The 42,829-nt window shown below is 33.5% G+C and carries 37 protein-coding genes, 2 tRNA genes and 1 pseudogene; 22 read left to right on the top strand and 18 right to left on the bottom strand.

What is annotated here, in order from left to right:
* Positions 1 to 207: 207 nt before the first annotated feature.
* The 4 genes from ABDW27_RS00260 (at position 208) to pdeM (ending at position 6,066) form a co-directional block, all read left to right on the top strand.
* The gene (locus ABDW27_RS00260) at positions 208 to 1,263 is read left to right on the top strand and encodes a ligase-associated DNA damage response exonuclease (RefSeq protein ID WP_343694066.1); all 1,056 of its coding nucleotides are present in this window, start codon (positions 208 to 210) and stop codon (positions 1,261 to 1,263) included.
* Positions 1,264 to 1,269: 6 nt separating this feature from the next.
* Positions 1,270 to 2,871, top strand: coding sequence for an ATP-dependent DNA ligase (locus ABDW27_RS00255; RefSeq protein WP_343694065.1), 1,602 nt, complete (start codon positions 1,270 to 1,272; stop codon positions 2,869 to 2,871).
* Positions 2,872 to 2,968: 97 nt separating this feature from the next.
* Complete coding sequence (locus tag ABDW27_RS00250; protein WP_343694064.1) at positions 2,969 to 5,428, top strand: ligase-associated DNA damage response DEXH box helicase; 2,460 nt, start codon at positions 2,969 to 2,971, stop codon at positions 5,426 to 5,428.
* A 5-nt stretch (positions 5,429 to 5,433) separates the two neighbouring features.
* The gene (gene pdeM / locus ABDW27_RS00245) at positions 5,434 to 6,066 is read left to right on the top strand and encodes a ligase-associated DNA damage response endonuclease PdeM (protein WP_343694063.1); all 633 of its coding nucleotides are present in this window, start codon (positions 5,434 to 5,436) and stop codon (positions 6,064 to 6,066) included.
* Here pdeM and apaG read toward each other — a convergent pair whose 3' ends face one another.
* The 6 genes from apaG to map all read right to left on the bottom strand — a co-directional run bounded on the left by apaG (position 6,067) and on the right by map (position 13,003).
* Positions 6,067 to 6,453, bottom strand: coding sequence for a Co2+/Mg2+ efflux protein ApaG (gene apaG / locus ABDW27_RS00240; RefSeq protein WP_012023834.1), 387 nt, complete (start codon positions 6,451 to 6,453; stop codon positions 6,067 to 6,069).
* 77 nt (positions 6,454 to 6,530) lie between these two features.
* Positions 6,531 to 7,790 carry a DUF5103 domain-containing protein gene (locus ABDW27_RS00235; RefSeq protein ID WP_343694062.1) on the bottom strand — a complete coding sequence of 420 codons (1,260 nt, stop codon included), beginning with the start codon at positions 7,788 to 7,790 and terminating at the stop codon, positions 6,531 to 6,533.
* 77 nt (positions 7,791 to 7,867) lie between these two features.
* Positions 7,868 to 10,768, bottom strand: coding sequence for a DEAD/DEAH box helicase (locus tag ABDW27_RS00230; RefSeq protein WP_343694061.1), 2,901 nt, complete (start codon positions 10,766 to 10,768; stop codon positions 7,868 to 7,870).
* 120 nt (positions 10,769 to 10,888) lie between these two features.
* Complete coding sequence (locus ABDW27_RS00225) at positions 10,889 to 11,662, bottom strand: methyltransferase domain-containing protein (protein ID WP_343694060.1); 774 nt, start codon at positions 11,660 to 11,662, stop codon at positions 10,889 to 10,891.
* Between the two features lie 81 nt (positions 11,663 to 11,743).
* Positions 11,744 to 12,118 carry a GxxExxY protein gene (locus ABDW27_RS00220; RefSeq protein WP_343694067.1) on the bottom strand — a complete coding sequence of 125 codons (375 nt, stop codon included), beginning with the start codon at positions 12,116 to 12,118 and terminating at the stop codon, positions 11,744 to 11,746.
* 66 nt (positions 12,119 to 12,184) lie between these two features.
* Positions 12,185 to 13,003 (bottom strand): type I methionyl aminopeptidase, encoded by an 819-nt coding sequence (gene map / locus ABDW27_RS00215; protein WP_073412458.1) that lies wholly within the window; start codon positions 13,001 to 13,003, stop codon positions 12,185 to 12,187.
* Between the two features lie 218 nt (positions 13,004 to 13,221).
* Between map and ABDW27_RS00210 the strand changes: the two genes are divergently transcribed.
* Entirely contained in the window at positions 13,222 to 14,475 is a 1,254-nt protein-coding gene (locus tag ABDW27_RS00210; RefSeq protein WP_343694059.1) for a DUF445 domain-containing protein, read from the top strand.
* A 182-nt stretch (positions 14,476 to 14,657) separates the two neighbouring features.
* On the opposite strand, the gene gpmI is transcribed toward ABDW27_RS00210, so the two are convergent.
* Both gpmI and ABDW27_RS00200 read right to left on the bottom strand, forming a co-directional pair.
* Positions 14,658 to 16,175 (bottom strand): 2,3-bisphosphoglycerate-independent phosphoglycerate mutase, encoded by a 1,518-nt coding sequence (gpmI, locus tag ABDW27_RS00205; RefSeq protein ID WP_073412455.1) that lies wholly within the window; start codon positions 16,173 to 16,175, stop codon positions 14,658 to 14,660.
* A gap of 141 nt (positions 16,176 to 16,316) precedes the next feature.
* A pseudogene (locus ABDW27_RS00200) lies at positions 16,317 to 18,746 on the bottom strand (DUF5916 domain-containing protein).
* 300 nt (positions 18,747 to 19,046) lie between these two features.
* On the opposite strand from ABDW27_RS00200, the gene ABDW27_RS00195 reads away from it, so the two are divergent.
* Positions 19,047 to 19,772 carry a murein L,D-transpeptidase catalytic domain family protein gene (locus tag ABDW27_RS00195; protein ID WP_343694058.1) on the top strand — a complete coding sequence of 242 codons (726 nt, stop codon included), beginning with the start codon at positions 19,047 to 19,049 and terminating at the stop codon, positions 19,770 to 19,772.
* Here ABDW27_RS00195 and ABDW27_RS00190 read toward each other — a convergent pair.
* Positions 19,761 to 21,347: a L,D-transpeptidase family protein gene (locus tag ABDW27_RS00190; RefSeq protein ID WP_343694057.1), complete on the bottom strand. Its 1,587-nt coding sequence runs from the start codon at positions 21,345 to 21,347 to the stop codon at positions 19,761 to 19,763. The two genes, ABDW27_RS00195 and ABDW27_RS00190, sit on opposite strands and share 12 nt — an antisense overlap.
* Positions 21,348 to 21,875: 528 nt before the next feature.
* Here ABDW27_RS00190 and ABDW27_RS00185 point away from each other — a divergent pair.
* Together ABDW27_RS00185 and ABDW27_RS00180 are read left to right on the top strand one after the other, a co-directional pair.
* Positions 21,876 to 21,948: transfer RNA gene (locus ABDW27_RS00185), tRNA-Gly, on the top strand.
* Positions 21,949 to 22,042: 94 nt separating this feature from the next.
* Positions 22,043 to 22,115: transfer RNA gene (locus ABDW27_RS00180), tRNA-Gly, on the top strand.
* Between the two features lie 142 nt (positions 22,116 to 22,257).
* Here the strand turns inward: ABDW27_RS00180 and pepE are convergent.
* Positions 22,258 to 22,965, bottom strand: a complete 708-nt coding sequence (pepE, locus tag ABDW27_RS00175) for a dipeptidase PepE (protein WP_343694056.1) — start codon at positions 22,963 to 22,965, stop codon at positions 22,258 to 22,260.
* A 163-nt stretch (positions 22,966 to 23,128) separates the two neighbouring features.
* On the opposite strand from pepE, the gene ABDW27_RS00170 reads away from it, so the two are divergent.
* The 7 genes from ABDW27_RS00170 (at position 23,129) to ABDW27_RS00140 (ending at position 29,181) form a co-directional block, all read left to right on the top strand.
* A complete protein-coding gene (locus tag ABDW27_RS00170; RefSeq protein WP_343694055.1) occupies positions 23,129 to 23,896 on the top strand; it encodes a carboxypeptidase-like regulatory domain-containing protein in 768 nt (255 codons plus the stop codon).
* The gene (locus ABDW27_RS00165; RefSeq protein ID WP_343694054.1) at positions 23,883 to 24,611 is read left to right on the top strand and encodes a carboxypeptidase-like regulatory domain-containing protein; all 729 of its coding nucleotides are present in this window, start codon (positions 23,883 to 23,885) and stop codon (positions 24,609 to 24,611) included. Before ABDW27_RS00170 ends, ABDW27_RS00165 begins: the two co-directional genes overlap by 14 nt.
* Positions 24,601 to 25,353 carry a hypothetical protein gene (locus ABDW27_RS00160; RefSeq protein ID WP_343694053.1) on the top strand — a complete coding sequence of 251 codons (753 nt, stop codon included), beginning with the start codon at positions 24,601 to 24,603 and terminating at the stop codon, positions 25,351 to 25,353. The genes ABDW27_RS00165 and ABDW27_RS00160 overlap by 11 nt, the downstream gene beginning before the upstream one ends.
* A complete protein-coding gene (locus ABDW27_RS00155) occupies positions 25,353 to 25,859 on the top strand; it encodes a DUF6702 family protein (protein WP_343694052.1) in 507 nt (168 codons plus the stop codon). Before ABDW27_RS00160 ends, ABDW27_RS00155 begins: the two co-directional genes overlap by 1 nt.
* A 67-nt stretch (positions 25,860 to 25,926) precedes the next feature.
* Positions 25,927 to 28,164, top strand: coding sequence for a M1 family metallopeptidase (locus ABDW27_RS00150; protein WP_343694051.1), 2,238 nt, complete (start codon positions 25,927 to 25,929; stop codon positions 28,162 to 28,164).
* A gap of 104 nt (positions 28,165 to 28,268) precedes the next feature.
* Positions 28,269 to 28,616 carry a twin-arginine translocase TatA/TatE family subunit gene (locus ABDW27_RS00145; protein ID WP_343694050.1) on the top strand — a complete coding sequence of 116 codons (348 nt, stop codon included), beginning with the start codon at positions 28,269 to 28,271 and terminating at the stop codon, positions 28,614 to 28,616.
* 1 nt (position 28,617) lies between these two features.
* Positions 28,618 to 29,181 carry a phosphatase PAP2 family protein gene (locus tag ABDW27_RS00140; protein ID WP_343694049.1) on the top strand — a complete coding sequence of 188 codons (564 nt, stop codon included), beginning with the start codon at positions 28,618 to 28,620 and terminating at the stop codon, positions 29,179 to 29,181.
* Between the two features lie 84 nt (positions 29,182 to 29,265).
* On the opposite strand, the gene ABDW27_RS00135 is transcribed toward ABDW27_RS00140, so the two are convergent.
* The 7 genes from ABDW27_RS00135 to ABDW27_RS00105 all read right to left on the bottom strand — a co-directional run bounded on the left by ABDW27_RS00135 (position 29,266) and on the right by ABDW27_RS00105 (position 34,833).
* On the bottom strand, positions 29,266 to 29,991 hold the full coding sequence (locus ABDW27_RS00135; RefSeq protein ID WP_343694048.1) for a phytanoyl-CoA dioxygenase family protein: 726 nt from the start codon (positions 29,989 to 29,991) through the stop codon (positions 29,266 to 29,268).
* A gap of 160 nt (positions 29,992 to 30,151) precedes the next feature.
* Positions 30,152 to 30,793 (bottom strand): O-methyltransferase, encoded by a 642-nt coding sequence (locus ABDW27_RS00130; RefSeq protein WP_343694047.1) that lies wholly within the window; start codon positions 30,791 to 30,793, stop codon positions 30,152 to 30,154.
* A gap of 112 nt (positions 30,794 to 30,905) precedes the next feature.
* Complete coding sequence (locus ABDW27_RS00125) at positions 30,906 to 31,271, bottom strand: hypothetical protein (RefSeq protein ID WP_343694046.1); 366 nt, start codon at positions 31,269 to 31,271, stop codon at positions 30,906 to 30,908.
* Positions 31,272 to 31,474: 203 nt separating this feature from the next.
* A complete protein-coding gene (locus ABDW27_RS00120; protein ID WP_343694045.1) occupies positions 31,475 to 31,999 on the bottom strand; it encodes a hypothetical protein in 525 nt (174 codons plus the stop codon).
* A gap of 29 nt (positions 32,000 to 32,028) precedes the next feature.
* Positions 32,029 to 33,420 carry a hypothetical protein gene (locus tag ABDW27_RS00115; protein ID WP_343694044.1) on the bottom strand — a complete coding sequence of 464 codons (1,392 nt, stop codon included), beginning with the start codon at positions 33,418 to 33,420 and terminating at the stop codon, positions 32,029 to 32,031.
* Between the two features lie 5 nt (positions 33,421 to 33,425).
* Positions 33,426 to 33,995 (bottom strand): YceI family protein, encoded by a 570-nt coding sequence (locus tag ABDW27_RS00110; RefSeq protein WP_343694043.1) that lies wholly within the window; start codon positions 33,993 to 33,995, stop codon positions 33,426 to 33,428.
* Between the two features lie 250 nt (positions 33,996 to 34,245).
* On the bottom strand, positions 34,246 to 34,833 hold the full coding sequence (locus tag ABDW27_RS00105; protein WP_343694042.1) for a YceI family protein: 588 nt from the start codon (positions 34,831 to 34,833) through the stop codon (positions 34,246 to 34,248).
* A 202-nt stretch (positions 34,834 to 35,035) separates the two neighbouring features.
* Here ABDW27_RS00105 and rlmN point away from each other — a divergent pair, with 202 nt between their 5' ends.
* Positions 35,036 to 36,085 (top strand): 23S rRNA (adenine(2503)-C(2))-methyltransferase RlmN, encoded by a 1,050-nt coding sequence (gene rlmN / locus ABDW27_RS00100; RefSeq protein ID WP_343694041.1) that lies wholly within the window; start codon positions 35,036 to 35,038, stop codon positions 36,083 to 36,085.
* A 213-nt stretch (positions 36,086 to 36,298) separates the two neighbouring features.
* Here rlmN and ABDW27_RS00095 read toward each other — a convergent pair whose 3' ends face one another.
* On the bottom strand, positions 36,299 to 37,159 hold the full coding sequence (locus ABDW27_RS00095) for a hypothetical protein (RefSeq protein WP_343694040.1): 861 nt from the start codon (positions 37,157 to 37,159) through the stop codon (positions 36,299 to 36,301).
* A 161-nt stretch (positions 37,160 to 37,320) separates the two neighbouring features.
* Here ABDW27_RS00095 and ABDW27_RS00090 point away from each other — a divergent pair, with 161 nt between their 5' ends.
* The 6 genes from ABDW27_RS00090 to dnaG form a co-directional block, all read left to right on the top strand.
* Positions 37,321 to 38,298 carry a polyprenyl synthetase family protein gene (locus tag ABDW27_RS00090; protein ID WP_073412429.1) on the top strand — a complete coding sequence of 326 codons (978 nt, stop codon included), beginning with the start codon at positions 37,321 to 37,323 and terminating at the stop codon, positions 38,296 to 38,298.
* A 202-nt stretch (positions 38,299 to 38,500) separates the two neighbouring features.
* On the top strand, positions 38,501 to 39,061 hold the full coding sequence (locus ABDW27_RS00085) for an RNA polymerase sigma factor (RefSeq protein WP_343694039.1): 561 nt from the start codon (positions 38,501 to 38,503) through the stop codon (positions 39,059 to 39,061).
* Positions 39,048 to 39,761: a hypothetical protein gene (locus ABDW27_RS00080; RefSeq protein ID WP_343694038.1), complete on the top strand. Its 714-nt coding sequence runs from the start codon at positions 39,048 to 39,050 to the stop codon at positions 39,759 to 39,761. The genes ABDW27_RS00085 and ABDW27_RS00080 overlap by 14 nt, the downstream gene beginning before the upstream one ends.
* Positions 39,762 to 40,007: 246 nt before the next feature.
* Positions 40,008 to 40,352 (top strand): hypothetical protein, encoded by a 345-nt coding sequence (locus ABDW27_RS00075; RefSeq protein WP_343694037.1) that lies wholly within the window; start codon positions 40,008 to 40,010, stop codon positions 40,350 to 40,352.
* Positions 40,349 to 41,035, top strand: coding sequence for a hypothetical protein (locus ABDW27_RS00070; protein ID WP_343694036.1), 687 nt, complete (start codon positions 40,349 to 40,351; stop codon positions 41,033 to 41,035). The genes ABDW27_RS00075 and ABDW27_RS00070 overlap by 4 nt, the downstream gene beginning before the upstream one ends.
* 119 nt (positions 41,036 to 41,154) lie before the next feature.
* Positions 41,155 to 42,829 (top strand): DNA primase (dnaG, locus tag ABDW27_RS00065; protein ID WP_343694035.1); only part of this gene is annotated, 1,675 nt, incomplete at its 3' end.

Genomic DNA, 42,829 nt, shown 5'->3' with positions numbered 1-42,829 from the left:
GAATCCTTTTAACATGGGATAAATTATTTTAAAATTTACGAATTGTTTAATTTTTTACAAAAGTACAAATGATAATTTGATTATATCACAATACAATATTAAAAAGTTGTAATTTAATAAACTAATTGCATGAAGTTGTAAAACGGGTCTTTGTATAAAGGTTTAAATTTGAGCTACTTCTGAAAAGAATGCTTTAACTGTACTACTATGAAAATACCACTTTTAGCTTTTAACGACAAAGGTATTTACTGCCAGCAGGCCGACGTGTATCTTGATCCTTGGCGTCCTGTAAAGAACGCAATCATAACGCACGGACATTCGGATCACGCTCGGTGGGGACATCAAAATTACATTACACACCATACCAATATTCCGATAATTCGTCATCGCTTGGGTGAAATAAATGTAACCGGGAAAGAATGGGGAGAAACCTTTGTAATCAATAATGTAAAATTTTCCCTTCATCCTGCCGGACATATTATAGGAAGTTCACAAATTCGGGTAGAACATAAAGGTGAAGTATGGGTTTTTACAGGAGATTATAAAACGGAAGATGACGGAATTTCAATACCGTATGAAGTCGTAAAATGCGACACTTTTATAACTGAATGCACTTTCGGATTACCGGCTTTTAACTGGACACCACAAACCGAAGTAATTTCTGAAATCAACAATTGGTGGGCAGAGAATAAAGCTGAAGGAAGAACTTCCATTCTCTTTGGATATTCTTTAGGAAAAGCGCAAAGACTTTTAAAATACTTAGATACCGATATCGGAAAAATATATACACACGGCGCCATTGAAAATATGACGAATGTTTTGCGCCCGATGGTTGATTTTCCACCAACTGAATTAATTACCAAAGAAACCAAAAGAGAGGCACTTTTAGGAAATATAGTTCTCGCGCCGCCAAGCGCACACGGTAGTATCTGGATAAGAAAAATGACGCCTTTTGTAACCGGAGCAGCAAGCGGATGGATGGCTTTTAGAGGCGCAAGACGCAGACGTGCCATCGACAAAGGTTTTGTATTAAGCGATCACTGCGATTGGCATTCTTTATTAGAAAGTATTAAAGTAACTGGTGCAGAACGAGTAATTTGCACACATGGTTATACCGATATTTTCGCCAAATATCTAAGAGAATTAGGTTACGATGCCAGAACCGAAAAAACACAATATGAAGGCGAAACTGCAGAAATGGAAAAAGAAGATAAAGAAGCAGAAATCGATCAAAATGAAACTTCGATTATTTCTGAAAATTAAATGTAAATGAAAAATTTCGCCCAACTCATAAAAACACTGGACAGTTCAAATAAAACGAATGTAAAAGTCGATGCGCTGACGACGTATTTTAAAAATGCCTCGCCAGAAGATAAAGTATGGACAATTGCCATTCTATCGCACCGTCGTCCGCCGAGACCTGTAAATACGACTTTATTAAGACTTTGGGCAAACGAATTGGCGAATATTCCGTTGTGGCTTTTTGAAGAAAGTTATCATATTGTGGGAGATTTGGCTGAAACTATTGCACTGATAATTCCAACAACTAATGAACATTCCGATAAAAGTCTAACTGAATTTCTTCAGGAAATCATTGCTTTAAAGAGAAAAACCGATTCGGAGAAAAAAGAATATTTACAGCAAAACTGGATGGCGCTTAATTATTATGAGCGTTTTGTTTTTACCAAATTAATCACAGGAAGTTTCAGAATCGGCGTAAGCCAAAAACTTATGACAAGGGCTTTATCAAAAGCAGAAAATGTAGATGAAGATGCGCTGGCTTATAAATTAATGGGAAATTGGAATCCAAATACGATCACATTTCAGGAATTGATTCTGGATGAAAAAAGTTCAGATTATTTATCAAAACCATATCCGTTTTATTTGGCGTATCCAATTGAAGGCGAAATCGAAGACTTAGGAAATCCCGAAGATTGGTCAATCGAACATAAATGGGATGGAATTCGTTCGCAAACCATTATTCGTGACGATGAAATTTACGTTTGGTCAAGAGGCGAGGAGCTGGTTACCGATAAATATCCGGAGTTTCAGTCTTTCGCAGGAATTATTCCAAACGGAACTGTGATCGATGCCGAAATTTTGGCTTTTCCCGATAATCAAATTGGAACTTTTAATGATTTACAGGCCAGAATTGGGAGAAAAACTATATCGACAAATCTGCTGGAAAAAGTTCCGGTTATTCTAAAAGCTTACGATATTTTAGAATGGGAAGGAAAAGATATTAGAAATCTTCCGTATATAGAAAGAAGAAAATTACTGGAAGATTTGTACAATGAAATCAAAGACTTAACAACCTCATTCCGACTTTCAGAAAGAGTTTCTCTAACTTCATGGGAAGATGTTGCAAAAGAAAGGGAACGCGCCCGCGAAATGAAAAGTGAAGGTTTGATGTTGAAAAGAAATACTTCGCCCTATCAGATTGGAAGAAAAAAAGGCGATTGGTGGAAATGGAAAATCGAACCGTTGGTAATTGATGCCGTTCTTACTTACGCCATGCGCGGACACGGTCGACGCTCGAATTTGTTTACCGATTATACTTTTGCGCTTTGGCAAAACAATGAAAACGGCGAAAAAGAACTCGTAACTTTCGCAAAAGCCTATTCCGGTTTAACCGATGCTGAATTCAGAAAAGTAGATGATTTTATAAAGAAGAATACTTTAGAACGCTTTGGCCCCGTTCGAAGTGTCACACCAAAATTAGTTTTTGAAATTGGTTTCGAAGGAATTTCACTTTCGAAAAGACATAAAAGCGGAATCGCAACAAGATTTCCAAGAATTTTGAGATGGCGACAAGACAAAAAAATAGAAGAAGCTAATTCTATTGAAGATTTAAAAAATATGATTTCGTAATAGGTTCAAAGGGACAAAGTAACAGAGTTTCAAAGAAAAAAATACGAAACAATTAAACTTTGTCCCTCTGAGCCTTTGCAACTCTGAACCTAAAAAAATGAACAGAGAAGAACTATATACAATTGCCGAAAACTGGTTTAAAAGTCAGGGGTGGAAATCTTTTCCATTCCAGACGCAAACCTGGACGGCTTTTCTGCAAGGAAAAAACGGTTTATTAAACGCGCCAACCGGAAGCGGAAAAACCTATGCTTTGTGGTTTCCTGTAGTTCTCGATTACATCAAAAAAAATCCCGATTATAAAACCAAACACAAACCCGGATTAAAAGCCATCTGGATTACGCCATTACGAGCGCTTTCTGTAGAAATAAAACAAGCTGCGGAACGAATTATTACCGATTTAGGTTTGCCTTTAACTGTCGGAATTCGGTCTGGAGATACTTCGCAAAGCGAAAGAACGAAGCAGAAAAACAAAATGCCCGATCTATTAATTACAACGCCTGAAAGTTTACAGCTTTTGTTAGCATCAAAACAATACGGAAAAACATTTGCCAATTGCGGTGCAATTGTAGTTGACGAATGGCACGAATTAATGGGAACCAAACGTGGCGTGCAAATGGAATTGGCACTTTCGAGATTAAAAACAATCGCGCCAAAAATGAAAATCTGGGGAATTTCTGCAACAATTGGCAATCTCGAATTGGCGCAGGAAGTTTTATTGGGACACGATACGGAAGCTTATAAAAACTCGGTTTTAATAAAAGCCCACATCAATAAAAAAATAAAAATAGAATCGATTCTACCTGAAAAAATGGAAACCTATCCGTGGCGCGGACACATGGGTTTGCATTTGATTGATGAGGTTGCAAAAATTATCCGAAGAAGTAAAACAACTTTGATTTTTACGAATGTACGTTCAGCTTGCGAAATTTGGTTTCAGGCGATTTTAGAAAGATATCCTGAATTTGCCGGAGAAATCGCAATGCACCACGGAAGCATCAGCAGAGAAACCCGTTTATGGGTCGAAGATGCCATTAGAAACGAAGAATTAAAAGTAGTCATTTGTACTTCGAGTTTAGATCTTGGTGTTGATTTTGCTCCTGTTGAAACGATTATCCAAGTTGGCGGACCGAAGGGCGTTGCGAGATTTCTGCAAAGAGCAGGAAGAAGCGGACACCAGCCAGGAAAAGAAAGTATGATTTATTTTCTCGCCACACACGCAATGGAATTAATAGAAGCTTCGGCATTAAAAAAAGCGGTTGCCAAAACCGTTGTCGAAGACCGAATGCCGTATTTAAACAGTTGGGATGTTTTGGTTCAATATTTAAATACGCTAGCCGTTTCTGATGGATTTTTTCCAGATGAAATTTACGAAGAAGTAAAAACAACTTTCTGTTATCAAAATATAACCAAAGAAAACTGGAACTGGATTTTGAATTTCATTACAAACGGAAGCCAGAGTTTACAAGCTTACGACGAATTTAAAAAAGTAGAAATTGAAGAAGACGGACGTTATAAAATCAACAGTCGTTTTATTGCCATGCATCACAGAATGCAAATGGGAACTATTGTAGGCGATGCTGTTTTAAACGTAAAATTTCTTGGCGGAGGATTTATAGGAACTGTCGAAGAATGGTTTGCTTCAAAATTACAAAGAGGAGACGTTTTTACTTTTGCCGGAAGACGACTTGAATTGTTTCAGATAAAAAACATGCAGGTTTTGGTTCGAAAAGCTGATCCAAAGAAAACAGCGAGAGTTGTGAGCTGGATGGGAGGAAGAATGACTTTATCGGCACAAATGAGTGAATTGCTTCGGGAAGAATTGTATACTGCAAACACAGACAATTTGACTCCCGAACTAAAAGCTTTAAAACCTATTTTTGACAGACAACGAAAAGAAAGTATTGTACCCAATAACAATGAATTTTTAATTGAAACGTTTAAAACAAGAGAAGGTTATCACGCGATTTTTTATCCGTTTGAAGGTCGTTATGTTCATGAAGCAATGGCAAGTTTAATTTCGTATCGAATTAGTTTGCTGTCGCCAATCACATTTTCACTTGCTTACAACGATTACGGATTTGAACTGCTTTCTGATCAGGAAATTGATATGGAATCGGTTTTTGATAATAATTTATTCACGACAGAATATGTGCATCATGATTTGCAGAAAAGTTTAAATTCAACCGAAATGGCGCGCCGAAAATTCAGGGATATTGCCGTAATCGCCGGTTTGGTTTTTACCGGAATGCCAGGAAAACCAGTTAAAACAAAACATTTACAAAGCGGTTCGCAATTGCTTTTTGAAGTTTTTAGAGATTATGAACCCGATAATTTACTTTTGCAGCAGGCTTTTATCGAAACCTTTGAACATCAGTTAGAAGAAGGACGTTTGATTCAGGCAATGGAAAGAATTAACAGTCAAAATATTGTCTGGAAACAATGTAAAAAGCCAACGCCGTTTAGTTTTCCGATAATTACAGATCGTTTGCGAGAGAAAATATCAAGCGAAACTTTGCAGGAAAGAATTAAAAAAATGACGGCGAGTTATATGAAATAAAGAATATGAATATCAACATCAACAATCAAAATTTCGTTTTACATCAATCTGGTGCTGCTTTTTGGGAAGAAAAGAAAATTCTCTTTATTTCTGATTTGCACTTAGGAAAAATTGCGCATTTCAGAAAACACGGAATGGCGATTCCTGAAAAAGCAGTTTTAGAAAATTTTACCCGATTAAATGAAGTTTTACATTTATTTGATGCTGAAACTATTATTTTCCTCGGAGATTTGTTTCACAGTAAAATTAATAACGAATGGAATTTTTTCTCTGATTGGACTAAAACCGTTTCGCAGCAGATTATTTTAATTGAAGGCAATCACGACATCATCTCAAAGAAAAACTATGCCGATTTAAATATCGAAATCTACGAAGAATTAATTATTGATGATTTTCTTTTAACGCATCACCCAACAACAAGAGAAAACTTTTTTAATTTATGCGGACACATTCATCCGGGAATCAAACTAAAAGGATTGGGAAAACAATTCTTGAGTTTATCCTGTTTTTTTAGAAAACCGCATCAAATGATTTTTCCTTCTTTTGGAGAATTTACAGGCAATTTTTATTTATTTCCAGAAGAAAACGACAAAGTTTACGCTATTACTAACGATGAGGTAATCGAAATAAAACGTTGATTAGTTCAATGCAAAAGGAGCGCACATTCTAAAAGTAGGCACAATTACTTTGAATGTTTTAGTTGTCGTGAAATTGATCATATTAAAATGACCTTTCATGGCACCATAAGGAGATGATAATAAACAGCCAGAGCTGTAAGTATGGTTTTCGCCTGGTTTTAAAACAGGTTTTTTACCAATAACACCTTCACCGTCAACAATATCTAAATCATTTAGAGAATCGAAAATTTCCCAGTGGCGAGAAGTTAATTGTACAGAATCTTTACTATGATTTTCGATTGTAACTACATAACTAAAAGCAAAATGGATCTTGTAGTTTTTGAAGTAAGTGCCTTCAAAACTAGTTAAAACTGATATTTTTATGCCTCGAGTAATTTGAGAAACCATACTAACCTAGTAAATCTGTGTGTTATAGGTACAAAGCTACGAAAAAAAACTAGGAAACCTAAAACCTTAACAATGTTTTAATTAACTATATTTATGGAGTTTGCGTTGCCTTTTCCAATCACTCTTTGATAACGATCTACACTTTCTTTGTAATAAACTAAAATCGTATACTCATTTTCTGTCTGATAAAAATTACCGTCAATCGCATTTTCATAATCAATATTTCCCTTTTTATCAGCAACTGTATATTGAAAATTAGTAAAACCTTGTTTGATCATAACAGCCTTTTCAAAAACAGCTTTATCCGTATTGTAATCCATTTTATATTCTGGCGAAAGGCTGTAATTGTTGAACATTCCGGTAATATAAATGTCCTTGTTAAGCCTGAAAGCCGGTGCCGAAAGAGTAAAATAAACCCAGGCATAATCAGCTTCAATGCTGTTGTCTGAACCATTTATGTTTTTCACAACAAAATTTCCGTTTACATCATCATAGTTGGTATAAATCTGGTTTCCCCTTGCAGCATTGGTATACAAATACGCATTGTAAATATCACTATTGGTACCAACGCGGCCTACATTATTATTGGCAGCACGAATGTCTTTATTTTCAAAATATAAAAATTCATTTCCGCCCCAAAACTGAGTCTCTCCGTCATACTTATAAACCAGTTGATTTCCAATTGTATATTGTGGCGGAACATTTTTAATCGCAGTATTAAAATTTCCGTTTTGCAATAAAAGCACTTTTACATTTTGTGTTGGCGTCTGAAACGTAATATCGTTTGAAGCAATTGTAAAATCCAGATTTTGTTTATAATCAATATTGCTGAGGTTTCGGGTTCTTCTTACCTGTGCGGCAACCGTACAATGTTCTTCATAAACAATAAACTTTCTCGAGAAAACTACTTCTTTATCTTCATTTAAAATTTTCAGAATATAATTTCCTGATAATCTAATTTGGGTAACAAATTGATTTGGGAAAGAAAGACGGTAATGCGAATAAATCTGCAGTGTATTAAAAGAATTAGAATAATCCATAATTCGCTGTCCGTCAAAGCCTCTCAGATAATCCGTTTTAGGAATATCTGTAGGTTTCCAGTTATAATCGCAATGTGTGATTTCAAAATAATAGTTGGCCTCATTGCCAAATAAATCATCAAATTGGAATTCAAATGAATCGCCTAATGGAAATATAGGAACGACATTATTGCCATTCTGAACAAAAGTTACGGTTTTGATATTATATGGAGGAACTACTTCAGTTTGTATTTCCTGGGCTTTCGCCGAAGTAAAAATAAAAAGCGCAATTAAGCTTTGATATAAAAATTTTGGCATCTTATTACGTTGTAAGATTGTAAATATAAGAATTTTATTAAACGTAATAAGATGCTATTTTATTGGATCGGGCAATTTTAAGAATTCAGAATGTATTCTAAATTGGCTTCAATTTCATCATTGATATAACTTTCTTCAAGAAGCGAATCTGATAAAAGCTTTTTGTTTTCCTGCAGTTTGATGATTTTTTCTTCCACCGTATTTTTAGAAATAAAACGAATTACGTTTACTTTATTTAACTGTCCAATTCGGTGCGCTCGTCCAACTCCCTGTTTTTCAGCAAAAGGATTCCACCACGGATCTAAAAATAAAACATAAGACGCTTTTGTAATATTCAAACCAACACCACCGGCTTTTAGCGAAATAAAAAATAATAAAGGTTCTTCTTTTTCCTGAAATAATTTTACTTCTTGTTCTCTTTTACTTGCAGGAGTTTCGCCAGTAATTTCACAATACGTTATTTTGTTTTCTTTGCACCAATCTGTATAAAAATTCAGGTTGGTAACAAACGAACTGAAAATGATTACTTTCTGTTTTGCTTTTACCAAATTTTCAAGATAATTAGTAACCGCAATATATTTTCCCGAATCAATTTCAGATTCCTGATCGACCATTTTTGGGTGATTACTCAATTGTCTTAACTTCATCAACGTATTAATAATGCTGATTTTATCCGGACCTGAGCCATCAGTTTTTAAAAGGAAATTACGAGCTTTTGATTTTTCCTGTTCGTATAATTTTTCCTGTTCAGGATCCATATCGCAATAGTAAATCTGCTCTGATAATTCTGGTAAATCTTTTAAAACCTGTTCTTTAGTTCGTCTTAAAATATAAGGCTGAACGAGATTTTTCAATTCAGATAAAACATCTTCGTTCTGCTTTTTCTCAATTGGATTTTTAAAATTGTCAACAAAAAAATTATAACTGCCCAGAATATCCGGATTTATAAACTGCATCTGCGACCATAAATCGTCAAGCGAATTTTCGATTGGCGTACCGCTCAAAGCAATTTTATGACCCGTACTTATTTTGTTTATAGCTTTAAAAATCTTAGAATTCTTGTTTTTAATGTATTGACTTTCGTCCAAAATTAAATAACGGAAATCGTATTTTTCTAAAACTGAAATATCACGATGAATGATGCTGTAACTCGTAAAAATCAAATCTGTTGTGGCTAATCTTGCAGCTAATTGTTTTCTGTCATTGCCCACATATTGCATTCTCGAAAAATGCGGCGTGAATTTCCCAGCTTCATTAAACCAGTTAAAAACCAATGAAGAAGGTAAAACAATCAAAGCTTTTAGCGGTTCTCTTTCAATCGTGGTTTCGTTGGCAAATAAATCAAAATTGGTAGTTTTAGTCGTAAATTCCAATTGTTCCTGAACGGCAACCAAAACTGCCAGAGTCTGTAATGTCTTTCCAAGTCCCATATCATCGGCCAGACAAGCACCATGATTGGAATTAAAATGACCTAAAAGCCATTTCACGCCATCAATCTGATAAGGTCTTAAAGTTGCTTTTAATAAATCAGAAGCTGCGTATTCAACTTGAGCTGTTACTTCGTCTTTGATTTCCGGAATGGCATCCAGAGCCGTAAAATTGCTTTTGCGTAAAAGCAAAGTTTCTCCTTCTGTTTTTGCCAGTTTTGCCAGAGAACCATATTTGCTGAACCATTCCAGCGGAATTAAAAAATAGTTTCCATCAGGCAATGCAAAAAGCCTTTCCTTACTTTTTATATTTGGAATAATTTCGCTGAAATTAATTTTATAATTGCCAACAGTAATGATGATTTTAATATCAAACCAATCTCCATTTGTGTCTTTTGAAGCCGAAATAGTGTGATTTGAAGTAATGATTTCTTTGCTTTCGAGTTTTAAATTCTGAATATCAAAACCTAAACTTTTCAGTTTTTCTTTATTATCGATTATTAACTGAATATTGATATAAGGATCTGAAATTTCAGCTTCAGAATTCAGTCCAAATAACTCATTCTTGATTTTTATTAAACCAATTTCTTCTAATTTTTCTGTATATAAATTTTCATCTGTATTACGTTTGAATTGAATTATTTTCGGTTCATTGGCAATACTGAAATCTACAAAAGAATGTGTTTTCTTCGTTTTACTCGCATCAAATGAATAACCGTTGTAATCAAAATAAAGGTTGAGATAATAACAGTTTTTGAAGAAATCGTAAACTGGCTGAATCGAGCAGGAAACTAATGTGTCCCGAAGTTCAATTTCGAAACCAGTAGCTTCAATATCAATTTTTTTAGCAATCTCCGGAATAAAACTTTTGAAATAATCATCGACTAATTTTGATGGAATTTCGATGGATTTTTTCTTCAAAAAAGGCATTAGTTTTTTAGCATTCAGCTCTTTTAACTGACCTAATTTTTTATTGATAATTAACCAGCCCGGTTCATCTAAAAGAATATCCACATTACTTTCCATTGGCAGAAAAGCTTTTTCGTTTTCTTTTAGCGAAAGGGTATAAGTAATTCCTTCAGCGTGTTTGTCAAACTGAATCTGCGGCTCAAAATAAAGAGGTTCTATATTTACTTTTGAACGATAAAAATCTTTTTCTGGTCCGAGATTTAAAGACAAAGGAAATTGTTCTTTTACAATCAAATCGTAAAAAGAACTTAAATGAAATTTTAAATGCTGACGAATGGCAAACTCAATTTTTGAATCTTTTTGTAAATCAGCAATAGTTTTAGCCGATTTGATTTTGGTGCTGAATTTCTTGAAAATAAATTCAGGTTTTAAAGATTCGCAAGCTGTTAGAATTTTTTTGGTGTTAGAATCTAAATCATCAAAAACAATTCCGAAACTCTGCATTACGCCGGGACTTGCTTTTTTATCTAAATATTTAATTTCATCAGTATTCTCAACGATATAAGATGTTGGAATATGGGCATTAAGATTTTTGTCAAAACTAATGTCAAAACAAAATTGAAATGATTTTGTAGGTTCCAAGGTTTAGGGATTTGGTTGGCTTATAATTTAGGATTGGGCAAAAAAATAAAAAGAGTTTTCAAAATATCAATAATTTGAAAACTCTTTTTAAATGAACTTATATCATTGTATGGAGAAAAATTAGTTTTCCTGTTTAAAACAAAGCGGAATAATTTCTCCTTTTGCTAAACAGTATTTTTCTACCAATTCTGGTGCAATTTTATTCGTATAATCTTCTTCAATAACAATAAAACCAATGCTTCGTAATTTGTTGAAATAATCGCGTCCGTAAATGCGAACGTGATCGTATTGTCCGAAGATTTTAGCACGTTCTTTTTGATCTGTAATAGAATCGTCTGCAAACGTAACTTCGCGGTTTAAATCTTGTGGAATTTGTAAAATCGCCATTCCGCCCGGTTTTAAAACACGGTGTAATTCCTGCATTGCTTTTGTATCATCCGGAATATGTTCTAAAACGTGATTACATAAAATAACATCATATTCGTTGTCTTTAAAAGGCAAATTACAAATATCTGCTTTTACATCGGCCAAAGGCGAAAACAAATCGGTTGTCGTGTAATCCAAGTTTTTCTGGTTGCGGAATCTTTTGTAAAAAGCCTGCTCCGGAGCAAAGTGCAAAACTTTTTTTGGTGCGGTAAAAAAATCAGTCTGATCGTTTAAATACAGCCAAAGCAAGCGGTGTCTTTCTAACGAAAGTGTACTTGGCGAAAGCACATTATTACGCTGCTTTCCGTATCCGTACGGAAGAAAAGATTTAAAACCTCTGCCATCAATTGGATCAGTAAATTTATCTCCTTTTAATGAGAATGCTAAAATTGGTCGCGCCACATAACTCAAACGAATTAATAAAGGGCGGGGAATAGTATTTAAAACTAATTTAAAAAGTTTTTTCACAGTTAAATAAATTTGAACACGAATTTCACAAATTGACACTAATTATCGTTGCGGTGAAATTTCACGAACTTTTGATTTGGGTTATAATATTATTCTTTTGTATTTGAGGCTGTCTTCTCCAAAATTGACTAATAAACCAAGTTTGTTTTTTGATGCAGCCAAATAATTTAATGTTTGTTTTATCTCGCTTGTTGTTAATGATGTAATTGCTTTAAGTTCTAAAATAATTTCATCGAAAATAACAAAATCTGCAAAATAGTAACTTGGTAATATGATATCTTTATAAGTAATATTATATCTTAATTCTCTATTGTACGGAATCTCATTTCGTTGAAATTCATATTCTAAAGCATCTCCATAAACCTTTTCACTATGTCCTTTTCCTAAAATTTTATGGACTTCCATACAAATCCCAATAATTTTATAGGATTCGTCTCTTAAATATAATTCACTCATCATTCAAACATTCATTCAGTGTAATTTTACGGTAACACTAATCCGTGCAAATTCGTGAAATCTGTGTTATAACACCAACGGTACTTTTCTGAATTCGTCTTCTTCATTGCTTTCGATTCCTAAAGCTTTGTAGATGTATTGGAAAGTCGATAATAATTCCGGTTTTCCATCAACTAAAGCTACGTCATGTTCGAAATGTGCGCTAGGTTTTCCGTCTGCGGTTGTAATTGTCCAGCCGTCTTTGTGTTGTTTGATATTACGTGTTCCCATGTTGATCATAGGTTCAATTGCCACAACCATTCCTTCAACAAAAAGTTTCCCGCGTCCGCGTTTTCCGTAGTTTGGCATTTCTGGTTCTTCGTGCATTTTTTGTCCAACACCGTGTCCAACTAATTCACGAACAACACCGTAACCGTGAGCTTCAGTATATTTTTGAATCGCATTTCCAACATCTTCTACACGATTTCCAGCTTTAAATTCTCTAATTCCAACGTAAAGAGATTCTTTAGTTACCTGCAAAAGTTTTTTAACTTCAGGAGCAACTTCTCCAATTTCGAAACTGTAAGCATGATCTCCATGATATCCATTTTTAAAAGCACCGCAGTCTACAGAAATTACATCACCGCTTTGTAAAGGAATATTATTCGGAATTCCGTGTACAACCTGAGAATTCGGACTCATACAAAGTGAATTCGGGAAACCGTATAATCCTAAGAAACTAGGAACTGCACCGTGATCACGTATGAATTCTTCGGCTAATTTATCTAGATATAATGTAGTAACTCCTTCTTTAATTTCAGAAGCAATCATTCCTAATGTTTTTGAAACGATCAAAGCACTTTCGCGCATTAATTCGATTTCTTCTCTGGTTTTTTGGATGATCATATTTTTCAGATTTTCAGTTGGCAAAAGTACAATTTTTAATTAAAATTTTTCGCCACGAATTCACGAATTATCTCAAAACAAAATTTTTAAAAAACATATTACCAAATGAATTAATTAATTTTTAAATGAAATTCGTGAATTAGTGGCTATTTAAAGATTAAGATTGAAGAACGATCTCAGAAAAAAGCCTTAAATTAGTAGTAAAAATATGTAAAATCATGAAAACTATTATAGATCAGGATATATCTAAAGTAAAAGCTTTGCGACGAATGCAGCGAACCGCTTTGGGACTTTTAGGATTTGCGGTATTACTTTTTATAATTGCTATTTATTTTAAAATTCCCATTTTACAGGCGTTTAGCGAAGCGGCAATGGTTGGCGGAATTGCCGATTGGTTTGCCGTTGTGGCTCTGTTTTGTCATCCGCTGGGAATCCCGATTTGGCACACAGCTATTATTCCGACTAAGAAAAATGAAATTGGAGAAAACCTTGGAAATTTTGTTTCAGAAGAATTCCTCAATAGGGAAAAACTGGAAATTAAACTTGACGAATTTAATTTTGCCACAAAAGCTTCAGATTGGCTTTCTCAGGAAGAAAATGCAGATAAGATTGCCAGCGTTGTTGCGGTAAATATTATTCCTGGAATTTTAAAAGCGATTAAAGATGAAGATATCAAAAGATTTATTCAGGTTCAGTTTAAAGAAAAACTCGAAGGAATAAATTTTGGAAATTGGGTTGCAGTGGCTTTAGAACCTTTACAGAAAGGGGATTTAAAAAATCAAATGCTGACGAATCTTCTGGAAGTGATGAGCAGCGAGTTAACTAATAATAAAGATTTAATCAGGCAGAAAGTAAAAGCGTCGACTCCGTTTTTAAGTTTCGGACTGGCGGATAAAAGTATTACAGAAGGTGTTTTTAACGGTTTGCAGGATTTTTTAAATGAAGCTAAAAAACCGGAAAGTGCTGTACGTTTAAAAATCGATGAATACATTTTCAATTTTTTAGAAAAAGTAAAAAATTCGGAAGAAATGAGAGTTAAAATCAACGATATGATTTTAGGTTTTGTTGGGAAAAAAGAAGTTCAGGATTACATTAATGGAATTTGGGATGAAATAAAACTTTCGATAACCAATGATTTAGACAAAGGTGATAATTCTTCGATTAAAAATAGTATTTCAAGCCTTATCCAGACTTTTGGAAACGGAATTAAAGAAGATTCAATTATGATTGACAAAATCAATAATTTCATTAAAAATGATTTGCTGTCGGTTCTTCTAAATAATAAAAAAGTAATTGGAGATTTAATATCATCAACCGTAAAAAGCTGGGACGGAAAAGAGGTTTCTGAAAAACTGGAATTAGAAATAGGAAAAGATCTTCAATACATCAGAATCAACGGAACTTTAGTTGGCGGTGTTATTGGGCTTATAATTTATGGTGTTGAGCAATTGTATCATTATTTTATAATGTAAAATACACAATCTTGTCATTTCGACGAAGGAGAAATCTGCGCAAGAAGCTCTACAAAGATTGGAGATTTTTAGGGATGGAGTTACTTGCGCAGATTTCTCCTTCGTCGAAATGACACAAAAGATGTAAAAAAAAAGAGGCTGATTTTTTAAAATCAGCCTCTTTTTATATAAGAAATAGTTTTCTATAATAATGAATGACAAGTCATAGCGTTTGGCTGCTGCACTCCCATTAATTCTAAAATAGTAGGAGCGATGTCGCCTAGAACACCATCCTGAATATTTTTCAATTGTTTGTCAACCAAAATAATCGGCACTGGATTTGTTGTGTGCGCTGTATTTGGGCTTCCATCAGGATTAATCATTGTTTCGCAGTTTCCGTGGTCAGCAATAACGATTGTAGTGTAATCATTTGCAAGAGCGGCTTCGATTACTTTTTTCGCGCAGGCGTCAACAGCTTCACAAGCTTTAATTGCCGCTTCCATGATTCCGGTGTGACCCACCATGTCTCCGTTTGCGAAATTTAAACAAACGAAATCTACTTCACCTTTATTTAATTCAGGAACAAGAGCATCTGCTAATTCATAAGCACTCATTTCCGGCTGTAAATCGTAAGTGGCTACTTTTGGAGAATTTCTCAAGATTCTTGATTCGCCTTCAAAAGGAGTTTCTCTTCCGCCTGAGAAGAAGAAAGTTACGTGTGGATATTTTTCAGTTTCAGCAATACGGATTTGTTTTTTTCCTGCTTTTTCTAAAACTTCACCAAGAGTTTCTGTGATATTATCTTTGTTGTAAACTACTTTTACATTTTGATACGTTTCGTCGTAGTTTGTAAGCGTTACATAATATAAGTTTAACTTATGCATGTTTTGCTCGTGGAAATCCTGCTGAGAAAGCGCTTCAGTAAGTTCACGTCCTCTGTCTGTTCTAAAGTTGAAGAAAATAACAACATCACCTTCTACAATAGTTGCAAGAGGTTTTGCATTTTCATCTACTATAACAACTGGTTCGATAAACTCATCAGTAACATCTTTTTCATAGCTTTCTAAAACACTTGAAACTGGGTTTGTTGATGGAGTTCCAACACCGTTTACAACAAGATCGTAAGCTAATTTTACACGTTCCCAACGTTTATCACGATCCATTGCGTAGTAACGACCTACAATAGAAGCAATTTTTACAGGAGTATCTTTAATGTAATCTTGTAAATCATGAATGTATTTTGCTCCCGATTTTGGATCAACGTCACGTCCGTCTGTAAAAGCGTGAACATACACCTGATCTAAACCATATTCCTGCGAAGCATCAATTAATCCGCGAAGGTGTGAAGTATGAGAGTGAACACCTCCATCAGAAACTAATCCTAAAAAGTGTACTTTTTTATTGTTGTCTTTTGCATAAGTAAAAGCGTCAATAAGAACTTGTTCTTTTGCAAGAGTTTTATGGGCTACAGCTAAATTAATTTTTGCTAAATCCTGATAAACAATTCTTCCGGCACCAAGATTCATGTGTCCAACCTCACTATTTCCCATTTGGCCTTCTGGTAAACCAACGTTTAATCCGTCGGTACGCAGCTGTGCGCTTGGGTAATTTTTGTAAAGACTATTTATAAATGGAACATTTGCATTGTCTATTGCAGATACTTTAGGGTCAGGAGATTTTCCCCAACCATCTAAAATCATAAGGATAACTTTTTTGTTCATTACATTTTTGTTTTCTACAAAGATAAGGCATTTCTAAAATTTGAAGAGAAAGCTTTATGACATTTATGTTTAATAAAACGAAGTGTAACAAAAAATATTAATTTAATTATATTACTCTTTATTTTTTAAAATTTATTCACGCTAAGCTCTTTTTCGAATCTTATTTTTGACAGCATTGTAGTCGATAAAATATTTTACACTTACAGAAAAAATGTGTTTTAAGGCATCATTGTTTAATAGCCCCGTTACGTTGTGTTTGAAATCTTTATCAATGATGCGTTCAAAATTGGAAGCATTGTTTCTGTACAAAGCAGAAAGCTGGCTTCCCGGAGCAAACCACCATGAATAAGATAAATCAGCATTCCAGGAATAGAAACTTGAATTTTTATTCTCAGTATACTGCGGGTACGGAGTTAAAGATCCGTCTTGTTCAAGTTTTAAAATGTCTTTGTTTTCTGCCGAAGACCAATATTGACGAACAGCCAGATTAAGCGTCATAGTGCTGTTAATAGCATATTTCCCTGTAATCGTATTGGCGTAAGTAATAACATCACGATTAGCAAAAACAATAGTTTTAGGAGTATTGTCATTGTCGTCATCATCGTAGCTGTCGATGTATCCTTTGTTGTTATTTCGTTTAAGAAAACTGAAACTATATACTAAAAGAAGTTTATCGCTAAAACGGTATCTCGGACTAATATCTGTACCGTAAGCCGCTCTTCCGGGTTCATCAGCAACTGATAATGACGGATTTATATCTATAGCAAACTTATGATTGTAGTTTGTTGAAATGCTTCACCAAAAATCAAATTTTCTTGGAATTATAACGTATCTGTTTTCAGCTCTTGGCTCATAATAATCATGAGATTCAAGAGGCGAAACAGTAATACCCATTCCGTAATAATTGTTTTTTACAGTACTTAAATTTACTTCTGCTCCAATTTTATTGTCCTGAACTTTTCCTGAATCTTTATTGAATTCGGTATAGGTGTCAAAATCAATTTTAAAACTATTAAAAAGTTTGGTCGGATTTAGAATTCGGTAATTGGCATTTCCGTAAAAATTATAATAATTAGTATAGAAATTAATTCCTAAATCATTCGGGTCGAAATCTTTTGAAACAAAATCAGTACCTACACTATAACGGTATTTACCACTGGTTTCGGCAAAACTAACCGTTGAGTAAAACCCATGTGTGTTTTTGGTATCATTAATGGTACTGTATTTTACATTTCCAAACAAGCTGTAAGTATTGGCTTTAGTATTTAAATCCCAGGCTAAACCCGTTACATTGGCATCTTTATAATGACCGTTTCGGGTAACATTTGTATTGATAAGCGTAACAGATGAATTTTTGCGAAAACGCTGATCCAGAACCAAAACATTATAATTGGTAAGCGGTTCAACAACTACACGTCTGGTTTCGCCGGTTATGGTATCTTTTATAGTAGCAAAAGTTTTTTCGGTAACGGCATTTAAAACTCCAACTCCTAAACCGTTTTTAGTTCTTCCGGAAAGTTTTAAGGCATTTATCAAATTGACATTTTGTACTGTTTCGATAACTTCTTCATTATCTTTTAAATCAGGCTCAACAGAAGGTTTTCCGCCAATTCTTCTCGAATAAAACATATTTCCTTTATTAAATAAGTCGGTTCCTTCGGTAAAAAAAGCTCTGTTCTCGTTAAACTGCTGTTCAAACGGACCTAAATTCAAAATCTGGTCGTCGTATTTTGTCTGTCCAAAATCAGGAATTAAAATCGCATCAAGAGTAAACGCATCTGTAATTCCGTATTTAATATCCATTCCGCCTTTTACAGTTCCGTAAGTTTTTTGCCCGTCGGCAGCATTCAAATAATAAGAAGCATAAGGCATAAAAAACAATCGGGTAGGAGGTTTGATATTTTCAATTCCTTCTAAAGCACCGGTTTGCTGAGTAAAAGTCCCAATTTTTTTGTCAACAAAATTCCAGGTATATTTATAACGAGTACGTTTTATTTCTCTAAAAAAATTAATTCCCCAGGTTTGTTTGTTTTCCTGAGAAAAACGCAATGCCGAATATGGAATTTTTATTTCTGCAACCCATCCGTTTTCTGTAATGGCAGCTTTGCTTATCCAAACGGCATCCCACGAATAATCTTCACCATTAGCATCTGTCATAATACAATCTCCCTGAACATCAGCTGCCGAAACATAAAACATAAAATCCTGCTGGCCGTCATTAAAACCATTAATAAAAACGCCAAAAAGATCAGCTGTTCCAAAATTATCGCGCTGAGAAATTTCTTTTAAAATTTTATTAGGCTCATTATCATACATCATGGCACCTATATATATGGCATCATTATCATACAAAACCCTGACGCTGGTTTTTTTGTCGCCTGGTTCAGCCTTTCCATTGTCTGGTTCAAGAGTAATAAAATCTGAAGCCATTTGAGCATTTTCCCAAGCACTTTCATCTAGTTTTCCGTCAATAGAAATATTTTGCGAAATAGATTTCGCCTGCAGTGTTTTTTTCTGACCAAAACAGCATAGAGTAGATAAAAGAAGAATAAGAAAAGCTAGTTTTTTCATGAAAAGTTAAAAGAAAATGAGTGTAAAAGTACTTTAATATAGAAATAATAGACTACTTTTTTTTCTACTTGTTACAGTTTAAGTTTCAAAATTTCCATCTTTTTCTACTTTTTTTAAGAAAAACGGCTGAAATATTATGATTTTTTGCGTGAGAAAAAATCTTACAGAAACATTAGAATTATGTTAATAATGTTAAATTTTAAACAAAAAAAGCCTGATTTACAGTGTTTTATTTTGAGGCCTTTCAAAAATTTATACTTTTGCTCTACCCAAATCTTATTATTAACCTAAAGAAATTCAATGATTTACAAAATTTATCCGCTATTGGTGTTTTTTCTATTGTCTTTTGGTAAAGATTCAAAAAACACTGCCGAATTGAAATCTGCAAAAAGCAGAAACATTGCAAAAGTTGAGACAAACCTTTCTGTTGATGCTAAAATTGCAAATGTGTATAGCACATTAGACGCGAACAATTGTAAACTTCCTGAGCTTAAAACTTTTACAGAAGCTTTAAAAGGATTTTATCTTTTAAAAGAAAAAGGAGTTATCCAAAAAAACATTCTTACGTTAATTGATTTCAGTCTTTCATCAAATACAAAACGTCTTTGGGTGATTGATTTGACAAGCAACAAAATTTTGTTTAATTCTTTAGTGGCTCATGGTAGAAATACCGGAGAAGAATTTGCTACGGCATTCTCAAATTTAAACTCTTCATTTAAAAGTAGTTTAGGTTTTTATGCAACTGGAGAAATCTACCAAGGTAAACACGGTGCATCGTTACGTTTAGACGGTTTAGAAAGAGGTCTTAACGATAACGCCCGCGATAGAGGTGTGGTAATGCACGGAGCAGACTATGTTTCTGAATCTTTTATCAGAGATCATAAAAGATTAGGCAGAAGCCAAGGCTGTCCAGCAGTTCCTGTTGAATTAACAGATGAAATCATCCAGGTCATAAAAGACAAATCATGTTTGTATATCTATCATCCGTCAAGAAATTTTATTATGGATGAGAAGCTAATCTCTTAATTTAGCATACAAATCCGAATCAAGATTATAAATATCAGCTCTGAAAATGAGCTGATTTTTTTTGCTCCAGGCTGTCCAGTACCATTGATACAAAGCGTATTTTTTGGTGATTTTAAAGCTCATTGTTTTTTTAGAAGCAATTATAGTATCGATTTTTTCTTTAGAAAACCTTTCAGGGTCATCCAAAATGTGCTGTGCTAATTCAAGAGGATTTTCTACACGAACACAGCCTGAACTTAGCGAACGGTTGCTGCGTTCAAAATAGTTTCTGTGGTTCGTATCGTGCAGGTAGACACTATGATGATTTGGAAATAAAATCTTCATTAATCCTAATGAATTGTTATAACCCGGACTTTGTACGTATCTGTAATTGTTAGGTTTATTTTCGTTCCAGGCATGCGGTTCTACAACATTTCCGGAAGTGTCATAAATTGTTATGTTTTTCTTAGCTAAATAATTTCGGTTACGTTTCATAGCCGGAACCACATCTTCCTTTAAAATTGTTGGCGGAACAGTCCATGTAGGATTAAAAACCACCGTTTTTAAAACCGACGTAATGATAGGCGTTTTTCTTTTACTCGTTCCTACAACGATGTTTCGAACTAATGTTGTGTCTTGATTTTCAACTACATTCAGGCTGTAGTCAGGAATATTTATAATAAAATAGTTTTCGGCAAATTCAGCTGGGTACCATCTCCAGCGTTCTAAATTTGCAATGATTTGCTGTTTTCTTTTTTCTTTAGAATAATTTAAAGCACTGATTGTTCCTGCACCAATAACACCATCATTAGCCAAGCCATGTCTTTCCTGAAATGCTTTAACGGCTTCAAATGTTTTTTGATCGTATTTATTGGTAAGACTGTCTTTTCCAGACATGTCTTTCCAGAATAAAAGCCTTTTTTTAATATTGATTACAGCATTATTTGTGTCATTTAAAGTTATTTTCTTTGCAGAAGTTTCAATAGTTGGAATATCTTCATCAGGAAAAGTATTAATAACTTCAAGTGATTTTAATAACTCTTTATAAATTATTGATTTTGGCTGAATGTTCTCGACAATGCTGTCTAATTTATTGTTGTTAAAGGCTTTGATTAATACATTGTTTACATCAAAGGTTTTTTCATCTAAATCCCAGTCTGTATATAATTTCTTCGGATCAAGTTTGCCTTTATATAAGTGACTTAAATATAATTCGAAATTATAAGTTAGTAAAATATCATAAGTGGCTAAATCAGAATCGTTTAAACTACTAATTTTGCTTTCCAGTTTTTTAAGCTGCTCTATTTTGTAATCTTCCGGATTTAAACCTAATTCTTCCGATTTTTCTAATTGAGTAATAACATATTGTCTCTTTTTTAGATTTCCCCAAACGGTTTTATTTTCAGATGAACTATAAAATTGTTTAAGAGTTTCACTTTTAAAAGTGCCTAAAAGTGCAGTGTCAACATCTACTTTTCTTTCATCAGTAAGTATAATTGCCGGAGCTTTTTTTGTGATTACGGGTGTTGGTTTTGGATCGTTTTTTTTGCATCCAATTAAACAGCAAACCAATAAAAAAAAGTAAAGTTTCTTCATTCTATAAAATTTTAAACATTAAATAATGCTTTAATATCAAATGGTTCACCTTGGGGCTGGTATCTCATTTTTATGTAAAGCCAATGACAACTGTTATGGCTAAACCAAATTAACTTGACTTTGGTTACATTGCTGTGTAGGTTTACAATGTCTGGCAAAGCTTTTTCAAATCCTCTAATTTGAGTTTAATTTCGCTCGGCAAATATAGGATTGATTTTGTCTAATAACGAAATAATTCCTGTTAATTCTTTATTGTTATAAAAATTCAAAAAATATACTATTTTTAAAGATCATTTTCCCAATAGATTCGGGGCTTTCGATTGATTTGTCTTTTCAAAGACGAAACGAACGAGTGATAAAATTACTTTTCATGCATTTTCTAAATAATGCTCATGATTTTTTAAAAATAATTGATTTTATAACTTTTTAATTTTAAATGCGTTATAAATAAATGTTGTTTTTATTTAATTTTTTTTGCCAAAAAGCTTGTTTTGCACTTAACTTTCTTTTTATATTTGCACCAGCAATGCGAAAGTAGCTCAGTTGGTAGAGCTCCAGCCTTCCAAGCTGGTTGTCGCGAGTTCGAGCCTCGTCTTTCGCTCTAAAACAAGCCTTATAGTTTGTTTCGCAAAAATAAATTTTTTGATTTTTATTTTTTTTAAAGATTAAATTTTTTAAATTTGCACCCTGTTAATGCGAAAGTAGCTCAGTTGGTAGAGCTCCAGCCTTCCAAGCTGGTTGTCGCGAGTTCGAGCCTCGTCTTTCGCTCTTTAAAAGCCTCAAACATTGTTTGAGGCTTTTTTGTTTTTATTATTTTTTGAACCATATAAGTAATATAAGTAAAGTAAGTTTTTAAGGTGTTTATAAACTCTAAATTAAATGAACTTAAATTACTTATATGGTTCAAAAATTATTTTAAATCGCTCAAATCGCTTTCTGTTTCTAATTCTTCAGGAATTTGATTTTGTTTAAAAAGTCTGGCTTTCAAAGAACCTTTTAAAACTATCATATTTCCTTTTACTTCAAGCCAGCTTCCTTCTCTTAAGCCTAAAACCGGAATTGAATTAAAAGCATGAAATTCTTTTATTCTTGTTTCGCGTGTTTCGCCCATATGCTGTGAATTTGTATCCGGATCTAAATAATGTGGATTTAAATTAAACGGAATTAATCCTAAAGTTTGAAAACTTGGCGGATAAATAATAGGCATGTCGTTGGTTGTCTGCATAGATAAACCGCAAATATTACTTCCTGCGCTTGTGCCTAAATATGGAGTTCCGCTTTTTACTTTTTCAGCCAGAAGCTGCATGACGTTGTTTTTGTATAGCTGAGTTACAAGCAAAAACGTATTTCCGCCGCCGGTAAATATTCCTTCTGCATTTTCGATTGCTATTTCCGGGCTTTCAAATTCATGAATGCCTTTTACATTGATATTTATAACTGTAAATGCTTCAGAGACTTTTTTTGTGTATTCGTCGTGTGAAATTCCGCCCGGTCTAGCATACGGAATAAATAAAATAGTTTTACAGTCTTTAAAATGATTTTGTAATGTAGGTAATAAATACTCTAAATAACTGCCGCCGTGCAAAGTAGATGTGCTGGCGATGATAATACTTTTCATAATTCTAAACTCAAATTCTTTTGGTTAAAGATATGAAATAAAGTGTCTCTCCAGAATTGTAAAATAAGAGTTTAATTAACATATTTTTACCAACTTCTTAATATTAAATTTGGACGACATTAGGATATTTTTACCTTTTTAATAATTTCCTAAATTTTCTATTTTGACAAAGGGTATTGTATGTTTTTTAGTTGTTGTTATAAGTCAGAATTCCTGGTCTCAAAGTCAGGAACGCACTCTCATTAACGGAAAAATTACTGCAAATACTAACGATTTAGAAGGGGTGTATGTTGTTAATTCTCAAACAGAAACAATGACAACAACAGATGCTTCCGGAGCTTTTTCAATTTTAGCAAAACCAGATGATGTGCTTGTTTTTTCTTCGATTCAATTTAAAGAAAACAGGGTTTCGCTGACTTGTGATAATTTTACCGATTTGAATTTTACGGTAAAAATGAATCTTGTCATGCATCAATTACAGGAAGTTATCGTTAAAAGATATGATAATATAAATGCGGTTTCTCTCGGAATTGTTCCGGCCGGACAAAAAACATATACCGAGGCCGAAAGAAAATTACATACGGCATCAGATTTAAACGCTACGGCCAGTGCTACCGGAATGGTGGGCGGATCAATTTCTGCAGATCCTTTGTTTAATTTTTTCTCAGGAAGAACTGCGATGCTGAAAAAAGAAGTTGAGGTAGAGAAAAAGGAATTTTTCATGAGACTTTTAGAAAAAATGTTTACTCTTGAGCATTTTGTTGAACGCTTGAAAATTCCGGCTGAATATGTAAAAGGATTCGAGTATTATGCAGTTGAAAACAAACAGTTTACCAATATTTTGAATTCAAAAAATAAAACTTCAACCGAATTTTTACTGGGAGAATTAGCAGTAAAGTATAAAGAAATGATTGCCAGTGAGGTTAAATAATACGCTACATATAATTTTAATTTTCTTTTTTGTTCAAATTGGTTTTGGGCAAAATGGCTCTTCTAAGGAAATTCTCGGGCAGATTTTTGAAAAATCGACTTCGGTTGACGGTGTAAATATTATTAACAACACGACCCAGGTTTCTACGATTTCTGATGCCGACGGGCGATTTTCTATTACAGCAAAAGAAGGAGATGTTTTGGTTTTTTCTTCAGTCAATTTAGAACCGCTAAAACGCAGGATTTCTGCAGAGGATTTGAATGCAAGTCTGCTTGTGATAAAAATGACAGCAAAAGAAATTGAGCTTAAAGAAGTGGTTGTAAATGATAATTACGGAATTACGGCTGAAAATTTAGGAATTGTTCCGCGTGGTCAAAAAACATATACACCAGCCGAAAGAAAAGTATATACGGCAACTTCAACATCTGTAGATAAACTTTTGAATGCTATTTCTGGTCGTACTAAAATGCTGAAAAAAGAAGTAAATGTAGAAAAGAGAGAAATGCTTTTTAAGAAAATAGAATATCTTTTTGATGAGAATTATTATACTGAAAGATTAAAAATTCCGGCAGATGATATAAAAGGATTTCAATTATATTGTGTGGATGATGCTGATTTTGCCGTATCTTTGAATACAAAGAACAAAACAATGAGTATGTTTTTAATAACAGATTTAGCTCGGAAATATCTAATAATTCTTGAAAATGAAAAATAAACTAGGAATATTCGTTGTTTGCTTATTTTGTCAATTCATGTCCGGACAAAATAACTTCAGGAAACCACTACACGGTCAGGTTACAAACAAATCTCTTTCTATTGAAAGCGGTTATATCATGAATATTAATGCCAAATCCAGAACTTTTATAGGTCCGGGCGGCTTGTTTGATATTTTGGCTCAGCCAAAAGATACACTGGTTTTTACAGGTCTTGCTTTTCAGTCTAAAAAAATTGTTTTAACAGAAAAAGATTGTTCTCAGATACTTTTTACGGTGCCTCTGGAATTGATTAGTAATGAGTTAAAAGAAGTTGTGGTTCGTAAAGATTTAAAAGTAAAATCATTAGACAGCAATACGCAGCAATATGTTGATAAGCTGTATGAAGATGACAGACAATCGACTGCAAAAAATACAGTGATGTATTCTGATCAAACCATTAAATACGGAATGGATTTTGTTCGAATTTTTAAAGATCTTAAAAAGGCTCTTTCTAAAAATGAAGAAGTAAAAGAAGAAGAAATCTCCGATATCGCTTTTGTAGAATATTCAAAAGCTAATTTTAAACCTGATTTTTTTACCAAAACATTAGGTTTACAAAAAGATGAAGTCGATTTGTTTTTGATGTATTGTTCTAATGATCCGGAATCAAAAAGACATGTTGGTGAAGATCAGAAATTTGAGTTGATAGATTTCCTAATCAATAAAAATGCTGAATTTAAAAAAGTGAAGGCCTCTCAATAATGAAAAAAATATTGATTTATCCTGTAATAGGGATATTGTTTCTGTCGCTTTCTGCCTTTGCCTTTCATAAATTTTATGTAGGTGTTTTTCAGGTAGATTATGCTGCGGAGAAAAAAATGATTCAAATTACTTCAAGAATTTTTGTGGATGATTTGAATAACGCAATGGAAAAAAAATACCATAAAAAAACGTTCGTAGGAACCGAAAAAGAAACACCTGCTGATATCGATTTACTTAAAAAATATCTTACTGAAAACTTTTCGATAAAAATAAACGGACAGTCAAGACCCATTACTTTTTTATCGAAAGAGATTGAAAGCGACGATGTTTTAGTTTGTTATTCCAGAATAAAAGAAGTCGATAAATTTAAAACAATCGAAATTTCAAATAGCATACTTGTAGACTGGAGCAGTGAACAGCAGAATATTACGCATATTTCAGCATTTGGTACCAAAAGAAGTGTTCTCTTTACAGAATCTTCAAGGAAAGAATTGTTAAAGTATTAATTAATAAGTTAAATTAATATTTTAATTGTTATTTTCACACCCTGACAAAAATTACCATTAAACTTTTATGAAAAAGCTTTCATTATTATTAATTTTTCCGGCAATGTTAGTTGCTCAGGAAAAAGCTGCAACCCCAAAGCAGCAAGGCAAATACGATACTAACAAATTCAGCCAGATGTACGATTTACTGGCAACACCAAATATGTTTCGTACGGCTTCGGGAGCGCCGGGTCCTGCTTATTACCAACAGCAGGCAGATTACAAAATTGATGTAGAATTAGATGATAAAAACTCAAAACTAAGCGGTTTTGAAACCATAACATATACTAACAATTCTCCGGATGTTTTAGAATATCTATGGGTGCAGTTAGATCAAAATCAGGCAAGAGCAAACGGACAAACGTCTCTTGCTGAAGGTGAAAAACTTAGTCAGGTTTTACCGCTAGATGGCTTTGCAACTAAATATCTTAAAAAAGATTTAGAGCGTGGTTTTAATATTGAGCAGGTAAAGGATGTAAAAGGAAACCCAATGTCGTATACCATCAACGAAACGATGATGCGTATCAATTTGGTTTCGCCTTTAAAACCGGGAGAGAAAATCTCATTTTCGGTAAAATGGTGGTATAACATCAACAATTATAGAAAAGAAGGTGGACGTTCTGGTTATGAATTCTTTGAAAAAGACGGAAACAAATTATATGTAATTGCTCAGTTTTATCCAAGAATGGCCGTTTATAATGATGTAGAAGGCTGGCAGAATATGCAGTTTTGGGGAAGCGGAGAGTTTGCTCTTCCTTTCGGGAACTTTGATGTAAATATTACTGTTCCTGCAGATCACGTAATTGATGCAACAGGAGAATTAACAAACAGAAGTGAAGTTTTTACTGCAGAACAAGTTAAACGTTACGAACAGGCTCAAAAATCATTTGACAAACCGGTTGTAATTGTAACTCAGGCAGAAGCAGAAGCTGCTGAAAAAGGTTTTTCTGAAAAGAAAAAAACATGGAAATTCAGTGCAAAAAATGTTCGTGATTTCGGGATTGCAACTTCAAGAAAATTTATCTATGATGCAATGGCTGTAAAAATTGGAAACAGAACGGTTATGGCGGAATCTGTTTATCCAAAAGAAGCAAACCCGCTTTGGGGAGAAACTTCTACATTGGTTGTAGCACATACTTTAAAAAGTTATTCATCTCACACTTTTGATTATCCTTATCCAAAAGCTGTTTCTGTTTCTGCAGAAGATCAGGGAATGGAATATCCAATGATTTGCTGGAATTTTGGTCGTCCGGACGAAAATGGTGTAACGACAAAAGAAGTTAAAAATGGAATGATTGGTGTTGTTATTCACGAAGTTGGACACACTTTTTTCCCAATGATTGTAAACTCAGATGAGCGTCAATGGACTTGGATGGATGAAGGTTTAAATTCATTTTTAGAATATTTAGCAGAGCAGGAGTGGGATTCAACTTTCCCATCAAGACGCGGACCTGCAAAAAATATTGTTCCTTACATGAGCGGTGATCAAAAGTTTTTAGAGCCAATTATGTCTAATTCTGAGACAATTCACCAATTTGGGAATAACGCTTACGGAAAACCGGCTACAGGACTTAACATGTTAAGAGAAGTAGTTATGGGTAAAGAATTGTTTGACTACGCATTTAAAACATATGCAAACAGATGGAAATTTAAACACCCAACTCCAGAGGATTTCTTTAGAACTATGGAAGACGCATCTGCGGTTGATTTAGACTGGTTTTTTAGAGGATGGTTTTATTCAACTGATTTCGTAGATATCGGAATTAAAGATGTAAAACAATATTATGTTTCTGAAACTCCAACTGCGGATATTAAAGATGTAAAAGTTAGAAAAGGTCGTTTTGGTTTTGAAAAAGGTCCTTTTGTTTACTTAGTTTCAGGAGATAATCCGGAAGTAAATGCTTCAAGTAAAAAAGCTTTAAAATTAGACGATGTAAAAACATTATCAGATTACGTAGATCAGACTTTTACTGCAGAAGAAAAAGCAAGTATCAAATCGCCTAAATATTTCTACGAAGTTGAATTCAATAAACCAGGCGGAATGATTATGCCTATTTTGGTTGAAATCACCTATGAAGACGGTACAAAAGATAACTATCAATATCCGGCACAAATCTGGAGAAAAAACAATGATACGGCTAAGAAAGTTTATGCAACTGCAAAAGCGATTAAGAGCATTCAGATCGATCCAAAATTGCTTACGGCTGATATTGATGTAACCAATAATTCATGGCCAAAGGTTGAGCAAAAATCAAAATTTGACTAAGAACAAACTAAAAAGACTCTGTAAAGAGTCTTTTTTTTTAAGTAAATTTTAAAACTGTGCGCTTCAAAATTTAATATCTTTGTGGCACAACAAAAATAAAAGATATGTTTGGTATAGGAGGAGGAGAATTAGTTTTCATACTGTTTATAGTACTAATGCTTTTTGGTTCTGATAAAGTGCCGGAAATTGCCCGTACAATGGGGAAAGCTATGGCTCAACTAAAAAATGCAACTAACGATATTAAAAGTGAAATTCAAAAAGGAGCAGAGGCAAATGGGCTTGATGCAAAATCTTTGAACAGTTTAACGGGTAATATTAATGCAGAAATTGAAAGTGCAAAATCTAATTTATTAGGAGATACGACTAATTTGTTAGGCGATACTGCAACAGAAATTGACAAAGTAAAAGAAGATATTGACTCACTTTCAGGACCTATAAAACGCCAAATGTAATATGCTTGAAAAAATAGAACAATTAGATATCAATTTATTGGTATATCTAAATGGATTAGGTTCTGAAACATACGATAAATTATGGCTGATTATTACCAATCAGTTATACTGGACTCCATTCTTTTTATTATTGTTTTATCTTATTTATAAAAAAATAGGAGGAAAGCAAACCTTATATTTATTGCTTTTTATAGCAGTTTTAATTGCTTTTACAGATCAAACTTGTAATTTGTTTAAGCATACTTTTCAGCGTTTACGACCATGTAATAATCCTGATATTAATACCATTATCAGAGTGGTTCAGGTTAGAAAATCGTTTAGTTTCTTTTCCGGACATGCTGCAAATACAATGGCAGTAGCAACCTTTTTATATTTGGTTTTAAAAGATCATTTCAAATATTTTGGACTATTGTTTTTATGGCCTTTAATATTTGCTTACAGCCGAATTTATTTAGGATTGCACTATCCGGGTGATATTCTTACGGGATATTTCTTTGGAGCACTTTTCGGTTTTTTAATCTTTTTAGCTTATAGAAGATTGAAAAGGCAATATTTTCCCGTATAAGGGCTTTTTAAAGGTTCTGAGGTTCTAAGATACTAAGGTTATAAGTTTTTATTTTGAGAAAACTTAGAACCTTTTTTAGTCTTTTTAATTGTGTAGAAGAATAGCTTTTTCACTCCATTCTAATCCTGCGGGAAGTTGTTGTCTGCTAAATTCAATGTGAATTACTCTTCTTCTTTCGTTATTTGTGGTTTTATTTGAAGCATGAAATAATAAAGGTCTCATGATCATAACTCCGCCTTTTTCTACTTCACAAATCGTTTCTTTTTCGTTTTTAAAATCCATATGTTCTATTCTTAGGATTCCTTTTGAATGTGAATTATTGATGACTTTTAATGCACCATTTTCTCCTGTGGTCTTATCAATATGAATTCTGATTGTGAAATTGTTTTCTAAGATTTCTGTTGGAGGCTGAACGGCATATTGATTTTGTTTTACAGTCCAGTTTTCGAAATTTTCAACTTCAATCTTCTTATCCACAGAAATAGTTAAATCCTGATGATAAGCCACAAACCAATTTGACTTTTCAGGTTTATCAAAATAGATTGATTTGGTTATGAAATAGCCTTTTCCAAAATTAGACTCAATTATTTTATTTAAATTTTCATTAAAAATAAAGTCTAAAGTTTCCGGTACTTCTCTGTGAAATTGTCTAATAGCAAATAAATCCTGAGATTTTCTAAAAGTTGCATTAGCAGAATCGTTTTCGGTTACATCTTCAATTAATGAAATTAGTTTTTCGATTTCATTTTCAGAATAAACATTGTTTATAATCGCAAAACCTTCAGAATTTATTTCGGTGCTGTAATTCATGATTAAATGCTTGTTTAATTGCCTCCAGCTTTAGCTGGAGGTAAAATAAAATTGAAGAAAGGGCTTTAGCCAAATTATCTACTAGTGTTTAATTTGGCTAAAGCCCTTGATTTTTCTTAAATAGGTTTCTCCAGCTAAAGCAGGAGGCAATTGATTTATTTTATAAAACTCTGCTCACCGTCAATCCATCACGAATAGGCAGTAAAACGGTTTCAACGCGCGGATCATCTTTTAAAAGCTGATTGTATTCTAAAAGTACTTTTGTACTTGTGTCATTTGGATGAACTGGTTCCAGGATTTTTCCGCTCCACAAAACATTATCAGATAAAATAATGCCGCCTTTATTCATTTTCGGAACAATCATTTCCCAGTAATTGAGGTAATTTTCCTTATCTGCATCAATAAATACCAAATCAAATTTCACATCAATAGTTGGGATAATATCAATAGCTTCACCTAAATGCTGAAAAATTTGGTTTCCCCAAGGCGACGCATCAAAGTATTTTCTTTGAAAATCTACTAATTCTTCTTTAATGTCAATTGTATGTAATTGGCCGTTTTCCTGCATTCCCTCGCATAAACAAAGAGCAGCATAACCGGTATAAGTTCCGATTTCAAGGATATTTACCGGACGAATTAATTTTGACAACATGCTTAAAACGCGACCTTGAAAATGTCCGCTGAGCATTCGCGGTAAAAGTATTTTCTGGTAAGTTTCTTTATTTAGTTTCGCCAGTAATTCCGGTTCATTTTCAGAATGCTGTTCGATATAATCTTCTAATTCTTGTGATATAAAATGCATCTTGTAATTGTTGTAATTGAATGCAAAAATACAAAAAATATCTGCTGACTATTTTGTATAAAAAAACCATTCGTTTAAGCGAATGGTTTCTGGTTTTAGTTTAACTTGAAAATTATTTTTTCAAAGCTTCATTTACATCTTTAGCTGTTTTCACAGTTCCGTCTTTAGCCGCTTTAGCTGCATTTTCAACTTTTTCGGCCCCTTTTTTAGTAGCCGCTTTTACATCTTCAGCCGCTTTTTTAGTTCCGTCTTTTACATCCTGAACAGCATTTTCTGTAGCATCTTTTGCTTTAGTTGCAGCACTTTCTGCCTTACTTACTGCGCTGTCTTTTACTTCTTCAATATCTGTTGTTAAAGAATCAACTTTGTTTCCTAAGGTTAAGTTTTCTTCTTCTGGTTTAGTTTCTTTTTTATCGCATGATTGAACAGCGAATGCTAACATTGCAACAACAGCCAAACTTAAAATCTGTTTTTTCATAATAAATTGTCTTTTTAGGTTATAAAATTTAAAAGGTTATAAAGTGGAATAATAAAAATACAAATTTTAAAATTGTTGCGCGCTTTGTAAGATTATTTTTCATTTGAGTGCAAGACAATTCTTGTGCCAAATTTTTTAGTTTTGAAGAGTTGGATTAATTTTTTTTAGTTAAAAAAAAAAGCAAAAATTTTAAAGCCTTCTTTTTAGCCTTTATACAAGCTGAAATTTATTACGATATCATCTTTTACTTTTATTAAACCAGCCATTTTTACTGGTGGTTCAAGACCAATTTCTGAAAATTTCAAATTAAGAGTTCCCTGGATTTTATCATCAGAATTATATAGAATAAAGTCTTTGTATTTTAAGGTTTTATCTGTAATGTAAAAGTTTAAGCGGCATTTGTAATTTTTCCCACATGATTTTACATCTGTAATGCAAACAGTGCTGTTAGGAAATTGCTTCACTTTTACAGTTCCCTGTAAATCTTTAGTCATTATCTTATTGCCGCAATCAAAGTTTGACATTTTGATTGCGGTATTAAAAATGTCTTTTTTTAAAGAGTTTACATAAACGGTATCTTTTGCCGTAAAAATATTCGAACAATTGTATTTGCCAACAGTTGATGTCCCTGTAATTTCTATTTTAATTTTATTTATTACTAAGGCTTCATCTTCTGCTAAAAAAGAGGGCTTAGCGCTTCCTAATAAAAGGAAAGCGGCTAAACCCATAATTAAAAAAATAAACCTGTTGTACATTATTAGAATGAAATTACTGCTTCAAACATTAATCCTTTAAAACTTCCGCCGAAAAGATCATTAGGAGTTGCTCCATTAAATTGAGAGAAGTTTTTATAATTTTGATCTACGTATTCTAATTTTGCCAAAACATTTTTAGTCATAAACCACCCGGCTGCGGCTTCAAATCTGTTAATCTGGATTGCCTCTGCGTTTGCATTTGCTAATTTTCCGTCAACCAGATTGTATTTTCCTCCAATATAAAATCTTTCATTTTCGCCAAATCGATAAACAATATCCCCAACATATTGATTTACTTTACGAGTATCATCTGTTCCTTTATAATCGCCTCCAGAGGTAAATTCTAAGGTTCCAAAAAACTCAAGACCTTTGTATTTAATAAAAGGGTTTACCATATATGATGTTGCCCAGTTTCCGTATCCAGGATTAAATCTTCCCGTATCTTTATTAGCCGTTGGATCAAAGTTGTTTGCAACCGTATTAATAGGTGTCCCAGTAGCCGGATCAATAATATTATATTCAGAATGGCTCATTACTCCATAGAAACGGCTTCCAGCTCTGTCAGAAGCATATAAATTACCACTAGAATTTGCTGTATGATAATATGATCCCGTTACTCTAATTCTTAAATCATCATTAATCTGTTTGTCCCATCCAAGTTTTGCAAGAATAGAAGGGCTTATGGTCGTATTGTTGTCCGGTTTTGCCGGAGTAGCAGAAGCCTGAACAATTTCCTGTACGTTTTGATTTAGTTTTGAATTTGTAACTCCAATCATACTCACAAAACCTGATCTGTTGTAATAAATTTCAGCTCCCATTTCTGTAATGAATGCATCCATTATATTATTTCCAACGAATGGATTCATAAAAGCATTTCCGTTATCAGATCTTCTAAAGTGTGCATCACCGTAGTTATTTTCCATCTGACCAATTTTGATGGTTGTATATTTCATGAAATCAGCAAGGAAATCTTTTTTAATGAAGTCAAGCTTGTCAATTTGCAAATAACCGCCTTTTACCCATGTTTCATTGTGGTGTCTAGAAGCCAGATAAACATCTAAGTTTACACGAACACCATCATATAACTGTGCGCCAATTGTAAAGTTTGCATTTGGTAAATTAAAGTTATTTTCTAAATTATTTAATCTATAACTAGGTGCTGTTGCTAGATTTTTTTGATCATTAAAAGAGTTTAAAGCCTGAAATTGAAGTGCAAAAGCCGCTCCTATATCTACACTTAAACCTTTATAAGCTACAGTGTCTTTTTTTACATCAAATTGATTAATTCCTTTTTGGCCTCTTGGAATTTGGTTTTGAATATGGCCAAAACTTACCTGAGCCTCCACAGCAAGTGTACTGACTAATGTCAGACATAATATATATATCCTTTTCATGGCTTTTATAAATTAAAGTTTAAATTAAATTTTATGGTTAAATCCTGTCCTGTTTTGATTGTGCCAAGCAAAGCAGTTGGTGATTTCATTCCAAAGTCTGCAAAAGTGATTTTGTTAGATCCCTGCATGTTCAATCCGTCTTTTGTAACAGTGGTTTTTACAGTAGTTTTATACACCTTACTAACGCCTGCTATTGTATATGTTCCTGTTAATTCCCAAGTTGTTTCATTTACTTTTTCGGCAGATTTTAAAACATATTTGATGTTTTTATTTTTATCTGTTTTTAAAGTTTCATAGGCTACTTTGTCCATGCTTTTTTTCTCGCTTTTCACGCTTTCAGCCAAAAGACTTATTGATAAAGATTCAATGTCAGTTAATTTAGAATTAGCAATTGTAAAATTTGCTGTTCCGGTTCCTGAAGCCGATTTCATTTCCCAATCATGTAACGTTGAAGTTCCTGCAACTGAAAAGGTAGATTTGCCATCTAAAGCATAAGATTTTTGTGCTGTAGCAAATGTTGTAATTCCAAAAAAAACGATTACAATTGCAAATAGTTTTATTTTAATAGTTTTCATTTTTGTCATGTTTTTATTATGAAAAATAAGTTAACAAATTGGCCAATCTCATTCTGCATTAGAATGTTTTTTTTAACTTGATTCAAAGATCAGCCAATATTTTAGGGGATCACATGATAAAAATCATTGTTAAAATTTTATTAAATAAGTATTTAATAACTACAACGTTTTCAATTTTTTTGCATAGAATGATGCCCTAAAATCAAGTTTTGATTTTTTGAAGAAATAATTTTTTGAAAGTAAATTGGGGCTATAAATCTGAAATTTGATTTACCTGACCTAGAGAAATATTGAAAATTATAGTCAGATCTTTTCCGGCTTTTACGACGCCAAGAGCAGCCTTTGGAGGTGTCATTTCAAAATCGCCAAAAGTAATTTGGTTAGATCCCTGCAAAATAATAACGGTATTGCTGGTCGTTACTTTTACCTGAGTTTTGTATTCTTTACTAACGCCTGCTACGGTATAAGTTCCGGTTAGAATCCAGGTAGAGTCATTAATTTTTTCAGCAGATTTTAAAGTATAATCAATGCTTTTGTGAGTTTGTGTATCTAAAGCTTCATAAGCTACTTCATCCATACTCGTTTTGCCGCTTTTTAGGCTTTCTGCTAATAATGAAATAGTAAGGCTGTTTATGGCTGTCAGCTTAGAATCTTTGACAGTTAAATTGGCAATGCCGGTTCCCTCTGTTGATCTCATGGTCCAGTCATGAACAGTAGAAGTTCCGGCAACTTCAAAAGTCGATTTAGAATCAACTATAGTATAAGTTCTTTGTGCATTTAATTGAAAAGAGAATATGGTAATAAATACGGTTACTAGGATTGATTTAATTGTTTTCATCTTGATAAAGTATAGGTTATTTTAATTTGGCCAGTTCCTGAATGTGGTTGTGAACTAACCTTATTTTCTTGTATCAAAATTATCAAGGAGACAACCCAAATTAAATGATAAAAATCATGCTCAGAGTTTTATTAAATCAGTATAGTAAAGGTTTAATTTAAGAATCGGTCAAAAAAATGACAAAAGTGATTAACTTTGCAGCATGCAAATTGAGAAAAAAGACATAAGAGCCTTATCAAAAGATCAGTTACGAGATTTTTTTGTCGCAAATAATGACAAAGCTTTCCGTGGAAATCAAGTTTATGAATGGCTTTGGAGCAAAGGAGCACATAGTTTTGAGGATATGACAAATGTTGCCAAAACAACACGTTCTATGCTCGAAGAAAATTTTGTGATCAACCATATTAAGGTTGATACCATGCAGAGAAGTAATGATGGAACGGTAAAAAATGCCGTACGCCTGCATGATGGATTAGTAGTAGAATCTGTTTTGATTCCTACTGAAACCAGAACGACGGCTTGTGTTTCAAGTCAGGTAGGATGTAGTTTAGATTGTAATTTCTGTGCGACTGCAAGATTAAAAAGAATGCGAAATCTGGAACCGGGAGAAATCTACGATCAGATTTTGGCAATCGATAAAGAAAGCCGTTTGTATCACAATCACCCGCTTTCGAATATTGTTTTTATGGGAATGGGAGAGCCTTTAATGAACTACAATAATGTCATTAAAGCAATAGAAATGGTAACATCACCTGAAGGTTTAGGAATGTCTCCAAAACGTATTATGCTTTCGACATCAGGAATTCCTAAAATGATAAAGAAAATGGCCGATGATGAAGTAAAATTCAAATTGGCAGTTTCGCTGCATTCGGCAATTGATGAAACCCGCGCGAAGATTATGCCTTTCAGTAAAAACTTTCCTTTAAAAGATTTACGAGAAGCATTAGAATACTGGTATAGAAAAACCAAAAGTAAAGTTTCGTACGAATATGTGGTTTGGAAAGGAATTAATGATGATAAAGCTTCGGTTGACGCCTTAGTGAAATTCTGTAAATATGTTCCATGTAAAGTCAATTTAATTGAATACAATCCAATTGATGACGGAGAATTTCAACAAGCTTCAGAAGAATCCATTATGGCTTATATAAAAGCATTAGAAAATATTGGCGTTGTAGTAAAAGTACGCCGCAGCCGTGGAAAAGATATTGATGCTGCCTGCGGTCAATTGGCGAACAAAGAAGCTGAAGTATAGTCCCTACGGGACAAAAGTGCGGATTACGTTATTTTTTTGCTACCGATATTTAATCTCTCCGAGATAAATATTCCGTTAGGAATATCTCGTCGGTAGAACAAAAATAGCGACAATAAAAATGTCCCGTAGGGACATTTGGCAGGTAAATAAAAAAGCATTAAAAACAAGGGTGAAACTTGTTTTTAATGCTTTTTTTGTGGGCAAAAAGGGATTCTATTTTTTCAAATCAATTTCTTCAGTAACACCATCTTTGGTTACAGAAGCCATTGTGTCGCAATCTCCATTGCCATAATCAATAACAGCCGTAGCTTCGTTTTTAGTAATCGATACAACTCCTTTTACAGCAAAAGATTTTTTGCAGGAAGCTTTAAATTCTAATGGGGTGGTAATTTCTGCCGAATAAGTATCTCCGTTTGGTAAAGTTGTGGTGCCGCTTCCGGTAACTACAAATACATTATCATCCCAATTGAACCAGGTATTGTAGCCGGCGGTCATTTCTTTTACCAAAGAACCTTTTCGGCTGTAAATACTTCCATCATCAAAAGTAATAGTCAAATCAATCGCAGCGATCGAAACCGGATGCGCTTCAGCAAGTAAATCGGTTGCTTTTACAGTACGAATAATGCTTTTGCTTCCCTGAAGTTTTTTACCATTATGATAAAACCCTTCAAATGTATAACTGATAGTCTGCGTAGACGATGAAAAGTCATTAGAAAATGAAATTACCATTTTACCTTTTACCGTATTTCCGTTTTCAAGCGTACAGCCTTCAACGCCAAAATCAACAGTTTTTGTAAACGTATTATTGGTAAGAACTGTTGTTATAACAGCACATTCTGGTAAAAAGTGTTTTACATTTCCGGTAGGTTTGCTGTTTACGTTTACCTGCGAAGTGAATTGTTCTTCGGCGATATTTGTAACATCATCAATTGAGGCATCTATTTTTGCATTCGCAATAATTTCGTCGTTTGTAATTGTTTTACTTGTTCCGTCGTTTGTGTTTTCATCAGAATTACAACTTGTAATGAGTGATAAAGCGACACATGTTCCAATTAATAAAAATTTTGTTTTCATAATAAATAGTTTTTTTGGTTTTACTTTTAATCAATGAATTCAAATTAGTATTAGATTGAGGTGTTTTTGGATTGTTTTTTTTAAATTAGTACATATTTGTTGATATACTAACATAAAATAGACAACGTTTTTTTATTTAAAATAGTATATTTGAAATCGAAATGAATATTACTTCACAAATAAAACAGCCTATTATTACCGAGATGGAACTTTTTGAAAAAAAGTTTCACGAATCGATGACTTCAAAGGTTGCGCTGCTCAACAGAATTACCTATTATATTGTAAACAGAAAAGGAAAACAGATGCGTCCGATGTTTGTTTTTCTAACCGCAAAAATGGTTTCTGGCGGAATCGTAAACGAAAGAACGTATCGTGGTGCTTCGGTTATCGAATTGATTCATACCGCAACTTTGGTTCATGATGATGTGGTAGACGATAGTAATCGACGCCGCGGATTTTTCTCCATAAATGCGCTTTGGAAAAATAAAATTGCAGTTTTGGTTGGAGATTATTTACTTTCAAAAGGCTTATTACTTTCTATCGATAATGGTGATTTTGATTTGTTGAGAATTATTTCGGTTGCCGTTCGCGAAATGAGCGAAGGAGAATTACTTCAAATAGAAAAAGCCCGCAGACTTGATATTACCGAAGATGTTTACTACGAAATCATCAGAAAAAAAACAGCAACACTTATTGCGGCTTGTTGTGCGCTTGGCGCGAAAGCTGTAATTGAAGATGAAATTCAGGTTGAAAATATGCGAAAGTTTGGTGAACTAATCGGAATGGCATTTCAAATCAAAGATGATTTATTTGATTATAGCGAAGAAGCCATCGGAAAACCAACCGGAATCGATATTAAAGAGCAAAAAATGACTTTGCCTTTAATTCACGTTTTAAATACTTGTACTCCGCAGGAAAAAAAGTGGTTGATAAACTCCATCAAAAACCACAACAAAGACAAAAAACGCGTAAAAGAAGTTATTGCCTTTGTAAAAAATAATAATGGTTTGGCTTACGCCGAAAACAAAATGGTCGAATTCCAGCAGGAAGCGCTTTCTCTTTTAGAAAACTATCCAGATTCTGAGTTTAAATCAGCTCTTACTTTGATGGTGAATTATGTAATTGAGAGAAAGAAATAGTTTCTTTAATTAGAAAATCAGAAAATTTATTAATTAGATAATTGGTTTACTTTGTTGTAAATCAGTTATCTATTTTTGTTTTATTGGGATTTTGATTTTTTTTATTGAAAATTTTTCTCCCCATGCAACCATTTCAAAACTCTATGCGTCTATGCTAATAGAAGTCTGTTTCTAAAACCAAAACCAAACCGAAAGCGTATTAATGAAAATTATTCATTTACATCAAGAAGAAACCAAAATCATAAAGCTGGCTGTCGAAAACAATCGTCAGGCGCAGCAGCAGATTTACGGTAAATATTCTTCGAAAATGTTAAGCGTTTGCCGACAATATATAAAAGATATTCAGCTGGCAGAAGATGTAATGATAACCGCTTTTATGAAAGCCTTTACCAATCTGAAAAACTTTGAACACAAAGGAAGTTTCGAAGGCTGGATTCGGAGAATTATGGTTAACGAATGTATTTCGTATTTAAGAGTTCAGAAAAAAGTAAGTTTTGCCGAAGATGAATTTTTTACAGAAGAAAGTTTTAATGAAATCGACAGCCAGTTTACGGTAGAACAAATTCAGTTTTTAATTGATGCTCTGCCAGATGGTTATAAAATGGTTTTCAATTTATACGCCATCGAAGGATATAAACACAATGAAATTGCCAAGATGTTAGGAATTAATGAAGGAACATCGAAATCGCAATTATCGCACGCCAGGAAAATGCTGCAAACACAAATTACTATTTTAAAAAAACAAGATAATGGAACCGAATAATTTTGAAAAGGATTTCCGTGAAAAATTAAATCAACGCAAAATTGAACCTAGTGAAAAAGCCTGGGATCGATTAGACGCTATGTTGAGTATCGCCGAAGAAAAAAAGCCAAAGAAAAATAAAAAATGGTTTTATATAGCTGCGAGTATTATTGGTTTTTTATTGGTTGGAACTTTCTTTTTCAATCAAAAGAAAAATTCAGTTGAAGTTGTTAAAAGTGTTGTAATCGAAGAAAATATTAAAACAAATTCTGTTACAAAACCAATCTTAAATAAAGCTGATTCAGTTCAGGCTGAAACAGTAATTGTTGAAAAAGCTTTGACAGAAACTTCAAATCAAAAATCAAATAAAAAAGAAAACAACTTTAATCAAACACTAAATAAAACTAGTAAAAATGAATCAAATCAAATAGAGGAGTCTTCAATCATCAATAATCAGGAAAAACAATCAATCAACAATCAAAGTGCAGTTGCCGAAAATTCTAAAAAAGAAAATGTAGACCAATTATTAGAAACGGCCGAGAATAAAGTTTTAGCAGAAAATCCGGTAAAAAAAGCAAAAGTAAGAGTAAATGCAGCCGATTTGCTTAATCAGGTCGATGGTGAACTTGAACTTTCGTTTCGGGAAAAAGTAATCACAAAAGTCAATAAAAACTACCAAACGGTAAAAGTTGCTTTAGCGAATAGAAATCAGCAGGAGTAAGGCTAGATTTTTAGAAGCAGGAAGCAGGAAGCAGGAAGTAAGAAGCAAGAAGAAAGAAGAAAGAAAAAAGAGAGCAAGAATAAAAAATATAGATTTAAAGTTCCGAAGGAACGATCCATATCGTAGCGCCGGATTTTAATCCGGGGGAGATAGAATTCACAATTAACCATTCACAATTAACCATTCACAATTAACCATTCACAATTAAAAAATATCATCAATCACAATCAATAAAAAAAATCAATCATGAAAAATTTTACCATTTACCTCGTAATCCTCGTTTTCTTATTTGTAAGCAAAGTTCTGGGACAAGAAACTTTCGAATCTGAAACAAAAAGAATAGCCAATAAAATTGAGAAGATTACAAAAGAAGAAAAAGAAGCTTTAAAGGAAGAAGTTGAAGCAGTAAATGTTCAGTTATCAGAAGGAAAAATTACACAGGAACAGGCCGATAAGCGTAAAAAAGAATTGGCAGAAGCTAGAGCAGTAATTATGGAAGAGAAAATTACTTTGGCTCAAAACGAACTAAACGATTTAGTGCAGAAAAAGTCGACGGAAAAATCAAAGAAGATTCTTCGAGAGTGTATATGATTCGCTGGAAATCTCCAAAACAGCATAAAGATTCTATTCATGGCGAAAAAAGAACAACATCGCAGTTTGTGTTTGCGATGGGTTTAAACAACACTATGGTCGACGGAAAACTACAGGATTCAAATTATAGTTTTATAGGCTCGCATTTCTACGAATGGGGTTTTACCTATAATTCAAGATTAATGAAAAACGACAATCTGCTTCATGCAAAATACGGACTTTCATTAATGTATAATAACATTCGAGCAACAGATAACAGAAGTTTTGTTGTAAACGGCGATCAGACAGACCTTGAAGTAAATCCGGTACATTTAACAGAATCTCGTTTTAGAAATGTGTATTTGGTGCTTCCGGTACATTTAGAATTTGATTTTACAAGACCGATAGAAAAAAATGGGAAAACCTATTTTAAAACACATAAAAGTTTTCGTTTTGGAGTGGGTGGTTATGCCGGAATCAACGTAAAATCAAAGCAAATTTTGAAGTTTGAAGAAGATGATTTAAAATACAAAACGAGAATAAAAGGCGATTATAATGTAAATAATTTTATTTACGGTTTGAGTTCTTACATTGGTTACAGAGATGTGAGTTTGTATCTTAAATACGATCTGAATCCGTTGTTTCAGGATAATTTAGTGAAAGAGAATAATATTTCTTTAGGATTACGTTTCGATTTAAATTAAAAATAAAGTTGAGTTTAGTAAGTAGAAAAAGTGCTTCGAAAGAGGCACTTTTTTTTGTAAATTCAGGTTTGATTTGTGTACTTTTACAGGCTCTAATTTTTAAAAAATAATCTAACGTTTTGATTTCACAAAGTACCATAGACGCCGTTTTTGAAACTGCTCGAGTAGAGGAGGTTATTGGCGATTTTGTTAATTTAAAGCGTGCAGGAAGTAACTTTAAAGGATTAAGCCCGTTTTCAGATGAGCGCTCGCCTTCTTTTATGGTATCTCCTGCAAAAGGTATCTGGAAAGATTTTAGTTCCGGAAAAGGAGGAAATTCCGTTGCCTTTTTGATGGAACATTCCCATTTTACATATCCCGAAGCTATTCGTTATTTAGCTAAAAAATACAATATCGAAATTGAGGAAACCGAGCAGACAGAGGCTGAAAAAGCCATAACAGATGTTCGTGAAAGTATGTATCTGGTTTCAGAATTTGCGGCGAAGTATTTTCAGGATGTTTTAATTAATTCTGAAGAAGGAAAAGCAATTGGTTTATCTTACTTTAAAGAAAGAGGATTTACAAATGAAACCATCAAAAAATTTGCTTTAGGATATTCTCCTGAAACCTGGGATGCTTTAACAAAAGAAGCTCTGGGAAAAGGATATAAGCTGGAATTTCTGGAAAGCACAGGTTTAACCATTGCGAGAGAAGATCGTCCTTTTGACCGTTTTAAAGGGCGTGTAATGTTCCCTATTCACAGTATGTCGGGACGTGTTTTGGGTTTTGGAGGACGTATTTTAACCAACGATAAAAAAGCAGCAAAATACCTCAATTCACCAGAAAGTGATATTTACCATAAAAGCAGAGTACTTTACGGAATTTTTCAGGCAAAGCAGGCTATAGCCAAACAAAATAATTGTTATCTCGTTGAAGGTTACACCGATGTAATTCAGTTTAATCAGGCCGGAATCGAAAATGTAGTTGCTTCTTCGGGAACAGCTTTAACACCAGATCAAATCCGATTAGTAAATCGTTTAACGCGAAATATTACCGTACTTTTTGATGGAGATGCTGCCGGACTTCGTGCTTCTATTCGAGGTATCGATTTAATTCTGGAAGAAGGAATGAACGTTAGAGTTTGTGCTTTCCCCGATGGAGAAGATCCGGATAGTTTTGCCAGAAAAAATTCGCATGACGATTTAGTGCGGTATTTAGAAGAAAACAGTAAAGATTTTATACAGTTTAAAGCTTCTATTTTGATGGGAGAAGCCAAAAACGATCCTATAAAAAAAGCCGATTTAATCCGAGATATGGTTGCCAGTATTTCGAAAATACCGGACAGAATTCAGCGCGAAGTTTATATTCAGGAATGTGCCCGAATTATGGATATTTCTGAACAAGTTTTAGTAAGTACGCTGGCACAGCTGATTCAAAAAGATCTTTCTGAAGCAAATAAAAGACAAAAACAGGAACAAAAACCTTTTGAGGTTGTTAGAAACCAGCCTTCAAAACAAGCCAATTATTCAGGAGGAGATCCGGAAGATCCGCGAACCGGGCCGCCCGAGGATTATTATCCTGGTGATATGGGACATCAGCAAGGACCTGAAAAAGTAGATATTTTATACGGTTTCGAAAGAAAGATTATCGAAATACTATTGTTGTACGGAAATGTTTTAGAAGACTTTGAAGATGTTTTCTTAAAAGCAGATGAAGAAGGGAATGTAAAAGAGGTTTCTGAAAAAAGAAAATATAAGGTTTACGAGAAAATTTATCTAAGTCTGCAGGAAGACGAGGTAGAACTATCAAATCAAT

Source organism: Flavobacterium sp. (assembly GCF_039595935.1).
In the GTDB taxonomy this organism is placed as follows: Bacteria; Bacteroidota; Bacteroidia; order Flavobacteriales; family Flavobacteriaceae; genus Flavobacterium.
Note: the sequence above shows the minus strand (reverse complement) of the source record. Positions and strands in the feature narration are given on the sequence as shown.

Excerpts from the sequence above, each read along its gene's own strand:
- ABDW27_RS00260 (WP_343694066.1), top strand. The coding sequence starts at position 208 with ATGAAAATACCACTTTTAGCTTTTAACGACAAAGGTATTTACTGCCAG.
- ABDW27_RS00255 (WP_343694065.1), top strand. The coding sequence starts at position 1,270 with ATGAAAAATTTCGCCCAACTCATAAAAACACTGGACAGTTCAAATAAA.
- ABDW27_RS00250 (WP_343694064.1), top strand. The coding sequence starts at position 2,969 with ATGAACAGAGAAGAACTATATACAATTGCCGAAAACTGGTTTAAAAGT.
- pdeM (WP_343694063.1), top strand. The coding sequence starts at position 5,434 with ATGAATATCAACATCAACAATCAAAATTTCGTTTTACATCAATCTGGT.
- apaG (WP_012023834.1), bottom strand. The coding sequence starts at position 6,453 with ATGGTTTCTCAAATTACTCGAGGCATAAAAATATCAGTTTTAACTAGT.
- ABDW27_RS00235 (WP_343694062.1), bottom strand. The coding sequence starts at position 7,790 with ATGCCAAAATTTTTATATCAAAGCTTAATTGCGCTTTTTATTTTTACT.
- ABDW27_RS00220 (WP_343694067.1), bottom strand. The coding sequence starts at position 12,118 with ATGAGTGAATTATATTTAAGAGACGAATCCTATAAAATTATTGGGATT.
- map (WP_073412458.1), bottom strand. The coding sequence starts at position 13,003 with ATGATCATCCAAAAAACCAGAGAAGAAATCGAATTAATGCGCGAAAGT.
- ABDW27_RS00210 (WP_343694059.1), top strand. The coding sequence starts at position 13,222 with ATGAAAACTATTATAGATCAGGATATATCTAAAGTAAAAGCTTTGCGA.
- gpmI (WP_073412455.1), bottom strand. The coding sequence starts at position 16,175 with ATGAACAAAAAAGTTATCCTTATGATTTTAGATGGTTGGGGAAAATCT.
- ABDW27_RS00195 (WP_343694058.1), top strand. The coding sequence starts at position 19,047 with ATGATTTACAAAATTTATCCGCTATTGGTGTTTTTTCTATTGTCTTTT.
- ABDW27_RS00190 (WP_343694057.1), bottom strand. The coding sequence starts at position 21,347 with ATGAAGAAACTTTACTTTTTTTTATTGGTTTGCTGTTTAATTGGATGC.
- pepE (WP_343694056.1), bottom strand. The coding sequence starts at position 22,965 with ATGAAAAGTATTATCATCGCCAGCACATCTACTTTGCACGGCGGCAGT.
- ABDW27_RS00160 (WP_343694053.1), top strand. The coding sequence starts at position 24,601 with ATGAAAAATAAACTAGGAATATTCGTTGTTTGCTTATTTTGTCAATTC.
- ABDW27_RS00155 (WP_343694052.1), top strand. The coding sequence starts at position 25,353 with ATGAAAAAAATATTGATTTATCCTGTAATAGGGATATTGTTTCTGTCG.
- ABDW27_RS00150 (WP_343694051.1), top strand. The coding sequence starts at position 25,927 with ATGAAAAAGCTTTCATTATTATTAATTTTTCCGGCAATGTTAGTTGCT.
- ABDW27_RS00145 (WP_343694050.1), top strand. The coding sequence starts at position 28,269 with ATGTTTGGTATAGGAGGAGGAGAATTAGTTTTCATACTGTTTATAGTA.
- ABDW27_RS00140 (WP_343694049.1), top strand. The coding sequence starts at position 28,618 with ATGCTTGAAAAAATAGAACAATTAGATATCAATTTATTGGTATATCTA.
- ABDW27_RS00135 (WP_343694048.1), bottom strand. The coding sequence starts at position 29,991 with ATGAATTACAGCACCGAAATAAATTCTGAAGGTTTTGCGATTATAAAC.
- ABDW27_RS00130 (WP_343694047.1), bottom strand. The coding sequence starts at position 30,793 with ATGCATTTTATATCACAAGAATTAGAAGATTATATCGAACAGCATTCT.
- ABDW27_RS00125 (WP_343694046.1), bottom strand. The coding sequence starts at position 31,271 with ATGAAAAAACAGATTTTAAGTTTGGCTGTTGTTGCAATGTTAGCATTC.
- ABDW27_RS00120 (WP_343694045.1), bottom strand. The coding sequence starts at position 31,999 with ATGGGTTTAGCCGCTTTCCTTTTATTAGGAAGCGCTAAGCCCTCTTTT.
- ABDW27_RS00115 (WP_343694044.1), bottom strand. The coding sequence starts at position 33,420 with ATGAAAAGGATATATATATTATGTCTGACATTAGTCAGTACACTTGCT.
- ABDW27_RS00110 (WP_343694043.1), bottom strand. The coding sequence starts at position 33,995 with ATGAAAACTATTAAAATAAAACTATTTGCAATTGTAATCGTTTTTTTT.
- ABDW27_RS00105 (WP_343694042.1), bottom strand. The coding sequence starts at position 34,833 with ATGAAAACAATTAAATCAATCCTAGTAACCGTATTTATTACCATATTC.
- rlmN (WP_343694041.1), top strand. The coding sequence starts at position 35,036 with ATGCAAATTGAGAAAAAAGACATAAGAGCCTTATCAAAAGATCAGTTA.
- ABDW27_RS00095 (WP_343694040.1), bottom strand. The coding sequence starts at position 37,159 with ATGAAAACAAAATTTTTATTAATTGGAACATGTGTCGCTTTATCACTC.
- ABDW27_RS00090 (WP_073412429.1), top strand. The coding sequence starts at position 37,321 with ATGAATATTACTTCACAAATAAAACAGCCTATTATTACCGAGATGGAA.
- ABDW27_RS00085 (WP_343694039.1), top strand. The coding sequence starts at position 38,501 with ATGAAAATTATTCATTTACATCAAGAAGAAACCAAAATCATAAAGCTG.
- ABDW27_RS00080 (WP_343694038.1), top strand. The coding sequence starts at position 39,048 with ATGGAACCGAATAATTTTGAAAAGGATTTCCGTGAAAAATTAAATCAA.
- ABDW27_RS00075 (WP_343694037.1), top strand. The coding sequence starts at position 40,008 with ATGAAAAATTTTACCATTTACCTCGTAATCCTCGTTTTCTTATTTGTA.
- ABDW27_RS00070 (WP_343694036.1), top strand. The coding sequence starts at position 40,349 with ATGATTCGCTGGAAATCTCCAAAACAGCATAAAGATTCTATTCATGGC.